This is a genomic window from Pseudanabaena yagii GIHE-NHR1 (assembly GCF_012863495.1).
GTDB classification, from domain to species: Bacteria; Cyanobacteriota; Cyanobacteriia; order Pseudanabaenales; family Pseudanabaenaceae; genus Pseudanabaena; species Pseudanabaena yagii.
This window is the reverse complement of record NZ_JAAVJL010000001.1, coordinates 2499045-2556715: the sequence shown is the minus strand read 5'-3', so window position 1 is coordinate 2556715 and position 57671 is coordinate 2499045. Positions and strand designations below refer to the sequence as shown.

The following is a 57671-nucleotide window of genomic DNA, read 5'->3' as shown; positions in this document are numbered from 1 at the left end:
TATAAATAGCAAGTGCTAAAGGTAATTTAATTAGATCTCCTAAACTTATTGACAAGACCCCAAAAAATAAACACGATACTATAGATATGACCTTGAATAATTTTGACCGACCGACTAGAGCATTAGATTTACCCGCTATTAAATCTTCATCTTGATCTGATAGATCGTTGAGCAGATGGGCATAAATTGCCACTACTGATAAAGATATCAAAAGCAATATGAGTGAATTCCATAACGATAAAAGTGGAATATTGAAGATTGAAGCTGTAGCATATGCTGTAGCTAATACTGGCGCTCCCTTAAATGCCCACCATTCATTAGCGCGGATGATAGTAACTAACTTTTGAAATTGCATGAATAATGGATTGTTTACTCTAAAATTATTCATCAATTGCTCTTAAAAGTTTAGAATATAGCGATTTTATGCTTAAAAAAAAGTTTTTCCATTATCATTTCCACCTCTGCGAGTTAGATAATTTAATCAACTTATCGGCAAATATTTTTTCTGGATAGGGAGGGATAATCTTTCTAATATATATAGAAGATTGCTTACCAATATATTCCCACTCATAACGCCGTTGCCAAGCTCGTTCCATAGCTTCATCAACTGCTGTAAAAAATGCTCCCTTAGACACAAAGCCAGTTAGATTATCTTCTACAACCTCAGAGATACCCCCTACATCTGTCACAATTCCTAGCCTACCACACATCATTGCTTCTACCAAAGCTATGGGTAAACCTTCGGCACGCGAAGGCATAATCAGTGCATGATGATGATGCCAAATATCCAAAATATTATTGACGAATCCATGGAAGCGAACATTTTTAATCCCCAGAAGTGTGGAAATATCCATTAGAGCATCTCGATCAATCCCCTCCCCAAAAAAGGATATTTGTAAATTACGATTTTGCCATTTATCTTGAGCTAAGACTTTTAATAAAATATCTTGTCCTTTATCTAAAATCCATAGCCTCGCTACACAAGCTATTTTAAAACAATCGTTTTCTATTAGTGGATAAGGTAACGCTTCTGGAATTAACGCTCGATGTGGATTTCTGATAACTTCAGCATTAGTTAAACTATAGCCAATTTGGGATTCTGTTAAGGATAAATTATGCTGAGAAACAAAAAAGGAAAATTTTGCTTTTCGATACATATCCTGCATCATTCTACGTAGGTTCCCATATGGCAGAAATGTGTCTGATGCTTTTTGGCTAATAATTGTATATGGCAAATTAAGTTCCAGACAAATTTCTGCATATTTTACTCCATCAAAATTGTCTCCTTGGGAAATCACTACTAAGGAAGGTTCTATCCGCCTCAAGGTATGCAAAAGAAAACTTCGTTGTGGATCTATATTATCACTGTCTTTTTGGGAAATTACTACTAAGGAAGGTTCTATTTGTTTTAAGGTTTGTAACATCAAACTTTGTTTGTGAATAAAATAACATCTTGTAGGTATAGGTAAAAAACTCAGTAGTCTGACTAGATAGTATATAGATATGAAAGCAAGATGTTTGACCTTCAGAAACCGTAAAGAATTAAGGGCGATTACCTTAACTCCAGCAGCTTGTAATTCTAAAATTCGAGGATGAGTACTGATTTGTAATTTGAAGACATACACCTCATGTCCTTGTTGCTTGAGACATTTGGCAGTAGCTCCGAAAAGCTCTTCACTACCACCCCAGACATCAAAACAAGAACTAATAAATACAAAACCCCCTAGCTGTTGAGACTGAGAAGGGTTACTAATGGATGAGATAGTTTCAGTTAGCATTTAATTACTGGAATAATTGTTATAAATAATCATTAGTTATGAACAATTAATTCAAATCTCGGCATATTTGAATTAACTTATGTGCAAATACTTGTTCAGGGTTGGGGGGGATTAGCTTTCTAATAGACATAGATGCTTGCTTGCCAATATTTTCCCACTCATAACGACGTTGCCAAGCTCGTTCTAGAACCTTGTCAATTTCTTGAAAACAAGCACTGGTAGCTATAAAACCTGTAGTGTCATCTTCTATAATTTCTGACATACCTCCTACATCTGTAACAATTGCTGGTCTGCCACACATCATTACTTCCACTAAAGCTATAGGCAACCCTTCTGCACGAGATGGCATAATTAGAGCGTGATGATGATGCCAAACATCTAAAATATTATTGATAAATCCGTGAAAACTAACATTTTCTAGTTTCAAAAGTCTTAACATATCCAGTAGTGCCTCTTGATCAACTCCCTCTCCAAAAAAAGAGACATGTAAATTACGATTTTGCCACTTATCTTGAGCTAAAACTTTTAATAAAACATCTTGTCCTTTATCTAAAATCCACAACCTTCCAACACAAGCAATTTTAAAAGTATCATTTTCTATTTTTGGATACGGCAGTGCTTCTGAAATTATTGCTTGATGAGGATTTCTGACAACTTCAGCATTATTCAACCTAAAACCTATTTGAGCTTCTGTTAAGGATAAATTGTGTTGGGAAACAAAAAAGCAAAATTTAGCTTTGCTATACACATCTTGCATTATTTGACGTTTCCTACCACATGGCCAAATAGAATCAGATGCCTTATGACTGATAATAATATATGGCAAATTCAGCGCTAGAAAAACTTTAGCAATTCCTATACCATCAAAATTATCTCCTTGAGAAATTATCACTACCAGCCTATTTTTTAATAACTGATGTAGGTTTTTACGTTTAAAAAATTTGAGGAGTTTTATACTTTTGTAAACAAATTGCAGATTTAGCAAAAACCTTAATTTACGGAGAAATTCAACTAAAATGCAAATATTCTTTACTTCGATTCCATCATCTTTTAATTCTTGGACGTATTTATGTTCGGGAACCCCATTTTTCAAGGCATGAACCGTAAAACCTTGCTTTTTCAAAAATCTAGCCGATTTAGTCCATAGATCTTCGCTGCCACCCCAAGCTGCACAAGAACTAACAAAAACGAATTGTAATTTTTCCAGTTTTTTATTAGACTGACTAATAATTACGGGCTTTGTAGTGGTATTAGAATATGTTGACATGATTAATTTAGTTGTAAATTAAAGTTAATAATTAAGCGAGATTGATAATAGTAAGAGTAATTAGAATACCCAAAATTGAGAATTACGAGTTATTAATTTGCTGAACATCCCACTTTGTCAGAAAGATACTGCTTCTGTTGTAATAAAGAGATAACCTTATTTATACTTTCCTCAGTAGTCTCAAGATCTGTATGACAAATAATTTCAGGATTGATAGGCTCTTCGTAGGGATGATCAATACCCGTAAATTGTTTAATTTCTCGGCTTTTAGCTTTTGCATATAAGCCTTTTGTGTCTCTTTTTGCACAAACATCTAGGGGTGCTTTAACATAAACCTCTACAAAATTTTCTAGCATTTTTCTTGCTTCTTCCCTAGTTTTTTGATATGGACTAATAGCTGAAACAATTACAATTACTTGATGGCGGCGAAGTAACATAGTCACAAAAGCAATTCGACGAATGTTTGTATCTCTATCTTTTTTACTAAATCCTAATTCTTGAGAAAGATAAGTTCTCACAATATCTCCATCTAAAACTGGCGTTGCATAAATGAGGGATGAATGAGTAAATATTAAAGATAACGAGTTTAAGCAATGAAAAACAATGAAATGTCCAAAGTGTGGTTCAACACATATTCGTAAAAATGGGAAACGAGGAGACAAACAAAATCATATTTGCGCTGATTGCGGTCGTCAGTTCATTGATCATTACTCAGTGCTGGGATATTCCCAAGATGTCAAAAAAATATGCCTAAAAATGTACTGCAACGGCATGGGATTTAGACAAATTGAGAGATGTACCGATGTTAGTCACAACTCAGTCATCAACTGGGTTAAGGAAGCAGCCAAGCAATTACCAGAACATCCACCGATTGAGACTATTCCTGATGTTGGTGAACTGGATGAACTCCAGACTTTTGTTGGGTCAAAAAAAACTTGATTTGGCTATGGACTGCGGTGAATCATTTTAGCCAAGGTATCTTGGCTTGGGTATTAGGGGATAGGAGTAGCAAAACCTTTGAACCTCTATGGACATTGATTAAGGTTTGGCAATGCTATTTCTGGGTTACCGATGGCTACTGTGTCTACAAAATGTTTATCAACTCGGAAGATCAAATTATTAGCAAAACCTACATGACCAGAGTTGAGGGTGAAAATACGAGACTGAGACATTATCTTGCCAGATTGCATCGCAAAACTTTATGTTATTCAAAATCTGAACAAATGTTGCGGTATTCAATTCGTCTGTTAATTCATTATCTCAAGTACAAATCGATTCCCACCTTTTCTTGATTCATCCTTCATTTGTGCAACGCCGACCCTGTGTTCTTAAACGTTCTGCTACTCCTTGGGCAATTGTAGTTTTACCCGAACCACTTAGTCCTGTTAGCCATAAGGTAAAGCCTTTATATTTCATGGTTGTATTGATTAGTTTTTTAGACTAAGGCTGGGTTAGCCATTGTATAGGATACGCAATATGTGCAACTAAAAGTCTGAAATCCCCGATCTCTCGTACTGCACTAATGAGTAATTTGGATTTTCGGTAGCTCAAATCACTTCAGAGCTATTGCTCCAAAACAGTTGTACATCGTGTAATAGATTGACATATGTAAATGTTTTGCGTTGCGTTGAAATGGATACTTTTTTGCGACACTATTATCTATCACAAACAATAAAGCTATCGGTGATATAGCTAAATATATCACTCGTAGAGAAATTATTTGTGCAAGTTTTTTTATTTTTCCTATTCCCTAAGCATTTGTATAATATCATCAATTTCTTGTAATATCAATACTATTAAGAAAATATATAGGACTTACGCCGAGAGCATCTCAATTAGGCACATCTTAATTGTACTTAGGGGAATACAGTTCATTGAGAGATTAAGTAGTACAGTAAGAACACTTAGTAAACCAATTTTTGAAGAAATCCTTTTCTAACAAGTAATGGAAAATGTTGATTAAATGCTGGAGTAGTTTTTGATACTGAGGTCTGAGCAATCCAAAAAAACATTTGAGAACCGACCACATCATTTCAATTGGATTAAAATCAGGAGAATAGGTGGGTAAATGCAAAATCTTAGCACCGCTCTCTGTGATTGCTTGTGCTACACTCTCAACTTTATGGCAGTTGAGGTTATCCATGATTATCTTATGCTCAGGACGTAATTTAGGCACTAGGTCATCTTGGATAAAGGTGAGAAAATCTTCCCCTTTCATTGAACCCAGTGGTGGAATAGAGAAATATAAACGGATTGACCAGCTAACTTGGTCTGATAAAGAATTATTGCAGGGAAAATTGATCAAAATCCATAAATTCCCCAAAGAAAAAAAGGTGAAACTATTCTGGGTTACTGTTTCTTCCAGCAGGACAGAATATGTCATGACTAACGACTTAACTCAAGACTATACCTATGAAGTACATGCTATTTACTCCATTAGGTGGATTATTGAGGAATTTCTTCGCGAACTCAAACAATTGACGGGTATTCAGTCTTGCCAATGCCGCAAGTCTAGAATCCAACGCAATCACATCGCCTGTGCCATGCTCGTCTTGCCTCATCTTAAACGTTTAGCTTTTCAAGTGAGTAACTCTATCTACAAGCTTAAATCTGGACTTTTATCTGATTATTTAAGATCTCAACTTAAGCATCCTTCTATCCCTATGATTCTTGCGTAAGTCCTAACATAAATACTGAATGAAAAATTGCAATCATTGCAATTTTTTAACTTTGCAAAGCACTTATTTAAAGATGCTCTCTGTCACCAGTACATACTAAAATGACTCGTAGAGAAAATTTCAACATTTCTTAATCTCTACTGATCGCATAGCTAAATTTCTATTCTGGACAAATTAAGGTCACAAAATTTATGGTCGCAACCCCTAACACCACAAACGCAGCCACTCCCGCCTTCAAAGATGACTTTCGCGAAGGCATTCAGTACTTTGGCGAACCGTTGGAGGGGTTCGACGAACTCGGACGGATTCCTGTCCTCAGCCCTGATAAATCTGGTGTTACCGATCCTCGCGATCGCGCATCGGTTTTCCAAACGTTACTAGCTGCAGATGCTTTGCGCTATCTCACCTTACAAATTACAGGTAGCAAAGCATCAGGACACCCCGGAGGATTTGCCAGCAGTGCTGAAGCTGTTGCCGCATTCTATATGCTCGGTCATAAGAATATGCCAACGGAAGTAGGACACCATGCTCCCGGTTATTACAGTGCGATGTTTTTAGATCGATCCCTCGAAGATATGGGAATTAATACTGTTGCTCAAATGCGCGATCGCTATCGTGAAAAACATGGCTTACTCGGTCACTTGTCGGGCTATATCCCCGGAATTCTTGCACCTGCGGGTCCTCTAGGACAAGGACAGCATTTTGCGATGGCAGGTGCTTTGTTGCATCGCGATAAATTATTCCCTGTCACCATCGGTGATGGTGGACTAGGTGAACCCTATCCCATTAGCTCGATCGCCCATTTCCATACCGCCTATCCTGAAGTTACCAATTTTGTACCGATTTTGGTATGGAACGGCTATAGCCAAGAGCATCACAGCATGGTTTCCACTAAAACTAATGCCGAGATGATTGCTTTCTGGAAAGGCAATGGCTTTGATGAAGTAATTCTGGTTGATGCTAAGGATTTTGATGATCAAAATCAAACAGGTGCTTATGTCGATAGTACTGCTTTCTCTCTAAAACAACGTCTTGTCTTTACCGAAGCAGTTCTCGTTGGTGCAGATCAAGCTGCGAAACTTGCCTTTGGTGGAAAGCTGACCGTATTTATCATCAAACAACTTAAGGGAGCAGGTGTTCACGCTCGTGGCGCAAAATCCCATAATCTCTATGCCCATCACACCCTCGACAATCCCGATGTTGTTGCTGGCTTAAAATCTCGCGCTCTCAATCCTGAAGCATGGCAAACCGTCAGCACCAACTTGCAATGGGCTGGTGGTGGTTCTTCTTCTAAAACAGCTGTTACCGAATCCGTACTACCTCTAACTGATTTAGGAACCTTGCCCTTAGAAGAATATGCCGTTGGTGGAGAAGCGAAGATTGCGACAACCGCAATGGGTCGTCTAGTTGGCTATGTTGGACAAACCGATAAGCGCTTCATCGTCACCAATGCCGATGGTAATGAAGCTTCGGGTATTGCGAATATCAACCAAGCTCTGAAAATCAATCACCCTACTACTGATGATCTCTATAACCAAGCTCCCGGTGGACAGGTTTATGAACCTCTGAATGAAGATGCCTGTGCTGGTTTAGCGGTTGGTTTAGCGCTATTTGGTAGCCGCACTCTCTGGTGTTCCTATGAATCCTTTGCAATTAATGGACTTCCCATTTGGCAAACCGTAACTCAGGCAATGGCAGAGCTGCGTCGTCCCACTCCTGCAACTGTGTGTTTATTTACCGCAGGTGCTTTAGAGCAAGGTCGCAACGGCTGGACACACCAACGTCCTGAAATCGAAGGTTACTTTGCATCGATGATGCGTAATGGCAATATCTTCCCTCTCTTTCCTCTTGATGCCAATAGCATTCAAGTTTGTTATGACTGGGCTTTGAAGGCGGTCAATAAAGGTGTGGTCATTACCGCTAGTAAGTCACCTCTACCTATCCGTACTACCTTCGAGCAAAATCGCCAAGCTCTCGAAGATGGCGCGATCGCTTTGCAAGAAATCGCAGGTAGTAAGAAGGTTGTCTTCGCTGTTATCGGCGACATGATGCTATTGCCTGTATATGAAGCAGCGCAAAAGCTAGCTGAGCAAGGTATAGGTTCTAAGATTGTTTCCATTGTTAGCCCCCGTCGCCTCTATAGGTCAACGGATGTGGCTTGGGATACTTGCTCTGAGCCAGATGGCAAGTTCCTTAGTGATGCTGATTTTGAGGCACTATTTGGTGGTGATGCTCTCATTGGTGTCGTCGGTGGTGCTTCGGCAATGCTGGAACCTGTGATGCTCCGTAGCAACAGTAAGCGCGATGTCTTCTCATGGAAGCGTGGCGAAACTACCGCTTCGGCTGGTCAGTTGTTTGATTTTAATGGCATGAATGCTCAGGCAATTAGCGATCGCGCTAAGCAGTTACTTGCCTAAACTTTAAAGAGATGTTTTGCTTTGCAAAACATCTCTTTTCACACCATAAAACGATCACTGTTTTGCTTTTAGCAAATAGCGCTCGCTTTATGGTGTGAAGCAAATGCTTAGTTTGTGAGATGTTTGCTAAATCCCTATGCGAATCATGGCAGTAACGGCGATCGCCTATAGTTAATTTTTAAGATTAAAATAAATTGAGATGAGCGATCACAGGAGTAAACCTAATGACTCAGGCAATTGCAGAAAAAACATCACTGTATGATCGCGATCTCAATCAACGGTAGTAGGCTTTGATTTCTTCGGGTGGTGTGACTTTGAGACGTTGGGCTAATAGGTTTCTAACTGGATCTACAAAGGGCGATCGCGGGTTCCATGTATAGAGGCGAGTTTTGCCCACTAATCGACTAACTAATAAGCCTGAGTCTTCAAATTTTTGCAGTTGTTTCTGCACCGAACTCAAGGATATCTCAAAGGTATCGGCGATCGCTTTGCCGTAGCCTTCTTCATAATTTTCCAGATATAGCAAAACTTGTTCGGGTGTTTTACCACCAAAAAGTTCTTTTAGCATGGGTTTTAAGTCTAAGACTATCTACCTATTATAGAGGTTATATAGTTTTTATTAGAGGTAGATTTATTTTGCTTGAGTTAAAGATGATCGCTATTTGCTAAAAGTAAACCTGCGATCACTTTAAATCATGTTAAATAAATGCTTGGTTTATGAGATTTTAGCTAAATCGCTATTTGAATAGGTGCAGTAAAAGCGATCTTTTACAGTTAACATCTAGACTAGAATAAGTTGAGATGAGTGATCGCAGGAGAATCTCTAATGACTCAAACAATTGCAAAAAAAATATCACTTTACGACCAAGATCTAAATCTGTGGCTAGAAACAGTGATCGCGCAATTAAAGAGTGGTAGTTTAGAAAACCTCGATATTGAAAATCTGGTAGAGGAATTGGAAGGCTTGGCAGGTAGAGATCGACGTGAGTTAAGAAGAAGGCTATCGACACTTCTGGAACATTTACTCAAACGTTGCTATGTTGAAAGCGAGTATGACTATGCAGGATGGGAAATAACTATTGATCGTACTCGATTTGAAATAATTGGTATTTTGAGTCAGTCTCCTAGCCTTAGAAACTATGTAAATAGTGATGAGTTGTTTGAAGAAGCTTTTGCTCTTGCTTTGCGTACTGTAAGAAAAAATCAAGGGTATAAAAATGTTGATTTCCCAAATAACTGGAAATTTAGTCGCGATATTGATGACATATTAAATGTTGATTTTTGGGAGATTTTATAAAACGTAAGATGCGATCGCTTACTCAAATCACCACAAGGCGATCGCTATTCGCTAAAAGTAAAAGCAAGATCGCTTTAAATAATGTCAAATAAATGCTCAGTTTATGAAATGGTCGCTAAATCGGCGTTGCACATAATCATAATGATAGGTTAGAAAATAAGAGTAAGAGTTGTTCAATAACAAAAAATGCAATGCCCAAATTGTAACGGAGAAAAAGTAGTAAAAAATGGACATCGATATGGCAAGCAATGCTATCGATGTAAGCAATGCAAACGTCAGTTTATCGAATTCTATAGTGAACGAGGATATTCTGAGGATGCCAGACAAATTTGCTTAAGAATGTACTGTAATGGCATGGGATTTAGAGCAATTGAGCGATGTACAGGAATTAGTCACAATACGGTAATCGAATGGGTGAGAGAAACAGGAACAAAATTGCCTGAGACAGAGGAAATTGAGGAAGTGCCAGAGGTCGGTGAACTAGATGAACTCCAGACTTTTGTAGGTAGCAAAGAAAACAAAGTTTGGATATGGACAGCAGTCAATCACTTTGCAGAAGGGATTTTAGCTTGGACAATAGGAGATAGGAGCAGTACTTCGACAAGCTCAGTAACCATGAGACTTTTGCCGTGTTGTGGGCAATGATCAGGAATTGGACTTGCTATTTCTGGCTTAGTGATGGCTACTGTGTTTATCCCAAGTTTATTAACCCTGAAGATCACATTGTTAGTAAGACCTATATGACTAGAGTGGAGGGAGAGAACACCAGATTGAGACACTACTTAGCAAGATTGCATCGCAAGACTCTTTGCTACTCAAAGTCTAAGGAAATGTTGCAGATTTCGATTCGGTTACTGCTTTTTTACCTCAACCGTAAAAATCAAAAATCTTTCCCCATTTTTCCCTGATCATTATGTATATGTGCAACGCCCCCGTATTTAAGTAGCTAAAAAGATCGAAATCACTTTCCACCTTGCCTGTAATGCAAAAAAGCATAAAATACTTTCGCCATGCCTGATTCATAGACCTTTCCGAGTATCTTTCTTCGACCTCGAAGCATCGAACCATTTCCGTCAATTCTCCATCAAGCCTCTCCTCACACTTTTTTCGATCTTTTTCTGTTAACAAATTCCCATACTTCAGCAATAGATATTTAATAAAACTGGTTAAATAATTGCCAAAAGACTCAAAGCTCATTTGTAGAACATCTTTGCGATACCTTTTACTCCAATAAACAAAAGTTTGTGCTTGAACGCCTTTTTGATCATCAAATTTGATTTCGTTAATATTGCTTGAATTGGTTCGAGGCATTAGCTTTCTCCTTTTTGGTTTCTGTGGTTTATGATGATCGCTATTTACTTTCACTGAGATTAAAGAAGCGATCGCCTTAACTAATTGCTTTTGATTTTCTGGGAGCAGGCGCACCACGTAACATCCCTTCAGTACTCAGATCCTCATCAAGATCTTCCCAGTGAATACCATAGCCACCACCGCAGACTTCCCAATTAGCAAGCTGCTCACTAGTTCCATTCAATAACCTCGGATACCACACTAACGGAACTACAATCGTCCGCCCATCCATCAAATCAACACTGATCGTATCTTCAGTAAAGCTAACATTCTTAACTCTCTCATCCGTCTTAATCGCCAAAGTACTCATACCAAGCCTCAAGTAATTGTGTTTGATTTTCGACCACCATAGATTGCAGTTTCCTTAACTCTTTAGCGGGAAATCCAATATTTTGAGCTAGGCTAACTGATTGCAACCAAAATTTAGCTGTCAAGTTATCGCGATCAATATGAATATGTGGTGGTTCATTTGGTTCGTGACTGTAAAAGTAAAAACGATACCCACCAATCCTTAAAATCGTTGGCATGACTTAAAAATAACACAGCGTAATTCTTGGCTAATTAAAATATATCAATCTGCGATCATGCTTTACTTGCTTTCACCAAGATTACAGAGACGATCGCACCTAAGCAAATACAGGCTCAGATTTTTGCGCTTTAGGATACTTGGCATTAACAAAAAAACAAAAAAGGAGTCGCTAAGCGACTCCTTTTTTGTTTTATCCGTTCTTTATAGAACGGGTCCGACGGGGCTCGAACCCGCAACTTCCGCCGTGACAGGGCGGTGCTCTAACCAATTGAACTACGAACCCAGACTTTTGCTTAAAATTGTATTTATTAAAAATACACTGAAGAACGGCTTGCTACTTGCTTTTTAAGCTTGTTACTCGCGTTTCTTTATTCAAGCGGTCTTTATTATGTAGATTTCAAAAGCGTTTGTCAATACTTTTGAGTATATTTTTTCAAGTTTTTTTGATCCAAGAGTCTGTAACATTCACTGCGTAAAGGTTTTGATGCTATTCAGCTAAGATGTCATCACCTATGCCTTGATGGGTTAGCACTTCAGCGGGACTGATCGCCACAAAATATCGTAAAAAGCCTGAAAAAGTCATTGCAATTCCCCCAGTCCATGATATTCTGTCAGCCATTATTTGCCAGCTATATTCTGTCCATTAGGATTTAATTGGTTTAGAGGATTTACATGAATTGCTTTAAGAGCGCAAAAATCAAGGGTGCGGGAACAGCGATCGCGACAACGCTTTTGACGCAGATATTAAGTATTGCTGTACCAACAACATGGCAATCAATACCATCAGCGCTCGCTTTACCAGGACAAAAGCCAGATCAAGTCATTGATTGGATTAGAACTAACCCAGCCCTGCGTCCAGAGGCAGGTGAACGTTTACTCGTGCGTAAAAGTGACACTCCATCAAGACGATTTCAGTTTCAAGCCAGTGTGGTATTACCAGGGATTGCAGCAATTAAGGCGAGCGACGCAAATCTGATTAGAAGTGAGCAGATTCACTTTTTTGACATTATCAATGGTGTTACGCGATCGCGTTTAGAAGAGTCTCTACGCTCGATATATGGTCCCGAAATTATGCGCGACTATGCCACTGCAAAACGGGTTTATGCCTATCCTACGGCGGCAATGGTGCAGCGATCGCGCGGCAAGAATGCTTCACCAATTTTGTGGGCTTTGCAGGGGGAAGTACGTCAAGGTAAAAAGTATGGCTATTGGGTAGAGTTGTTACAGAATGGCAAGGGCAGCGCCAATTCTGGACAAATCACTGTATTTGAATTAGAGAGTTTGCCGAAACTAGAAGAAGAACTAAGCAAACGTAATAATCCATAAAAAAAGCCTCGCAATGCGAGGCTTTTTACAACCCAAAATAAAAGAGGCAGCGCTTCGCGCCGCCTCTTTTATTTACAAGAACCAGCCGTAGCTATGTAAGCCTTTACCGAGAAGGTTTACACCGAGATAGCAAGTCCAAACTACTAATAAGCCGACACTCGCTAAAATAGCGGGCTTGCGTCCTTGCCAACCCTTAGTAATGCGTGTATGCAAATAGGCGGCAAATACTAACCATGTAATCAAAGACCAAGTTTCCTTAGGGTCCCAACTCCAATAGGAACCCCATGCCTCGTTTGCCCATACGCCGCCAGCGATGATGCCAATGGTCAACAATGGGAAGCCTAATCCGATCGCTCGATAACTGAGATTATCTAAAGTTTCTCCTAAGGTGAGGCGACGTAGCGATAGGGGTTTCGTTTGGGTTGCATTCTCCGATACCAGCGTAGCGGTATTTGCAGATGAGAGATTTGCTGAATTTAAAACATTACCCATTCCTTCAACGGCAAAAGCAGCAAAGGTTTCAGGATTAGACTGCTTTGCTTCGGTAACGCTACGCAGATTTGTGCCGAAGGAACTACCTTGTAAAACCACATCTTGACCACGGGTAACAATCAAAAAGGCGATCGCTAAAATGCTACCCGTCATCAAAGCAGCATAACTGAGCAACATTACCGTAACGTGCATCATTAACCAATTGGACTTTAAAGCAGGGACAAGCGGCTCCGAGACCTGCATCCCTGCGGGTAAAGCCAAAGCTGCAAAAGCAGTAATCCCCATTGCCATTGGTGAAGTAAATGCCCCGATCAAACGCTTGGCAGTATCGTTCGCACTCTTATTACCAATGCGATCAACGACAATATGCATGGTGGTAATGCCCCATGCCAAGAAAAATAGAGATTCATAAAGATTGCTTAGTGGGAAATAGCCTGCATCAATCCAGCGCGCTCCCAGTAATGCAGCAATGCAGAGATTAGCGATCGCCATGCCCGCATTTCCTAGCGATCGTAAATAGGGCAGGTTGGGAAATGCGACATGTACCCAAAAAATGAGCATAGTCGCAAAGAGGATAGCAAATGAGGTGTTATCCAATAAGTTCTGAAGCGCGACGAGTTGCATTCAGGCAATTCTCCAGCAATTTTTAGAAGGTTTTATGATTTGATGTTTAAAAGTGCATTTTCGATGCTTTTTTATTGTAAGCATTGTAAGCGATGTTGATAAGCCTTACCATTTATCGGATCATGCCTAGATTTGCCCATGCCCTTAAATTACCGCGCATTACCTGCTACTCTACCTAATCCCAATGCCCAAGGTGCGATCGTTGCCCTGCATGGATGGGGTGCAAACTGTGATGATTTGATCTCCCTTGCACCAATGGTTGGAATTCCAAATTATCAATGGATTTGTCCTGAAGCTCCATTTAACCACCCGATGCCCAATGGCAAAATGTGGTATGACCTCCAAAGTCTTGACACTGAGGGATTAGCCAAAAGCTGCGAATTGCTCAGTCAATTTCTGGAAAATTTACCAAGTCTCACGGGTATCCCTCTCGAAAGAACATTTTTGTTAGGTTTCTCACAGGGTGGAGCAATGACCTTAGATGTCGGTCTGGTATTTCCCTTCGCAGGATTAATAGCTCTGAGTGGTTATTTACACATTGCTGAGGAAGAATTGCAGGATCTCGCAAATGAAGCATTTCCGCCAATTTTAATTGCCCATGGCACACAAGACCCTGTTGTTCCCATTGGTGCAGCCCGTAGCGCCAGACAATTACTTGAGAGTTTAGGGGCAACAGTGGAATATGAGGAGTATGAAATGCTCCATGAAATTCGTCCTGAAACCTGCGATCGCATTCGCGAATTTATACTGGCTCATCAAGTGTCTAAATAGGTAAAAATGGGCGGCGCTTCGCACCGCCCATTTTTACCACAATAAATCCTTTCCTTTTTTGTCACTTTTTGTTTTTATTTGTTTTAACGACTAGTCAATTTTTGATATGACAGTGTATTGTTAAGATCGAAATAATCACTTATATAAACTATATTTAGGAGATATTGTATGCCTCTTTCAGATGCTCAACTTTTCTCAGCTTTAGTACTTGCACTAGTTCCCGCAGTATTGGCTACTTTGTTAGGTTCTGCTCTTGCAAATTCCTAGTCCTCATTCATATATTTTTTACAACCTAGAGGTTGCGAATGGTTGCCAAGCGAAACCCATCTCCGCGAGTTTCTCCAACAGTAGCAAAACAAACCCTACGCCGATCGCAGGATCAGAACGGGCGAAATGATGTCGTGAGCATTGGGGCACGCAGCAACCATTCCGTCTCTAGCGGCAAATTTCCCACGCCGACAGCAGTGAATCCTGAGTTAAGTGCTACTAATAGCTATAGTGAGGCAGTTGCCCATTCTATTCAGCGCAAGAGAGAGCAATATTGCCGCACTAAAGCTACTGAATCAATTATTGTCATTGCAGTAAATGTGGCTTTGTCCCTTGCAGCGATCGCTGCAATAACGAGATTATTACCTTATCAGTCATCCCAAAAGGATCGTCTCGACGAAATTACAACAGAGGTAAATTCTGCCGAGCAACGGGTTAATACTTTGCGTGAGCAACTACCGCAAACCTTAAATTCGGGCAAGTCTAGAGAAATGTTATTGCGAAAGCAAGGTCTGATTAAGAGTAATCAAATGACCATTAAGTTACTCGATCCCACCGAAATCGCCTCACCCAATAACGATGGGGTCATGCCGACGACAACCACGGCCCAAAGAACTAAACAATAAAAAAAGAGAACGCAAAGCGTTCTCTTTTTTTATTGCTCTAGCTCAATGAGGCGAATGGCTAATAAAATCTCTGCAAGCATTCTTTGCCAAGCGTAATACCAACCTGACCAGCCATCCAAAATTCCACCTTTCAGGATTAAGCAATACAACAAAATCACAATTGGGGCAATTACCTTTTGTTTGCGAAGGCGATCGCCAAAACTCAACTCATTTACTGGTGTCGTCATTAACTTTTTGGCTTCGATCAATAAATAGCGATCTTGGGATTGCAACCACCGACTTAAGGATTTGCGATCGTCATGATAGATATATCCAGCTAAATATCCATAATCTCCTGCAACCTTAACCCGATGAGCATGACCATCTTCAATATAATTAGCCTTATCTTTGCGGTATAGAACTTTACGAGGTGGCAATAGAGTTCCACGTAGAGGTTTCCCGAATACACAATATTTAAAGTTGGCAAAATAGGAATCTTTGGGTAAAAACTCTGACAAAGAATGGAGTTCAGCAATTAATTCTTTACTCAAAGTATAGTCCGCATCTAATGAGAGCACCCATTCCGTTGTAATTTGCTCTAGCCCATAATTACATTGTCCTGCAAAATGATCGAAAGTACGTTGATAGATATCTACTTGTGGACATCTAGCTAAGATCTCTAGAGTTTGATCAGCGCTAAAACTATCAATGACAACAATTCTTTTTGCCCAAGTTAAGCATTCTAAAGTCCTGCTAATATTGGGAGCCTCATTATAAGTAAGAATTAGTGGCGTAATTTGCTCAATCATTTTGATGAATGTCCCGTAAAGTTGTCTAACTAATCTTCAGGCAAATATTGAGGATTTAAGACATCGGTTTGTGAAAAAGGACATAAATCAGGAAAAGTAGCAATATCCAATCCTGTTTCTTGGGACGTAATCAATCTTGCATCTTGATAGCAATCTGCGAATACAGATTCAAAATAAGGCTTTAGGCTAGGACTTTTTTTAAATGCTTTATTTAAACGGAGAGAATGCTCAGTAATTGATGCTTTCCAGCTATTGGTTCGTTTTTGCGGTTGGTATTTCCATTTTAGTAAATGCTGTAATACTCGAATCAAGTTGCTTTCTAAGGCATCTTTACGGCTATTCCCCATATCTTCAATTTCTTCAGCCAGATTTTCGAGATCCAATTTCTCAACCTCTCCTTTGCGTAATAGATTTACAGTTTCCTTCAGCCAGAGGTTAAAATCTGTTTCATATAAAGCTTTGGTTGCATTCATAGCTTTGTATATTTGGCATACTTGGCATATATATTGATCAAACTATGGGCTATTTTAGCCCAACTATAATGTTCAGCAATATATTGTTGAGCGCGATCGCCTTTTTGCTTTGCAACTTGGGGATGCTCGAAAAATTCTTGGATTGTTGACGCGATCGCTTCAGAATCTAATTGCGCGACATAGCCGAGATCCTGTTCTTTGACCATTGGCGAGATCGCTACACCATTCGTAATTAAAACAGGCGTTCCTGCTGCGAGGGATTCAATCACAGCAATACCAAAGTTTTCAGAATGGGAAGTGAGGACAAATAGATCAGCCCCTTGTAAATATAGATTTTTAGTTTCCCCATTAACGAAACCGACTAGATGGGTGCGATCGCTAATTCGATGTTTTTCTAGTAAATCTTGAATCTGATTCATGTAATCACTCTCGCCATTCCCCGCAATCACAAAAGCAAAATTCGAGTCTTGGAATTTGCTAAGAGCAGGAATCAGATATTCCAATCCTTTTTTAGGATGGATACGGGACATAAAGAGAATAATGGGGATCTGATGGGGGATTTGCAGAATTTGGCGGAGTTTATCTTGAGCATCAGGAATAGGTTCTGGTATATGCACACCATGTGGCAGAACGAAATTAGGAATATTCAAACCTAGTTGATGGAATTCCTCTCTTTCCTGCTCAGCCGTAAAATGGAGTGATTGACTATGCAATAAATTAGAGCGTTCAATAATATTGAGATAGATTTGTTTGCGAAGTTTACTTTGCTGCAATGACCATTCACAAAGCTGTCCCAAGGGGCGATTGATATAAGGCACATTTTTGATACGGGCGATCGCCATAGCGATCGTGGAAGCATAGGAAAAAATAGCATGGACATGAATAATGTCATAATCGGTGATATGTTGCCATAGCCAAGCTGTCAGCGCTCCTGAATAGGCAAACTCACGTACAGCATTAAGATTGGGCGAAAATCTTGAAAAAAAGCGAATTGGTACATTGCCATATTCCTCTAACCGATCAGTCAGTATATCTAAAGGCACATCCAGTAAGTCTTTGCCATTATCATTAGTGGTTACGATTTCCGCATCAACATTTTGCGATCGCAGCGCTTTCACCATTTCGATTACTGCTTTGCTGGGACCTCCACGCACTTTTGCCACTGAAGGAATAATATGCAGAACTTTCATAAGGAGAGCGCCTGTAACCAATTTTGTAAAACTACTAAACTCCAACGCCGATACCATTGCTGAGGTGGCAGAGGAATATGACTCGGAATCTTGATTTCCATAGTACCTTTAAGCCAATCCTTGTCAATCCATTGGACAAAGGGAATGGTAAAGCCTCGTTTTTGACGATTAATAATATATTCAGGGATTTCGGGAATTGCATGAGTTAATAGCTGTTTATTTTTATGTAAACGCATTGATGCGGGGATTTGACTTATTGCTGTAAATAGATCGCAATCAACAAAGGGAACGCGCAGTTCTAAGCCCCATTTCATGCTCATCACATCACTATCTCGCAATAATTGATTTCGCATATAGCGACTGAGTTCCAGATAGGAAACTTCATCTTGTGGAGTTGGGAATTCCTGAAAAGATTGCTTTTCTTCATTCAGAAAAGTGACTATCTCATTTTTAACTTGTTCTCCAACATCTTCACCTAAATAGAATTGCACCAGTTGATAGGCTTCCCAAGTCGAAAAAACTCCACGTACCAAGTTATAAGCATTTTGAATCGAGTTCTCTTTGGATAAAAATGCTCCAAATCGTCGATATTTAGGAGACTGGGCTAATTGTTCTAACCCATTACCAACAACTTTGGCGATCGCTTTTAAAAAGGCAACATTTTGTCTCTGATCTACCATCCTTGGTACTTGCCGAAATGTACCATAGCCACCAAATAGTTCATCGCTACCTAGCCCTGACAACACTACTTTCATGCCCTGTTGATGGGCAATTTGGGAAATGCAAAATGTATTAAATCCATCAATAGTGGGTTGATCAAGCGATCGCCAATATTCTGGTAACAGATCCTGAGCAAGATCAGCCGTTAGTAAATATTCAGTATGGGACGTGCCAAAGTGATCGGCGACCTGTTTCGCGATCGCCCCTTCATTCCATGCTTCTTCCTTAAATGCAAGGGAATAGGTGCGTAATTCATTACTTTGCATTTGTCGTGCAATGGCAACAAGTGCCGTTGAGTCGATTCCACCGCTCAAAAATATACCAATGGGAACATCGCTAATTAAATGATGCTTAACACTGTTAAATAAAGCTTCCCTTGTTGTAGTGATCGCTTCTAAGGAGAGTTTTGCTGCTGTTGGGGCATAACTTGGCGCTACAGAATGATCTCCATAAATTACCGATGGGAAATTAATTTCCCAGTATTTTTGATGGTGAATCTTGCCATCCTGCCATCGTAAACTGCTACCTGCTTCTAAACTTTTAACACCATCAATAATTGTCCAAGGTTCTGAGACAGAGCCATTGGTTAAATATGTATATAGACCTATCGGGCTTAATTGTTTGGGAATGATGCCAAGCGCCATGATGGCTCGTAATTCCGACGCAAAAATTAAAGTTTTGCCTTGACACCAATAATAAATAGGTTTAATCCCAAATGGATCACGCGCCATAAAACAGACCTTTTCGTGCTCGTCCCAAATCGCAAAAGCAAACATTCCGCGCAAAAACTCTAGGCATCTTTCGCCATATTTGGCATAGAGCTTGAGAATTACCTCTGTATCTGTATTGGAAAAAAAAGTTTCCCCTTCATTTTTTAACTGTTCCCTTAATTCGAGAAAGTTATAGATTTCTCCATTAAAAGTAATCCAGTATCTTTGATCAGCAATGGGCATCGGCTGATGTCCATTTTGGCTCAGATCGAGAATCGCAAGACGGGTGTGAATCAAGGCGATATCGCGCTGTGGCGATAAATATACCCCTTGATCATCTTTCCCCCGATGCTGAAGGGCAATTTGCAATATTCGGATATATCGCTCAGTCTCATTTGGCAGTGATGAAGCTAAGAAACCAGCAATTCCACACATGGTCTGTTCCCTAGCTCCAAGCTGAGCAAACACACAATGCTGCTTTTATTTTTGGAAGGTGAACGCATCTAAAAAGCATACATTTGATGTGTAAAAGTTGAATTTAAAGGTTAGTTGAGAAAACTTGATAAATAACTAGATAGACTATGCTGAAAATGCTCAAACCCAAATTTGGTAATTACGGATTGTCGTAATTTTTGCGGTTGGTAGATTAGAGGATTATCATGTTTGCCTGATAGGATTTTGGTAATTACTTCCACAAGTTCGTATAAGTTATCTGGGTTAATTAGTGCCCCAATCTCTCCTTGACATAAAGCATCAACAGCCCCATCTAAGTTTCCTCCTAAGACAGCTTTACCAGAGGCTAGAGCTTCTAAATAGACTATCCCAAATCCTTCTCTTTTACTAGGCATAGCAAACAAATCGCATAGATTATAGTAATCGCATAAATCTTCGTCGGGGATGAAGCCTGCGAGAGTGACATGGGTTTGGAGATTATTTTGTTGAATAATTTGGGTGAGCCGATCGCGATCGCTACCTTTGCCAACAATGATGTAATGGATATCAGGAATAGATCGCCGAATAATGGGTAGTACCTCAAGAATGCGATCATAGCCTTTGTATTTTTCTGAGGCGACAAGGCGAGATACTGTGAGGATAATTTTTTGCTGAGCATTTAACCCATATTTTTGTAATAAATGTGCGGGCTTCTCTCTAATTTCCCAAGCATTTGCATCAAAAGTATTATGTAAAACTCCCACTTTTTCAGGGGATAACCCCTGTTGTTGACAGAGGCGATCGCGCGTGAAGTTACTGACCGCAAGAATTAAGTCCGCAGTCTGTAGCGATTTTTTTAATAAAGGATTTTGAATATCCCATGCTTCAACCCCATGGGCGATCGCAATATATTTCGTACCAATTATTTTTTTGAGGATAAAAGCGATCGGTGCAAAATTTAGGTGCGTCGTAATGATCAGATCTGGCTTTTGGGTGATCGCTAAGCTCATCAACTGCCAAGCAAAAAATAAAGTTCTAATAGGTGATGGGATCGCTCCTGCACCATAGATTTGCGTCCGTGACCAGTTGCTACGACTATCTTGGCTAACTTCTTGGCTAATTTTTTGCTGCATTACTTCCCCTGAGTCATTTTTGAGGAAAATACTTAAATTAGACTCAGGGTATAGAGACTGGAACGCTTGCAATAAAAAACCTGAAAATACTTGAATCCCCCCCTTGGTACAAAAAAGTTCAGGAATCCAGAGATGAATATGTTGAGATTTGGTCATATCCTCACTACAAAAAAGGAGGCGCTTAGCACCTCCTTTTTTATAAACTATGACATCCTACAAAATTGACCCGAATGTAATTTAATTTCCCCCAGATCTGGTATCCATGCAGCCCATTGACCATCAGGATATTGACACATCAGCAACGCCTCATCATAGCTACTAGATGCAGGTGGCTCTAGCAATGTTACCCAAGTAGAAGGCAAGGGTTGAAGACATTGCAGATAACGAGACTGCTTTGTATTTTGAGTGGCTTGATAAGTACGAGGATGTGTGGTGGTTGTCATAGCTTTGTCTCTGCAAGTTTGAAGCAGTTTTACTAAATTAGTTATTTAAATTGCGTTTTTAAATAGTTTTTTAAGAGCCAAAGTTTATTTAGCTTCGTTAATTATGTCATGGGAAAAGTATATATGTAGATTTTAGTATTAAAAGATACAGAAATATTATTAAAAGTTAAAACTTGCAAAATTCTATACGCGATCGCTACTCAAGGGAGAGTCACGCTAAATCTAGGCTTTTATTAATGTCAAAATACGGTTAAAATCTTGCCCTAGTTTGTGGACTTGTTTGTGGAACTTGGTGGACTGAATGCGCGATCGCCTTTGTTGGCAAATAAACTGGCACATAAATTGGCAAGATATGACTAGTAAACATTTTCCAATCAATGGTGAAACAATCTTTCAATTGGCGCAAAGACTAAGCAAGGGAGTGATGCGCCGATTTTTGCGGTTAGCATTGCTAACTGTGCTGATCGCCATTGGCTGCTGCTTAATGCTGGGGCAAGGGGAGCCAGTGCAAGCTCAGTCTGTGGATGAACTCAAAAACTATCAAAACTTTGTCGATCAACAGCGTCAAATCATTCAAAAGCAACAAGAACAAATTAATGCGCTAACCAAGCCCGCGGAATCGCGTCTTGCAGCCCTCAAAAAAAATGTCAGGGTTACGGAGGCGCAGATCCAAGAAAATGAGAAAAAAATCCGTCAAGCTCGCAGTCAATTACAAAATCTGAGCACAAAGCTCCAAGAACTAGAATATGACCTCAATAAAAAGCGTGATGCAACTTCTGCACGTCTACGCTATTTACAAAGGCAACAGTTGCAACGCTGGTGGGTAACACTGCTCAGTAGTCGGGATCTCAATCAGTTTGCCGATCGTCGTCGGCAGATTGAGCGCATTTATAATAGCGATCGCAAGTTACTGGCAGACTTGACCCAAAAATCGGAACGAGTCGAAAAGCAGCGTAATCAAGTAGTTGCTCAGAAAAATGAGATTGAGCTATTAACCCAAAAGCTGAAGTATCAAAAATCAAATATCGAAGCGGAAGCAGTTGCCCAACAAAATACTATTGAGCGACTCAAGAGCGATCGCAAAGCCCTCGAACAAGCGGAAGATCGTCTCGCCGAAGATTCTCGCCGCCTGTCACAAATTATCATGGCAAAAGTCCAGCCCTATTCTGGCGTAATCTTACCTCCAGGTACAGGTCAACTGATGTATCCCACGATTGGTCATGTTACCAGCAATTTTGGTTGGCGCACACACCCAATTTTAGGTACTGAACGCTTTCATGCTGGCATCGACTTTGGCGCAGACTACGGCAGCTTAATTTATGCCAGTGCTCAAGGTAGAGTCATTTATGCAGATTGGTATGGAGGCTATGGCAATGCGGTGATCATCGATCATGGCAATGGCATGACTACACTCTATGGACACTGTAGTGATTTATATGTCAAAGATGGGGATGTCGTCGAGAAAGGACAACCGATCGCTGCCGTTGGCTCGACGGGATTTTCCACGGGTCCCCATTTACACTTTGAGTTACGTGCTAATGGTGAACCCATTGATCCTGCGGCTTATTTATAAGAAGAGAGGGGCGGCGCTTTGCGCCGCCCCTCTCTTCTTATGGTTTGATTTTGTCTTAACACGAGTGACGATAGCGATAAAAAAACGTTTTCAAGCCTAAAAAGTAAAAAGGGCTACGCCCTTTTTAGGTATTACCAAACATCTGGCAGAATGGCATCTTGAAAATCGGTGGTTTCGGTATTTGCACCAGTAAAGTTAGTTTTGCTGAGATTGGAGCCAGTAAACTCGGCACGATTCAGATCTGCACGACTTAAATCTGCACCAATAAAATAGGCTTCACTGCAATTTGTGCCCCGCATATCTGCACCAATCAGATCGCAGCCACAGAGATTAGCGCGATAGAGATTTGCCCCAATCAAATTAGCGCGGCAAAGATTGGACTCACTGAGATCAATATCCACAAGGGTTGCACCAATCAAATCTGCACCCACCAAAGCCGCAACATTAAGATTACTGTGGGAGAGATCGGCTTCGCTTAGGTTAGCGCGACTAAAATCAGTTCCAGCTAGATTGGCTTCACGTAGCTCAGCACGACTGAGATTTGCCCCAATCAGAATTGCGCCAATCATGCTGACACCATTCAAGCTGGACATATTCAGCTTCGCGGTTGATAAATCAGCGCGATCGAGGTTTGCAAGACGGAGATTGGAGCCGCGCAAGTCAGCACCACTTAAATTGGTATTACTGAGATTCGCCTCACTTAGGCAAATCATACTGAGATGCGATGAGCTAAGATTTGCACCACTGAGATCGACACCTCGGAGATTTGCCATGCTCAAGTCTGAACCACGCAAATTAGCAGAGGACAGATTGACATCCCGTAGTCTTGCCCCACGCAAATTCACCATACTGAGATCAATGCCAGATAGGTCAATACCCTCTAACTGAATTTCACTGAGATCAACACCGCGAATATCAGGATGAGTTTCTCGCCATCTGTTCCAGTTATTTACGCCTTGATCCAGCAGTTTTATAAATTCGTCGATCGCCACGGTTAATCGTTACTCGCAAAGTCAGTAAACTCTAATCTCTATCAAGCATAGCTCCTATCGTGGTTTTGCAGTTATTTTCGACAACCACAAAAGCAAGAAATCTAATTCTGAAAGGGGGCACTTTGCGCCCCTTTCAAAAATATATAGCTTAATACTTGCGTTCTTGAGGTGTAAAGCGATCGCGATCAATGTTTTGTAAGCTCATATCAACGGGGCGATCGCTAGTTTTGACCTGACCATTTTCTACGTAACCCAGAGTATGTTTCAGGTAATTAGCATCATCGCGGCTGGGATAGTCTTCGCGGGAATGTGCGCCCCTGCTTTCTTTGCGGGATAAAGCACTGGACATAATAATTTCGCCGACGGTGAGCAAGCTGCGTAATTCGATCGCCTGCATCAGTTCCATATTAAAAACCGTACTGCGATCATCAACGAGCAAATCATGATCATAGCGATCGCAAATAGTTTGAATTTTTTGTAAACCATCTTTGAGGCGTTGATCATCGCGGAAGATGCCACAATGCTCGGTCATCGTATCCTGCAATTGTTGGCGAATATCGGCAATGCGGGATGTACCTTGTTTGGCTAACATCCTTTTGAGCTTGGTGTCGGCATCGATTAGGTAGGGGCGCGACACGATCTTAGGCATGGGGCGATCGCTGACATATTCGCCCAGTTTTTCACCTGCACGTTTACCGAAAACTACACACTCTAACAGTGAATTTGCACCTAAGCGGTTTGCTCCATGTACGGACACACAAGCTGTTTCCCCTGCGGCAAAAAATCCTGCGATCGGCTGGCTATCTACGCCAAGTACTTGACAATTGATATTAGTAGGAATGCCCCCCATAGAGTAATGGGCAGTGGGGCGCACAGGCAAAGGATGATCGATACAGTCCACACCTGCTAGGCGCAAACCTTCCTCCCTTGCAAAGGGAATACGACTGAGGATCTTTTCTCTTCCTAAATGGCGAACATCGAGATATACATAATTACCGCCATTAATACCGCGACCCTCCATAATTTCGCAGGCAATATTGCGCGATGTAATATCACGAGGCGATAGTTCCATTCGATTTTTGCTGATGGGGTAATTTGCCATAAAGCGATCACCTAAATCATTAATCAAATAGGCTCCCTCACCACGCACCGCTTCCGAAATCAGCACCCCCACAGGATATAAACCCGTTGGATGGAACTGCACAAATTCCATATCTTGCAAAGGCAAGCCAATATTTGCGGTCAAACATAATCCATCCCCTGTTGAAGCAAGATCGTTAGAGGTGGTATTAAAAACGCGCCCATAGCCTCCTGTTGCCATTAATACTGCCTTAGCCCGAAACACTTCTATTTGTGAAGTTTCCAAACTATAGGCGACAACACCCTTGACTTCAGTTCCATTTGTGCCATCTTCATAAACTAAATCCATGACATACCATTCTTGGTAAATCGTGCCACCGAGTCGTCGGAGATTCATTACCAATTCGTGCAAAATCGCATGGCCCGTTTTGTCGGCGGCATAGCAAGCACGACTATAGGTATGTCCGCCAAAGGGTCTTTGGGCAATCTTCCCATCTTCGGCACGGGAAAAGAGAACTCCTAAATGTTCCAAATCAATAATTACTTCGGGAGCTGATTGAGTTAAAACCTGTACAGAATTCTGATCGGCGAGATAATCGGAACCCTTAATCGTATCGAAAGCATGGGTGAGCCAATCATCATTATCCACATTTTTGAGCGAGGCGGCGATCCCCCCTTGGGCAGCAACGGAATGCGATCGGATCGGATGCACCTTAGAAATCAAGCCCACACTTAGATGAGGATAATTTTGGGCAACGGACAATGCTGCCCTAGAGCCTGCTAATCCACCACCAATAATTAGTACATCATGATCAATCATATAATTTTTAGAAAATTCTAGAGAAAATACTGGAAAATATCTTTAACTGGATCTTGAATTGTTTCCCTAACCACAGCTACCACAATCCGCGCCACCGCAATCGCCGCAATCGCCACAACCACTGCAATCCATTCCCGATAAACAGTCAGCATTGCCACAGTTAAGATCAGGACAGCTTAAATCAGGACAATTCAAACTATCACAGTCCATCACACTCATACCATCGGCACAATCAGCACAGTTAGCACAATCATTACAGTCATTGGAATTACCGCAATTATTGCCACCTTCGCCACCATTACTCGTCGCTTGCGATCGCCTTTTAGATGCCCATCGCGAACCACCAATTTTAGGTTTATCCGAATTTGGAGATTCTTGAGGCTCGTCGGTAGGCTCAGTATCTCCTAAATCATCAGGTTCACCAACTTCGATCGTCATTGTATTTGAAGCTAAGCGACTGGCATAATATCGCCGCCTTGACTGACATTTGGCTCGACGCTCTTTTAAGATTTCATTGGCTTCACGGCATTCCTGAAAGCGACCTTTAGCATTGGCGATCGCCACTAAAATCCCATCTTCGGCAATCACTCGCTTAAAATATTGAGAGCAAGATTCGCAACCATAGAGCACGCGATGGGCGCAAGAAAATCCTTTATGGGGTGAGATAAATTTCTGATAGCCAGCGATCGCTGTAACAGCGACAGTCCGCGCAGCAGTGCTAAAAACATGGGAAATTGGGAGCTTAACAGGAATTCTTTTCTGCATTTGTCGCTACTGCTGGTCACTTAAAGCAACTCGGCTATGATACAAGAATCTTTAGGTTTCTTCCTTAACCTTAATATTTTTTCTTACTTCACGCTACATCACTAATACGGATTCTCTCAGTGTTTTTTTGATTAAAAAATAAAGCACCCTATGGGTGCTTTATTGTTATGGTTTAGACTTTGCTTCGATCGCTTCCAATCGACTCTTGAGGGATTGATTATCCTTACGCAATTGATCGAGTTCTTCGCGTAGTTGCTTTAAACCCGCATCCTTACCGATCGCCTTTTGGACACGCTGAATTGCTTCATCAGCAACCCGCCGCACCCGACCATCGGGCGTAGAGTCCGATAGCGATCGCAGCACACCAATTGCCCCCGCACTATCAATTTGTCCCAAAGCGCCAACCACTGCCATTTGGGTTAAAAAGAATGTCTCTTGGGAAATGACCTGCAAGCGATTGAGGATTTTCTCGGTTTTGGGTTTAGTCTGCGACTTGCCCATAGCACCAAGGGCACGAATGGAGGCTAGGCGCAAGGGCTGAGGTACATCGGGTTCTGTATATTTGAGGATGGTTTCTAGCGCCTCATCGGATTCCTTAATTTTGGCTAAACCTGCGATCGCGCCCGAACGCACTACTTCATTCCAGCCTGCACGTTCTTTGAGAACTGTTTGCAACAGTTTGACCACCTTAGAAGGTTCCCGTTCATGACTCAAAGCGGCGGCTAATTCGCCCGACAATCTAGCGGCGGTAGCTTCAACGGTATAGCTAGGATCTCCCTTCTTAATGAAGGGCTTAATCAAATCCAAACTCTTCTGCACCTTGTTCTGTGCTAGACCACTAAGAACCGCATTTCTCACCTTCGCATTGGGATCTTCCAATCCCTTAGCCAAGGCTTCAAAGGCTTGATCGAGTTTAATCGAGGCAAGATTCTCAGCGATTTCCACACGCACACCCCAGAAGCGTTCATCGATTAAGGCTTGACCCAAGGCTTTCACCGCCTCTAATCCTCCTTTTTTCGCCAAAGCTTCCGCCGCTTGGATACGCGCAAGGGGATCGGGGTCAGACTGCAAGCCTGCCTTCAGTTCGGCAACACCATAATCGAGAGTAACTTGTTTGAGATAGTGATTCCCTTGATCGAAGCTAATATACTTGGGCTTAGTCTTTAAGGGGAAATAGAAAGACTGTTCTTTCTCAAATACGCGCACTTTGAAAACCTGCGATTCCGCAACATCTTCAAATCCAAAACCAATGGGAATCTTTAAATCAAATAGTTCATCCTGAGTTTGGGAAACTGTGACCTTCGCCAAGTTATTATCACTATCCCAGCTATAGCCTACCTTGTATTCAGGATGTCCACCACGGAAGACATATTGATCAAAGAGGAAGAGAATATTGCGTCCTGTAGCCTCCTCGATCGCTCTTAATAAATCAATGGTCTCAACGGTTTTATGGGCATTTGTCCGCACAAAATGATGAATCGCTTTCCAGAACAACTCATCGCCGAGTTCGGTTCGCAGCATATGGTACACACAGCCGCCCTTCTCGTAGATATGGCGATCATATAGCTCGATCGCCTCGCGATAGACATGGGTCACCATCGGACGACGATAGCGATCGCGATCTTCTGCCAAATAGCTTCTAGCTTCCCCCAGACGATAATAGGCAGCATCTTCAGCTCCATATTCATGGTCTGTCCAAAGCACCTCTGCGTAGGTTGCCGCCCCTTCCTTCACCCATGCGTGCGACCAATGCTTAATCACCACCAAATCACCAAACCATTGGTGCGCTAATTCATGGGCAACAAGGCTTTCACTAGAGCGATTATCCAGTGCGGCTCTCTGGTCTAAAACACAGCGATCGGTTAATAAAGTTGCGGAAGTATTTTCCATGCCACCGAAAATAAAGTCAGCTACACAAACCTGAGCATATTTTGGAAAGGCGTAATCATAGCCATACTTCTCGCTGAAGAATTCAATCATGCGTGGGGTTTTGCCCATCGTTAAGATGGCTTCATCAGCCGTGCGAGACTTGTCTACATAGTAGGTAACAGGTTTACCTTTCCATTCGTCTTTCACTTCGACAAAATCACCGATCGCTAAGGTCATCAAGTAACTAGGATGGACTTCCTTTTGATACCAGTGATAAATTTTCTCTTTTTTCTGTTCCTTAACTTCAATTAATTCCCCATTGGAAATTACGTTAAATTCCTTGGGAACACGAATGCGAATTTCGGAAGTTGCTAATTGTCCGGGGTAATCAAAGCAAGGGAACCAATAGCGCGAGTCTTCATCTTCGCCCTGAGTCCAGACCTGTGTGGGTTTATTGGGTTGATGCTCCGTAGGCTGGACAAAGTAAATACCGCGTTGAGGTTGTACAGCAGCATAGGCGATCGCAATCTCAAGAGGCACATTTGCTTTAGTGGGTTCATTGAGATAGATTTTTAGGAATTCGCCATCATAGTCAAACTTGCTCTTGGTTTTGTCGGGATCGGGCTTAGCTTCGATTTGATCGGTGACTGCCACCGAGTCAATCCGCAAATTCACCGCATCTAAAATCAAATCCTTGATGCCATCACGCACAGGACGAAGACGAATTTTAGTAGTTCCTGTAATTGTTTGCTGGGAAATATCCAGAACTAAATCGAGGGCAATATGTTCCACCTGTCCGGGGCGATCGGGGTTGTAATGGGGTTTTGCGCCCGGAAGTTGAAAAGATTTATGTTTTTTCGATTTGTCGCTTTCTCCATCCCAAAAGCCCAATTCTAAATAGCTGTCCCACGATTTGCGAGTCATAAATCTTTTTCTCTAAACATTGGCTGTGATTTCACCATAGTATATAGCAATCCTAAATGGTTTGTGGAAGCGCACCCCGCAAGGGTGCGCTTCCACAAACCCAAAAATCTATAAATGATTTAGGACTGCTATAGCAATTTCAAAAATCTAGAAAGATATTACTCACAACACTTTGTACTGGAATGATGGATAGCCATATCGCTCAAGTTTCCTAAACTAATGCATCGTCCACCAATAGGTGTCAAACTGTGGAGTTTTCTCTACTAGAGTAGAGACGGGTAAGGAACCAATTTTTTATGAAGTGGCTTTGTCGCTTCATAAAAAATCAAAAGCGGAGTTACTATCATTGCGGGGTTTTCACTGCCTTACGATTTTACTAGCCAGTGCCAAGCCCTAAAAAATCCTAAAATCTAGTTTTTTAAACTGTGTCGCTATTTTTATCGAAACTATTACCAATTTTCTTTTATCCATTAGGACTATCCAGTCTGTTAGTGGCGATCGCACTAGGCATATTGCTATGGAAATCTCGCCAAGCGCGCAACTCCAGTACCGTCAATAGAGCCGCCTCAATATTCCAAAGAAGTAGAATTGCTTCAATTTTGCTGGGAGTTGCTTTAGCAGTTTTACTTTGCAGCAGTAATGAAATTATTTCTAAGTTCATCGTGCGATCGCTAGAGTGGCAATATTTACCCAATGGTGAATTGCCCCAATCGGAGGCGATCATTGTGTTAGGTGGTGGCACGCGCCCACGTATTCCACCAAGACCTTGGTATGAGGTGAATGAGGCAGGCGATCGCATCTTATATGGATCGTGGCTATATAAACAGGGTAAAGCCCCATTGTTAGTAGTAACTGGTGGTAGGGCTGATTGGTATGGCGATGGTGGAAATCCTGAGTCGGAGGATATGGCAGCGATCGCAGAGGCAATGGGTGTACCCGCAAGTGCAATTATCCAAGAATCACAATCCTTCAACACCCGTGATAATGCGGTGAATACTAAGCACATCCTTGATCAAAGAGCCATTAATAAGGTCTTGCTCGTCACCTCAGCTCTACATATGCCGCGATCGATGGAAATTTTCCGCAAGGTTGGCTTAGAGGTTATTCCTGCACCAACAGACTTTTTATCGGTAAATAATGAAAACAGTAAGGGCTTAGCCATAGTTTTAGATTTATTACCTAGTGCTGAGGCTTTAAAAAATACAACTAATGCAATCAAAGAATATATTGGACTGTTTATTTATCAATTAGCAGGTTGGGCATAAAACAAAAAGTAGCCGCGCAAAGCGTGGCTACTTTTTGTTTTATGCAAATTCGTGATCCCTAGGTACTTGTTTACATGATGGCTGTCTGATTAAATAAGCGCTAGTAATATTAAGAAATTTATAAATCTTTATGAGCAGGGGCAACGGAAAAAATAGCAGCAGCATGAACGTAATTTGGGTCGTGCTAGCATTGGCTGCCCTCGGTACTGGCATGGGCGCAGCGATCGCTTCACGATTTGTATCCTATCGAACTGCCTCCACCAGCGTAGAAACTCCCGATACCAACCTAGATAATTCCGTTGCCAAATCTAGAAATGCACCTTCATTTTGCCAGTACAACGCACTGGACTCGGTAACAGCTTCGCTATATCAAGTCAGAGCGATCAATGCGATCGCCAATGATCCATTACCAACCCTCTCAAATTTAAGTAATGCGATTAATGCGGATCTAGTCGCCAGTTTTAATCCTGCCCCATTTCCCCAAATTAGCGATCGTGCGCGTGGGGCAAAAGTCCCGATCATCATGTATCACGATATCACCGCAGTTAAAGATGTGGAGTGGGATGTCACCCCAGAGGATCTCGAAAAGCATTTTCAAGCGCTGCAAGATGGTGGATATACACCAATTACGATGGATCGCCTCGTCAACCATTTGCGGACTGGCTCTCAATTACCAGAAAAGCCTGTATTGCTGACCTTTGACGATAACTATGTTGGTCAATACAAGTACGCTTTCCCCTTGCTCAAAAAATATAACTATCCTGCGGTATGGTCAGTACATACCCGTTTTGTCGGCACTGCGGGTCAAAAGCCCAAGGCAACATGGGATCAACTGCGGGAAATGCAAAAAAGTGGTTTGATTACCATTGCTTCCCATACGGTAAATCATCTGAATATGAAGAACCTCAGCAATGCAGAACTAGAACGTGAGGTATTAGAATCGAAAAAAACTCTGGAAAAAGAATTGGGAATTGCCATCGATTACTTTACCTATCCTGAAGGTGACTTTACGGAACGTGCTAAGGACAAGGTGAAGGATGCAGGTTACAAGGCAGCGCTGTCAATGAGTCTCGATCCCCGCCAAGAGCGCTCGGCTAATGAATCCGATGATTTACTTGCAATTATGCGTTTTGGACAGTCACGCTTTAGTGATGCGATCGAGCAAGCTTCCAGTGGAACTTCCGCAAGTCAAGTTTCACTTTTGCCCACTGTCAGCAATGGTTCGATTAATTTCACTACCCCCGTTGAGAAGAAAAAGGTGACAGTTGATGGTTTATCGCTCACTTTAGTATATGGTGGTCGCGCCGTCACAGCCCATGCCGATAAACGCGCTCAGGTAGCCGAAATTTTAGGAATGACTCCCAATGCGATCGCGGCTGTTGACGGTGGCTTTTTCTCCTTAGAGCGTATTGATGGCAATACGATGATTGGACCTGTGATGAGTCAATTCTCTAGCAATGCAGGCGTTTTTAATGTCGGTAATAAAGGCGAAAATCCATTGTTAAATGGTCGTCCCCTCGTATTAATTAGTCCTACGACAATCAAATTTATTCCCTTTAATGCCGCTAAGCACAATTCTTTAGAAGCAGTCAAGGCGGAGTTACCTGATGTCACTGATGCCTTTGTTGCCGCAGGTTGGCTCGTTCGTGATGGTAAACCCCAATCCGCCGAGTCCTTTGGAAAGCTCTATGGTTTTGATGCTAGTCGCGATCGCGCTTTTTGGGGAATCGATCGCTCTGGTAGACCCGTAATCGGCGTAACGATGGAAATGATCGATTCCGTCGGCTTAGGTAAAGTCTTGGCAAAGGCTGGTTTGCAAGATGTCGTCATGCTTGATTCGGGCGCTAGTGCCTCCCTTGCCTATCGCGGCAAATCAGTGATGGCGTATGAGCCTCGCCCTGTTCCCCATATTGTCGCACTCCTGCCTCCCGATCCTGCCCCCGTAGAGGCTGCCGAAAAGCCCAATTGCCCAGTTAGTCTTAATCGATTTTAGTCATTCATTCAGGCTTACAGCCCTCTGTAAGTAAGTAAAACCTGTGGCTCAAGCGCAGCTTGAGCCACAGGTTTTTGGGTTTTATATAACCAGTTAGCGTGTTGCCAAGCAACGCGCTAAGGGACTTGCTATTAAATTAAAGTACCTACGGCTTCGACTTCGCTCAGCCAACGTTGGCTGAGCGAAGTCGAAGCCGTACAAACTCGGTGGTACCTTTTTTCTCGACAAGTCCCTAACTAGTTATTTGTGTATAAATTACGATAGCTATGCGATACTCATATAAGGGGAGCCAGAAATTTAGGGCAGTTTTGTGAACTGGCGATCGCGACTAGGGGGATTGCTAGGCATTCTATATATAGCTACTTATTTTGAGTCTCCAGCACTTGCCGATTAATTAAACTTAGGGTATTTGGTAAAAAGCCTTTAGGAGTAAAGATTTTCTGCCAAAAATCTCATTTTCATTGCAGCAATTCGCTCTCTCAGAACACAGAGGTTGGAACGATAGTATGGAAGATGGATTCCGCAAAACCAATCAAGAACTTCAGGTATCTGCTCTCAATATTGATCTTATCGATTGTAATCGAGTGGAATGTTTGCATAAAGAACAAGAGGCGATATTAAGCAGTTTTTATAACTCATCTCCTTTCATGATGGGGGTAGTGGAACTTTCTGAGTGCGATATTCTGCATATTTCCGATAACATAGCTACGGCTACATTTTTCCAGACAATGCCAGAGGCAATGGCAGGAAAATGGTCTAGCGAGCTAGGCGTTGATTCGGAAAATATTCAACTTTGGCTGACTCACTACCACTTAAGCCAAGAGCAAAAGCATCCCATTAAGTTTGAGTATGCTCACAAAAAAGAACATAGAATTTATTGGCTATCGGTCACGGTTTCATTCATTGGCTTTGCCGTCAGTCAACGTCCGCGATTTTCCTATGTGGCTGAAGATATTAGCGATCGCAAACAATCAGAAGTTGTAATCCAAGAGAGTGAAGCGAGATTTCGCTATTTAGCAGACCATGCCCCTGTGTTAATTTGGCTTTCAGGGCTAGATAAGCTGTGTTATCACTTTAACCAGAAGTGGTTAGAATTTACGGGTCGGACAATAGAGCAGGAAATGGGGAATGGCTGGGCTGAGGGTGTGCATCCAGAGGACTTCCAACATTGCTTGGATACCTATGTTAATTCCTTTGATGCGAGACAACCATTTGAGATGGAGTATCGCCTAAAACGGTTTGATGGGGAATATCGTTGGCTTCTTGATACAGGTGTACCCAGATTTGATGCTAATGGAGAATTTCTCGGTTATATCGGCTCATGTATAGATATCAGCGATCGCAAACAAGCTGAATCTGCCCTGCGCGAAAGCGAAGCCCGTTGGCAATTTGCCCTAGAAGGAGCGGGAGGGGGCGCATGGGACTGGAATCTGCAAACCAATGAGGCTTTCTTGTCTCGGCGATGGAAAGCGATGCTTGGTTTTGAGGAGCATGAAATTAGCAATAACTCCAGCGATTGGGATCGGATGCTCCACCCAGATGATAAAGAAGCCGTTTATGCGGAGATTAATAAACACTTGCATGGTGAAACCGAACACTCTGTTGTCGAATATCGCATCCAATGTAAGGATGGTAGTTATAAATGGATTTTGGGCAGCGGCAAACTGATTAGTCGCACTGCCGATGGAGCGCCTTTACGATTTATTGGTACGAATATTGATATTAGCGATCGCAAGCAAGCTGAATTATCCCTACAACAAAGCGAAAAAAAATATCGACATCTAATTAATAACTTCCATGCTGGAGTTGTTGTTCATGCCCCCGATACAAGCATCCTTTTAAGCAATGCTAATGCCTGTGAGTTATTAGGACTAACCGAAGAGCAGATGCTAGGGAAAAATGCCATTGATCCTGCATGGCATTTTTGTCGTGAGGATGGCACGGTGATGCCCTTAGAGGAATACCCAGTTCAACAAGTCCTCAGTACGGATTTACCTCTGAGAAATTATATATTGGGCATTAATCAACATAACCGAACAAGGGTTTGGGTGTTAGTGAATGCATTTCCAGAATTTAATGCCAATCAGAAGCTGGAACAGATTGTGATTACCTTTGTTGATATTAGCGATCGCAAACAAGCGGAATTCGATCTTCAATTTGCCAATCAGCAGCTTAGTGATCATATTGCGGAGCTAAACCAACGCCATTGGGAAATGGTGAAGTTGAGTGAAATTAGCGATTTTCTCCAAGCTTGTTTCACTGTAGAGGAGGCTTGTAAGGCTCTTAGTCATTTGATTGAGCCACTATTTCCCAACTGTGCGGGCAGTATTTTTATCACTAATGCTTCCCGCGATCATGTCGAGGTAATGTCATTTTGGGGAAAATCGCTGCATTCTGAAGTCGCTTTTTTGCCTAATGACTGTTGGGCTTTGCGTCGAGGTCGTGTGCATTTTGTAGATCGGAAGTCAGGGCTATATTGCAACCATATTTTATTAGATGAGGAGATCGATGTTACTCTTTGTATCCCCATGATTGCTCAGGGTGAAACCATTGGTTTATTTCATCTCAGTAACAACAAGGCAAACGCTTTAACCGAATCGAAACAACAACTGGCAAAGACATTAGCCGAACAGATTGGATTAGCGATCGCCAATCTTCGTTTACAAGAAACCCTGAAACAACAAAGCATCCGCGATCCTCTCACAGGTTTATTCAACCGTCGCTATCTTGAAGAAAGCCTTAATCAAGAACTATCTCGCGCCCAACGTCAGCAGCACCAGATTGGTGTAATCATGCTAGACATAGACCATTTCAAACGCTTCAATGACAGCTATGGACATGATGCTGGTGACTATGTGCTGCAAACCGTAGGAAGCTTACTCAAAGCCCATGTACGCGGTTTTGATATTGCTTGTCGCTATGGTGGGGAAGAAATGATCCTCGTTTTGCCAGATTCATCTTTGGAAATCACTAGTAAACGTGCTGAGGAGATTCGGGAAGCGATCGCCAAAGTCTCCTTAACCCATAATGGTCAAATTTTAGGCAGTTTGACTGCTTCCCTTGGTGTTGCGAGTTTCCCTCAACATGGCTCAACGGGAAGTTCTGTAATAACAGCCGCAGATGCTGCTCTCTATAGCGCCAAAGCCGCAGGACGTAATCAAGTTTTGACTGCACCATAAAAAAGAGGCGCTTTGCGCCTCTTTTTTATGGGTTTATCGTTGCGATTGTAGTTTGTAACAGGGCGATCACCTGATCTCCAGAAATATGGGCGAGGGGCAAACTATCAATTCCCATCGCGACACAGAGTAGGGCTAAATAAAGAATCGAATATTTGAAGACCGAACGGGCGACATTGCGATCGTTTGGTTCTTTGAGTAACTGGGCTGCCTTGTAAATAAAGGCTACTCCTAGTCCAACGGCGGATACTGCATAAACCAGTCCCATCACATTGCAAGGAAAAACTAACAATAGAGACACAGGAATAATTAATAACGTATATAGCAAAATCTGCTGAGCCGTTACCTCTGCGCCCTTGACGACAGGCAACATCGGTACACCGACCTTGGCATATTCATCACGAATCATTAATGCCAAAGCCCAAAAGTGGGGGGGAGTCCACACGAAGATAATCGCGAATAAGACCCATGCTGCCCAGCTTAATTCCCCAGTAACGGCTGCCCAACCCACTAGCGGTGGAATTGCGCCTGCTGCACCACCGATAACGATATTTTGAGTGCTAGAACGCTTTAGCCAAATTGTATAAACACCAACGTAGGTAGCAATTCCCGACATGGCGAGACAGGCAGCCAAGAGATTGGCATAGACCGCTAGCAACGTAAAGGAAATTGCGGCAAGGGCGATCGCAAAAATCAGAGCATTAAACGGCTGAATCCTACCCGATGGAATGGGTCGCCAACTAGTGCGCTCCATTTTGGCATCGATATCGCGATCGTATAAACAGTTAATCGCATTTGCCGAAGCGGCAGCGATCGCTCCTCCCAAAACCGTAATAAACATCAAAAATCCGTCAACTTGCCCCTCCGAAGCAATCCACATCGCCCCTGCGGTGGTAATGAGCAACAGCACGATAATCCGTGGTTTTGTTAATTCGGTGTAATCTTGGATCACCTCGCGCCAGCTCCGATTCATCGATGGATTGGCGGGTGCAAACATCTTTTCTTCGGAAATAGTTAATTCTTGAATAGCTGTTTCTTGCATTGCGCTTAACTCCTAAAATATTTCGCAGTTCTGACAGTTAGCGAATCGCAGGTTGCGCTTGATTCTGTTCTGTTTGAGATGGGCTAGTGGCTTTTGGGGTGAGTCTAAAGGCTAACACAGCAAAACAAACAAGGGTTCCTAGCAATGCTGAACCTGTAGCTTGGTGAGCAATCGTGAGTGGTTCGACTTGCAAGTGTAGTTTGTAGGTGGCATAGCCGATCGCTACTTGAGCAATTACTAGTAAGCCAGCCAATGAAGCGACAAATCGTAGTACGGGAGCGATCGCTTTAGTTAGCAATACTGTTACCACCAACGCAACACTAGCAAGGGTTGCAGGAATTACGCCGATTAAATGTGCATTCAAAACAATGCACATATCTTGTGTGGCAAAACATTGGTGGAGCGCCCATTGAGAGGCCACTAAAGCACCGAGAATACTTTGTAAATAAATTAAAACTGCTGCTGTTAGACCTAACCAAGCGATTTTGGGCGAAGTACGAGTCTGGTCAGAAATCGTTTGGTTAGTTAGCGAGGCGGCGATAGCCAATAAGCTAGAGAAAAATAACAACCCTGTTCCCAAATGGGCTGTGACGATATCAAATCTGAGTAATTGCGTTACTGTCAATCCACCTAAAATCCCTTGAAAAACTACTAGAGATAATGATCCCGAAGTTGCCCAAGGTAGCCATTTGGGTAAAGACTGCCGAAAATACCAGCTTGCCCCAAATAACACAATCGTGGCAAATCCCACAGTGGAGGCAACGAGACGATGGAACCATTCTAAAAATACTTGGAGATTCATCTGCTCCGCAGGCAACACCGATCCATAACACAGGGGCCAATCTGGACAAGCCAAGCCTGCATTCATCACACGAGTAGCACTACCGATCGCCATCACCATCCAAGTAGCGATCGCAATTCCAATGGCAATGCGACGGATGAGGACAACTGGCTCTATAAATCGGCTGTTAGCTTGAGGATTGCTATTAGCAAAGGTTTCAGATGCTTGTGCTGGTTTGGAAGAAGTTAAAGAGTCAGTCATGCAAGTTCAATAAGTTCAGGATTTCTTCGTGAATCTCTATAAAACTCAACAGAAGTATGAATAAGAGTTACGACCCATCTTAAGAGCAGTTCCAGATTTGGTAAGGGGATTTAACAATTTCTTCGCGTTAGGTATTTACACTGATGCAAAAAGAGCATCGCTAAGCGATGCTCTTTTTCTATAAAGTTGGTGGCGCAAAGCGCCACCAACTTTATAGGGTTGAGCGATCGCGCAGATTATCTAGCCGCTCTCTACGGTTTTCCAAACGATTTTGCATACGGTCTTTCATGCCCTCTCTCATGCGATCGCGATTTTTTTGCATGATTTCCTTAAGTTGCGATCGCTGTTGTGGCGTGAGGATGTCACGCATGGCTAGCATCCTCTCGAAATGTTTATTTTGTAATTCCTGTTGCAGCTCCATCACTTGCTTATGCTTGGCTCGAATGACATCGCTACCTTCAGTACCAGCTAATAAATCTTGTAATTCCTTATTAACTTGGCGTAATTTTTGTCCCAGTTCGCGCATTTGCGTTTGATCGCGATCGCGAACTGCCTTAAGTTTTTGTAATTGCTCAGGAGTGAGATTTAGCTGTTTGAGGACTTTCCCTGAAGGCATATCGGGACTATTAGCTGCAAATTTATCGGCTGAGTCGGGCAACTCGGCAAGATTATTGGGGCTTCCTAACTGGTTCTGGGTTTCGACTGCCTGAGGTTTCGGAGGCTGAGATTGCAAACTCGCAGTACTAGAGACAATCACGCCACTGGTGATTGCGGCTGTGGCAGCGATCGCGCAATATTGAAAGAGCTTTGACTTAAACATATATTTATCGTTTTCTTAATTTTTACTGTTCACAGGAATTTCAATTGTCTGGGGCATATGAATTAGGAATGCTCTACTCGTATTCAAGGGGAGATAGCTCCATCAAAAGCTGGGTATCCGTGGTCGTTGTTGTGCCTGATGTCTGAGCAACACTAACATCCGTAGCATCCCAGCTATTAATTAATGATTGTTCGATCGCTGATTGATCCGCTTCGCTGAGGGAATTAGTAGCAATTTGGAACTGAGAGCGATTATTTGCCAAGTTAAAACCAATACCAGTAGCAAGTGCAACAGGGATCACCAAAGCCCAAGGCAACCAGCGCTTGAGACTTCTATTTTTTGATTTCTGAGGATATTTGCTAATCTCCGCAAATAGTTGCTGCTCAAAGTGGGGGGCAGGAGGTGGAGCGATCGGCTTATTTTGCTTGAGAAAATTCACTAGAGCCATATCAGTTTGATCACGAGGATCTCCATCAAAGTTTTCTTGAGGCTGTGGAAAATTAGAATTTTTCATAGTTCGACTCCTTGCGCTTCTAAAAACTTTCTGATGGCACTACGGGCATGGAATAATCGCGATTTCACCGTGCCGACAGGAATAGACAAAATTTCCGCGATATCTTTTTGGGGTAACTCTTCGAGATCATGCAGTACCAATACCGCCCGATGATCCTCGCTGAGCTTGGCTAAACCTCGTTGCATGATGTCTTGATAATGCATTTGGTTTAACCCTGCTTGCTGATAGCCATCACGGGCGATCGCATCATCCGAGAGGTTTTCCAGTTGCTCATCTTCGACGGAGATATTGCGTGATCGCATTTTTGCTAGTGCTTTGCGGCGATCGCTTGCCACATTAAAAGCAATCCGATAGAGCCATGTCGAGAATTGGGAAGATTGCCGAAACTTACCTAATCCTTTCCAAGCTCTGAGGAAAACATCCTGCACCAGATCATCTAAACCATCGGAACCACATAGCTGAAATAGCGTTGACCGCACCTTGTGATGGTGACGTTGATACAGCTTTTTAAAGCTATGGGCATCACCATGCAAGCTCGCTTGCACCAGATGGAGATCGGGATCAGAGGGATTAGGAGTTTCGATATTTGTAGTTATGGTTTTGAACATCGACTATCAACATCCATATCTCGGCTTATTGCGGTTTTCATTATTACCAAAATTAACCTTGTGAGCATCTATACTTATTGAGGCAATATCGATGGCTATCAACTTATAGGTTTTGACCGCCATCACCTCAAAAAGGTTCACCCAAAAAAGGGTTACAAAAACTCATATGTCCGTTGTTAGTTCTGTATTAATTCCTATCATTAAACTGTGGTTGCGATCGCAGGTCGAACATATTGATACTCTCGAAATAGCGATCGCAGGCAAAAGCCGTCAAATTTTAAGCGGTGATATTCCTAAAGCAAATGTGATTGGGGCGGGGGCAAAATATCAAGGCTTAGCAGTAACTAATATCGATCTATGTGCAGAAGCAATTCATCTCAATATTGCCCAAATCCTTAAGGGTGAGGCTTTACGATTGCTCGATCCCATTCGCGTAACGATGGATGTCGAGCTATCTCCCGAAGATCTTCAAAGCTGTCTCAAGTCCCATATTTTCCTTGATGCGATCGCCCCTGATGCACCACCGACAGCCACAACCGATGATGAGATTCGCGCTTTACTAGAGCATCTAGTCCATAAGCTCGGTGATGAATTTACATTGCATGAACTAGCGATCACCGATGGTGGCGCAAGATGTCGTGGTGAATTTGCGATCGCTGCCACCTAAATAATAATGACGCACGGGCAGAGTGTGTCCTTTTAGCTCTCTCTTTAACTATGGCTAAACACTTATAGAATTTTTCAAGCAAGCGATGTACATCGCTTGCTTGAAAAATTTTATCGCAGCACAATCTAAATTTAATCAACGTAAATTTAATCAAACTAAATTATTAATTTTCAAAACTGAAAAAGTTATTTAAAAGTTACCAATAAGTTAACGAAATCTACCTCTAAAAAGTTTTATTTAGCTTGTTTTTAAAAGTATTTAGCTTTTCCCTATTTTTTCGTCTAATACAATACATAATGATTTTTTAAGTCTATGCTTATATAAAAAGCACAATAATGTTTTATGGTTTACACAAACGAAATATAACTGCCTAGTATTTCTAGATTCTTTTGTTTTTACTTTCTCAACATCGAAATAAATTAAAGACGAGGTATTGAGATAAATGCATACTCAAAATAATGTAAAAGCTGTTATAGAAAGAGATAGCCTAGTACTAGATATTTTGTGTAGCGCGTTTGGTTGTTGCACAGTTAATAGAGCAATAAGCCATATGGATTCTTATAAAATTCATAGGAAAGAAAAATCGAGTATCATCCAAGAACATTTCAACAAGCTTTCCTATGAATGGCAGATGGGCAATGCTAGAGGCTATCTAGAATCATTAGCCACAGATTTGCAGTACTACATCATTTGCCATCTCATGGATGACTACAACGCTTTGCGCTGACTTGAAACCCAGAGAAAATTTTGAAAGCGCGGCGAAGCCGCGCTTTCAAAATTTTCTCTGTACTACTTTAAGCCTCAACAGGCTGTATATGAATGACAAACAACGTACATAGGATTTAAAAGTAGAAAAAGTAGATAGAATTGTTGGCAATACAAAAGTTAATCTCCTTAAACTTTTGTCAATTTATATAAATGCTCTCTAAACTTTCTATTTCTCAAAAATTGCCAAAGTTTCTCTTAATATTTATAGCCAACCTAGCTTGCTTAGCGATCGCCATCCAACCTGTATGGGCGCAATTTGGGGCAGTGCCGATGAGGGTAAAAGTTTTTGATGGCGACAATATTACCCTTGTAGATCGGGGCATCAAAAATAAAATCCATCTTGCCTGTATCGATGCGCCTGAGTTACTACAAGCCGAAGGGGAACATGCCCGCAAGGTATTGCAAAACATCCTTGCCGATGAAGAAATCTATGTCAGGGTCTTCAAAAAGGATAAATTTGGGCGCTACTACGGTGAAGTGATTGCAGGTGGACAAAATGCCAATAAATTAATGCTATCCCTCGGACTTGCCCATTACGATCGCCTCCAAGAAAAGGATTGTCAAGGCTATGCAGAACTTGAAACTAAAGCACAAAGTGATCGCGTAGGTATTTGGGCAAATGGTACAGATGTCATGACACCCAGCCAATTTCGGCGTGAAAATAAGTTATTAGGTGTTGGCTACTAAACAAAAAAGCTGTGCATTGCACAGCTTTTTTATTATTACGGGATTGTGCAATGCCCAATCCCTATTTTTGGAAACTTAGACATCGCGACGACGGAAACGACCACGACGCTTAGCATTTTCGGCTTTACGCTTACGTTTTTCGCCTGCTGTTTCATGATACTGACAGCGACGAATATCTGCTAGTAAGCCAGCTTTTTGGATTTTTTTCTTAAATCGGCGTAGTGCCGACTCAATCCCTTCATTTTCACCAACGATTATTTGAGTCATGCTTATTTTGGGAGCAAAGTATTGTTCTTATTATGCTTTAGTTTGGCGCATTTTAATTTAGGCGGCGACTATCTAGGTTAGCAAATCTAAGCCTATGTTGTAAAGTTTATTTTTGTATAGTGGCGATCGCCTGCTGATCGTCTTGCAAAAAGATTGCTCTTAAAAGTTCGTTTTCAGCTTAATTATTTGTAGGATCTTTACCAATCATTCATAGCACACTTGCTCATCTAGAACTTTAGTCATTGGGAACTTGATCGAGTTATACCTGACGAGTGATGAAAATGACTTACTCCTTTTGCCATTTCACCTTCTAAAGGGCTGCGGCGCTTCGCACCGCCGCCGACCTTTGTTTGGGCGCTATATAATGAAAGTGAATAGATAATTAGGAATTTGTCACTTGGTTTACCCAAGACTATTCTTGAGGAGGTTTTGCTCTCCATGCAAGTACTGGGTGTGTTTGAAGATCGCCATGATGCTGGCTGCCAGTTAGCGGAATTAATTGTCAGAGCCAAGCCTACAAATCCAATTGTTTATGGGATTCCCCGTGGCGGTATATTAGTCGCTGCTCCGATCGCACAGCAACTTGGTTGCCCTTTGGATGTAGCGATCGCAAAAAAAATAGTGCTGCCGATTAATCCTGAAACCGCCCTAGGTGCAATCACATCTGACGGCTATATGCTAGATATGGGCAGGCAATATTGCTCTCCTAGCGAATGGGCTCATGCTGTTCACTATGCAAGGACTAAAGCTGATGGGCTACTGCAATCATTTCAACCATGCCGACCGCAGTTAGAAATTGCTGACACAACAGCAATCCTTGTTGATGATGGTATTGCCACAGGCGCAACGATCGCCGTGATTGCGGCGGCAATGAAAACCCTACCCTACAGAGAAATTTGGCTAGCAGCTCCTGTTGCACCCCTCCGAATGCCCAAGGCGATCGCCTCACGGATCGACAATATCATTTTATTAGAACGTCCTGAAGTATTTGTAAGCGTCAGCTATTTTTACAAACATTTTCCCGAAGTGACGACAGAAGAAGCTTTAGCCTGTTTTCAAATGGCTAACAGCTAATCTTCGCGTATTTCTTCACCATCTAGTAAATCAATAATGCGATCGCGTAGAAAAAATTCATTGCGCTCTAACTCACATTCGATACATACCCAATCGCGATCGCCATAAAATTGACAGAGTTTATAAATGGGTTGTAAACGACTGATGCAACCTTCCTCCACGAGATTACAAGCATCATGCTTGATGGCATCAATGGAATAGGGCATTGGTTGTTTGGCGGCTGTGGTAATCATTTTTACCTCCTTAGAAAATTAAGTCTTCTCAATTTCTCCAAAGATAGAATTACTTCTCTTATTCTATTATCAATGATTGGGAACGCTTTTAATCATCTGTAGCGAATTCACTGAATTAGCAAATGCGGGGTAACTGCTCGCCACTGAGCATACTCAAAATTCGACTCACTCCGATCTGACCACGCATAGATACGATCGCTTGTCCGCGATCGCCAACTCTGCCAATCACACGCATCTGTCCCCCTGCCTCAGGGAAACTCCGAACAATGGCGATCGCTTTCTCAACTTCTGACTCAGGGACAAACGCCACAAATCTCCCCTCATTGGCTACATAAAGCGGATCAAGTCCTAAAATTTCACAGACTGCCCGCACATCCTCTTGCACAGCGATCGCTGATTCTTCTATGGTGATATTAATATTAGCTGTACTCGCTAATTCATTCAGGGAAGTTGCCAAACCGCCACGGGTTAAATCTCGCATCGCATGAATTTCCACACCTCCCTCTAACAAAGCCATCACTAAATCCGCCAAAGCCATACAGTCACTCTGAATCTCTGTCTCAAATTCCAAACCTTCTCTTGCCGCCATTATGGCAATACCATGACGACCAATATCGCCATTCAGAAGAATCACATCTCCTTCACGAATCGAATGTGGTGCAATTTCTAAATCCGTTGCGATCGCTCCAATCCCCGATGTATTAATGAATATGCCATCACCCTTACCGCGATCAACCACCTTCGTGTCACCAGTGACAATCTGCACTCCTGCTATCTCGGCAGCCTGACGCATCGATTGCACCACGCGCCATAACGTCTCCATTGGCAAGCCCTCTTCCAAAATAAAGCCTGCACTCAAATACAGAGGTTTCGCTCCCACCATCGCCAAATCATTGACGCTTCCATTGACAGCTAAAGTACCAATGTCTCCCCCTGCAAAAAAGAGTGGCTTTACTACATAGGAATCTGTCGTAAAAGCTAATTTCTGCCCCGTCAATGAAATGGTCACGGCATCCTGTTGAGCGCGATCGCCCATCCCAAAAGCGGGGGCAAACATCTCAGAAATGAGTTGATGCGTTAACCTACCACCCCCACCATGCGCCAATAAAATTTGTGGATATTGCTGGAAGGCGATCGGGCAAGATATTTGTTCTAGAGACATAGCAGACAATGGATTTCCAAAGAATCATGGTATCTCAAGAACTTTCACAATACTCATTTATGGTTCTGCAATTTAATCAAGAACCAGTCCTTGATATCGAGAATAGCTTTTAGTAATTATTCAGGATTGTTGGATTTCTTTGATGATTGCCGAGGCAAAATGCAATCAAAATTACAATTTGTTGTCAAAAAAAGTTAACATAAAATTAACATTTCTATAAGTAGCATCGGTTCACTGCTTCAAAACCCATAGCCTTAAAAATCCCACAAATTCAAACATAGATGGCACTTTGCGCCACCTCATCCATCCTTCATCCCTAGTAACTCCAACCTTTTAAAATCACTCAAACGTCATGGTTCGACAACTCAAAAGCATTGCACCGCATGGTGGTCAATTAATCAATCGCATTGCCTCAGAAGCCCAAAAAGAAGTTTTTTATAGCAAAGCTGACCACTTGCCCCGTGTGCAACTGACTGAGCGCGCACTCTCCGATTTAGAACTAATTGCGATCGGTGGTTTTAGTCCACTCACAGGTTTTTTGGGCAAAGCCGACTATGACTCTGTAGTGATGAATATGCGTCTTGCCAATGGCTTGCCTTGGTCAATTCCCATTACTTTACCCGTTACCTCCGCCGTTGCTGAAAGCTTGACCGTTGGCAGCTTGGTGCGCCTTGACGATCCCGATGGCATTTTTATCGGTGTCCTCGAATTAAGCGAAAAATATAAGTACGACAAGCTCAAGGAAGCACTGCATGTCTACCGCACCAATGAAGATCGTCATCCGGGGGTAAAGGTTGTTTATAACCAAGGTGAGGTGTATCTTGCTGGAGATGTGTGGCTACTAGAGCGTCGTCCCCATCCTCTTTTCCCCACCTATCAAATTGATCCTGCGGAATCCCGTGAGCTATTTATTCAAAAAGGTTGGAAGACTATCGTTGGTTTCCAAACCCGTAACCCCATCCACCGTGCCCATGAATATATTCAGAAATGTGCGTTGGAAATCGTTGATGGTTTGTTCTTGCATCCTCTAGTCGGTGCAACTAAGAGCGATGACGTACCTGCTGATGTGCGGATGCGTTGCTATGAAATTATGCTGGAGCATTATTTCCCCTTAGATCGTGTGACCCTAGCAATTAACCCTGCGGCAATGCGTTATGCGGGACCTCGTGAAGCTATTTTCCATGCTTTGATTCGTAAGAACTACGGCTGTACTCACTTCATTGTCGGCCGTGATCATGCGGGTGTTGGCGATTATTATGGAACCTATGACGCGCAATATATTTTCGATGAGTTTGAAATTGGCGAGCTAGGCATTATTCCTTTGATGTTTGAACATGCGTTCTATTGCAAGCGCACTGGTGGCATGGCAACTACTAAAACTAGTGCGAGTTTACCCGAAGAGCGAGTCCATCTCTCTGGTACAAAAGTCCGCGAGATGCTCCGTCGTGGGGAATGTCCACCTCCTGAGTTCTCTCGTCCTGAAGTAGCGGCGGAACTTGCTAAAGTAATGCACAAAATGGCGATCGAAGAAGCTTCTACGGGCTTTGAAATCTAACAAAAAAGGAGGTGCTAAGCACCTCCTTTTTTGTTATTTAGCAACAGGTTCTAAAATTAGATAGCCATTAACAGCTTCAGTCTTACCAATTGCCGCTAATTGCCCCTCAAATTCTGTTGGTGTTGTGTGCGACGATTCCAATAGCTTATATTGATCTACATAGCCTTCTATGGTGTTATTTCTTGCCACAAGTTTTTGCAAGAACGGTAATACTTTAAGCTTTTGTCTGTCCACTTCCTTTTCTAAAGTTTCCCCAGCTTTTTGACGAGCAAAATTGAAAAGAGATGATGTCACTTTCATTGCACCTTTACCTACATCAGTAACTCCATCTTCGTCATACCAAGGTCTCGTCTTACTTCTTAGTTCATCAATCCACGCATAGCCCTTTTCTTCTGCATAGACAAAATCGCACCATTCAACTAGGTTAGAGATTGGTAATTCCCTAGCAAAATCGCTAAACAAGAGCCGTTCTGGATTTTCACCTAAAATTAAATCTTTAGCAATACGTCTTGATTGTTCCTTCCAAAATATATTAGTTTCTGCAATATCTTTCATTGCCATATCTAACATACCTAGTTCAGCAAAGCACCGAGCATGAGCAAGAGATGTTAAACAGAAATACTCTTCAAATGCGATCGCTAACTCGATAGTATCAGCACTGGCTAATAATTCTTTATACTTAAGACTAACTGGCCCAAATATATTTTTGGCATTGAAAAGCATGGTATGACGATGATCTATATTTTTGATCTCAGAAATACTGAGCAAATCTTTTAATGCAGAGCCGAGTCTAGATCTTTCTTCAAGCTCTAAAAGTGCGCGAATAGCTTTGACATCTTTTTGGATCTCATTTAATTGACCTTCCAGAACTTTAAGCTTTTCATTAAGAACTGTAAAACCAACAGATGAAACAACTAAGTTTAAACCTGATAAAGCCATTGTTCCATTTGCTATTTGAAACAATTGTTGAACACCTGAATTAAGATTATTTACCTGTCCAGAAAGTTTATGCAATTGATAAGTATTAACAGCCCCCAAGATATTAGATACAGGTGATAGTATCGGTAATCCTACAGATTGTCCTGTAATAGGTAGTAAGTGTCTTACAATTTGACCAGCATTTTTTGTTCCAGTTGCCCATCTAATTACACCACCGTAAATCTTATACTGCCCTGTAAGTAAACCTATTATTACTTGTTGTGGAATTGAGCGAGAAACAGTTAAACCTAAAAGTGAATCCACCATAATTATTTTGATAGTATCCAAACCAAATTCTAGCATATTTTAGGATTTACTCTATAAAATCAAAGATAATTAATAGCTAAAATTTATTAGATATCACAATTTGATTGATTACAGATTTTTGAGCTTCAATGCTTTCTAGTAAACGGAACTGCACTAGTGATCGCAATAAATTATGCTCAGGATATTTGACATGAAAGTAGACATTTCCTGCTAAATAGTCGGTAAAGAATCGCAAGCCTAACTCAAAGGTTATTACACGAACTGCATCGTAAATATAGTCATAATCATATTCCGTCAGGAATGATTGCGCCGTTGAGAGATATCCCTGCAAAATCGCTTCGCAAAGTTCCACATCAAACTCGACACTTTCCCAATCCTCTATCTCCTCCCCCGCAGGATTGCATCCCGATCGCAAACAATCACCAATATCGTAATGGATTAAACCAGATTTCACCGTATCTAAATCAATTACACTCACCGCTAAGTTCGTCTGCTTATCAAAGAGAATATTATTTACCTTAGGATCGCCATGCATCGTTCGCAATGGTAATTTCCCTGAAGCTTTTGCATCTTCTAAAATATGGGCTAAGCCTTGGTGATCGCTCACAATTTGCAAACAATAATCAACTTCCGCAGATCGCGTTATATTGCTTTGAGCAAGCACTTCCTCATATTGTCCAAGGTATCGCGGCGTAATATGAAACCCCTCTAGGGTATCTGCTAACTTCTCTACCTCTAAATCACTAGTCAAATGATGGAAAGTCCCCAACGCATAGCCAACTTCCTGTGCTTGCTCAGAATTTTCCATCGCGTCAAAGGATTGTGAATCAGCGATGAAACTGAGCGATCGCCAAAATTCACCATTCTCGGTTTGGTAATAGTCTTGTCCTTGTTGTGTAGATAATACCTGCGGTACTGTCCATTGGCGATCTAGTGGCGTATTTTTGAGGCGATCGCGCACATGCTCTCCATAAATCCGCATATTCTGCATCACCAGTTCTGGTTCACGGAATACATTGGTATTTAAGCGTTGTAGGACAAATGGCTGGTCTATCCCTTGCCGAGAGACTAAGAAAGTATCATTAATATTGCCACTGCCAAAGGGTTGTAAATCATCAATTTCTTGCTGCGGTGAGAATTTTTTAGCGATCGCGATTAGTCTGGCAAGTTCGTTATGATCCATATTTGACTTAGAGAATATCTTAATTGCCCAAATGTACTACAGTTATTGCTATTTGTTGAGTAAAGATACACCGCGCTTTGCACGATGCATCTTTACTCAACAAAACCTCGACGACATGCGTCTTTTGTTGTACGGTTAAATATCAAGGCAAACCAGTATTCATCTATGAAACTCCTCAACATTGGTTGTGGATTAACATTTCATCCCGCGTGGATCAATATCGATGTTGTCCCATCCGCCCCAGAAGTTCAATATTGTGACATAACCAAAAAATTACCCTATCCAGATAATTATTTTGACGCTTGCTATAGTTCCCATGTGTTAGAGCATCTTACTAAAGAGGATGCCCACAAACTTCTGGCAGAGTGCCGACGCATCCTCAAACCTCACGGAATCATTCGCATAGTAGTTCCTAATTTAGAAGCGATGGTGAGAGAGTATTTACGAATTTTAGAACAAATTAGCCTGAATCCTAATCTGCCCTCGCAGGAAATACAGGATGACTATGACTGGATCATGCTAGAGCTATATGATCAGACAGTTCGCAACTTCAGTGGAGGGGAAATGGTGCAGTTCTTACAACAGCCAAATCTGACCAATAAGAACTATATTCGATCTCGTATTGGTGCTGAAGCAGAACAGTACTGGAAAAAGCCTCAGACCTTTTGGGAGAAATTAACTTCCCCAAAGTTATCGAAAATTCTTTCAAAAATCAAACCAATAATTATCAGATACCTACTTCTAATTGCAGGGAAGAAAGCTAGTAATTCCTTTAATGAAGGTTGGTTTCGGAACTCTGGTGAAATTCATCGCTGGATGTACGATCGCTTTTCTTTGCAAAGATTACTCCATAAAGCTGGATTTAGTGATATTCAAGTTTATCTAGCAGATGCAAGTGGTATTCCCGATTTTAATAGTTACAATCTCGATATAATGGATGAAAAAGTGCGAAAACCTGACTCTTTATTTATGGAAGCCATCAAACCTTCTGAGGTTTCAATCTAGAGGTTTAGCTTTAAAAGCAAAAAATTTATATGACCTGTTGCTACATTCTCTTACCCGTTCATAATCGCAGAGAAATCACTCATAACTTTATCAAATGTCTAAATTTACAAACATATTCTAACTACCGCTTAATCTTAATTGATGATGGATCAACCGATGGGACTGCTCAAATGGCACAAAGTCAAATAGAAGATTTGACCATAATCACGGGAACGGGAAATTGGTGGTGGGCAGGGGGATTGCAACAGGGGATAAACTGGCTCAAGGCAAATTCTCCCAATGATGAAGACGCAGTATTGATGATCAACAATGACGTAACTATCAAGCCAGACTTTCTAGAAATAGGAATTAAGCTCTTACAGGCGATGCCGAATACATTATTACAGGCACAAGCCTATAGTAGCGATGAGATTGATGTTTGTCTTGACTGCGGACTGAACATCGATCTAAATACTTTGACCTTTGATCAAGCTAGTTCAGCCGCAGAGATCAATTGTTTATGCACTAGGGGGTTATTCATGCGCTGGCAAGATTTGCAGAGGGTAGGGGATTTCTATCCACAGATATTGCCCCATTATCTATCGGATTATGAATTCACGATCCGAGCTTACCGAAAAGGCTTATCTCTCAAAACCCATCCCGATCTCAAGCTTTGGTTGAATGAGAAAACCACTGGATTTCATCCTAAAAAGGGCGATTTCCCGATCGCCACAATCTGGAAAAGATATTTCTCACGCCGATCTTCTGCGAATAAAATTGATTGGACGATGTTTGTGTTACTCACTAGTCCTAAACGCAGTTTGCTAGCCAATCTCGGACGTGTCTGGCTCAGAGGCTTAATTAATTTATTTGCTCAAAAATCCCTATGAATCATTGGCAATTGACGACTCCTGTAGCTCTAATTATTTTTAATCGCCCTGATACCACAAGGCGCGTTTTGGAAGTAATTCGGCAGGCGAAACCTCCTAAATTATTAGTTGTCGCTGATGGTGCGAGGGAAAATCATCCCACCGATCGCCAAAATTGTGCAGAGACTAGAGCAATCATTGAGCAGGTAGATTGGGACTGTGAGGTGATGACCAATTTTAGCGATCGCAACTTAGGCTGTCGTCAGCGCGTTTCATCGGGGTTAAATTGGGTGTTTGAGCAGGTTCCTGAAGCAATTATCTTAGAAGATGATTGTTTAGCTCATCCTAGCTTTTTTCGCTTTTGTGAAGAGCTACTAGAGAAATATCGAGATGATCTGCGCGTCATGCATATTGGCGGCAATAACTTCCAACCTCTCAAACATCGCATACAGGATAGTTACTATTTTTCGCGCTATAACCATTGCTGGGGATGGGCAAGTTGGCGACGCGCTTGGCAGCATTACGATGTAGATATGAAGTTATGGAGTCTTGTGCGTGATGGAGACTGGCTAGAAGGTATCCTTCAAGATCGCGATGCAGTTAAGGAATGGAAGCGAAACTTTCAAAAAATTAGCGATCGCATCACAGATTCTTGGGACTATCAATGGACTTTCGCCTGTTGGTTACAGCGTGGGGTAAGCATTTTACCAAATGTGAATCTAGTATCTAATATTGGCTTTAGCAAAGAGGCAACCCACACATATCGCAAGAATCTTTTTGCGGAGATTCCTGTGCAGCCAATGGAATTTCCGTTGCAACATCCCATCATGATGGTTCGTGCTCAGAAAGCCGATCAATTCACCCAAGACTTAATCTATAGCCATAGTCTCATTGCGAAGTTACGGCGAAAGTTTTGGATGAGTGCAGATAGAAATATTTTTAACGTGATGTGAGAGTATTTGTAAGCCTGTTGAAGCTTGAAGCATTACAGACAAAATTTTGAAAGCTTGGCTAAGCCAAGCTTTCAAAATTAATTAACGCACTGTATTTAGTCATGGCGAGAACATGGAATTAAAGCTGAGATTGTTATATTGGTTATAGTCAATCCTCTATTGCCACACCACACAAACCCATGTCCTTTGCTACTACTACCTCGCCCATCCATACTAATTTCAAGATTCGTGCCGATATCCTTGAGTTACAACCTAGCATTGTCCAGTGGCGGCGAGACTTTCATCGATTTCCTGAACTTGGGTTTAAAGAAAGGCGCACATCGACAGCGATCGCTGAAAAATTAACGGCATGGGGCATCCCTCATCAAACAGGCATCGCTCAGACTGGTATTGTTGCAACGATTACGGGCAAGAAAAAGGGGCATCACAAAGTATTAGCAATCCGTGCGGATATGGACGCACTACCGATTCAAGAAGAAAACATTGTGAATTATCGCTCTCAAATCGATAATATGATGCACGCCTGCGGTCATGACGGACATACAGCGATCGCTTTGGGTACGGCAAAATATTTATGGGAACATCGCGACGACTTTAGCGGTACGGTGAAGATAATTTTTCAGCCAGCCGAGGAGGGACCAGGGGGCGCAAAACCAATGATTGAGGCAGGCGTGCTCACAAATCCCACCGTTGATGCAATTATTGGCTTACACCTCTGGAATAACCTTCCTCTTGGTACGGTCGGCGTTCGTAGTGGTGCATTGATGGCAGCCACAGAGTACTTCCATTGTAAAATTATTGGACGGGGTGGACATGGCGCACTCCCTCAACAAACCATTGATTCCATTCTAGTTGCTGCTCAAGTGGTAAATGCAATTCACACAATCGTGGCTCGCAATGTGAGTCCCCTTGAATCAGCAGTGATCAGTATTGGCGAATTTCACGCAGGTTCAGCAGTAAATGTGATTGCGGATTCTGCAAAACTAAGTGGAACTGTGCGCTATTTTAATCCTGAAGTGGGCTTGAAAGTGGCTTCACGTTTGGAAGAGGTGGTTGCGGGTGTCTGTGCTTCCCATGGAGCGACCTATGATCTGCAATATCATAAGCTCTATCCTGCGGTGATTAATGACTATGCGATCGCGGAATTAGTCCGCTCTGTTGCTGAAAATGTAATCGAAACTCCCGAAGGTATCGTGCCTGAATGCCAGACTATGGGCGGTGAAGATATGTCCTTCTTTTTGGAAGCTGTACCCGGATGCTATTTCTTCCTTGGTTCCGCTAATCCTGACAAGGGCTTAGCCTATCCCCATCATCACCCCCGCTTCAATTTTGATGAGACTGCGCTAGCGACTGGGGTGGAAATTTTTGTTCGTTGTGTGGAGAAGTTTTTGAATTAGGAGCTCTGTAATGCTGATACAGCATCGCGATTTATCCCTATATCTCAACCAGATCTATAGTAATTTTATTCATATCATTTCGTGATTTTCTCTTCACAAACCCAGCGCCATAAGAAATGACTCTTACCTTTTGCCTTGATACTTTTTACTTGATTAATTAGCGATCGCCTTTCTCTAGGACTCACTCCCCACAGGATAATTGCACTCTGCCAGATCAGAGTTGATAAAGTCATGGCAATACATAGTCCCAAACCTAACATTGGCAAACGGTTATAAGCCAAACTGATGCGTACTGCTGCCCATGTAAATGACGCAATCCATAGCTCAATTTCCGAGCGCAAAGCCCAGATACTCGCCGTGCCCACCGTCAGCCATAGAAATACATCCAACATCCATCGCAAATAGGTCTGTACTTCGATTAGTCTTTGGACTTGGCGATCTAACATCTGATCAACGTAGGACTCATCCGATGGATTAGAAACCGTATCGAGATCTTCACTATCCATTACTAAGTAGTTCCATCTTTAAGATATACAGAGATATACACAAATTCTTTAATAACAGAAAAGCTCCCTGATGGGAGCTTTTCTAAAAATTTAGTTTACTTCTACAGTTGATTGCTTGAGTTTAGAAGTTTGACGACTGCGCCACCATGCCAGCAAAATACTGGCATTGAAAATACTGGAGTAAGCACCAGACAAGAAACCGATAATCAAAGCCAGTGAGAAAAACCTCAAGGTTGCACCACCGAATAAGAAAATCGCCACTAGCGGCAAGGTCGCAGTCAGGGACGTATTAATCGATCGCCCTAGAGTTTGATTGACCGAAGCATTAACTAGATCGTTAAAACTCGTGTTACCCGCATCAAGTTTTACATTTTCACGAATGCGATCGTAAATTACCACGGTGTCATTGACGGAAAAGCCACAGATCGTCAACATCGCCACAATAAATAAACTATCGATTTCCACGCCTAAGGTTAAACCCAAGATCGAGAAAGTTCCAACCGTCACGAAAATATCATGAAATAGCGCCAACACGGCAAAAGCAGCATAATCCAACTGAAAACGAAATGATAAATAAATGCCAATGCCCGCGAATGACAAAATAATCGCTAGTAAACCATTGCGAAGCGCTTGTTGCCCGATCGCTGCACCAACTTCATCAAGCTGTGACTTTTTCGGATCGACTTCGCCATATTGTTTCAAAGACTCCGTAAGCGTTGACTTCAGCTTTTCGCGCTCTTCCGTCGAGAGATGCGCTGTACGCACTGATACGCCTTTTAGGTCTTTGCCTTCGACTAATTGAATAACACTATTGGTAAAGCCTTTACTTTCAACAGCCTGACGGACGATCGCAATATCAATGGGTTTGCCACAAGTATCTCCATTACAAGCTAATCCCAGTGTCACACTAGAGCCGCCCGTAAAATCAAGTCCTAAACGTAATGGAGAACCTAATTGTTGGAATGACAACACCATCGCCACGATTCCTGCCACAATCACTGCTGTGGAAATCGTGAGGTAAAGACGCGCATTTTTAATTACATCTAATCTCATAGAACCGCACCGCTTGTATTGTCTTTTGTATTGTCTGTCTTGTCGTTTTGCTCTTCTGTTATTTCTTCAACCTCAGTTGCAACATCAATCGTTGATGTTGAGATTTTGCCGAAAGCTTTCATGCCGTAGTATTCAGGCTTACGGAAACTAGGGTTGCTAATCATCGCCAACATTAGCGATCGGCTCAAGGTAATTGCCGTAAACATACTGACGATTACCCCGACACCAAGGGTGACGGCAAAACCTTTGACAAATCCTGAACCTAGCCAGAATAAAGTCACACAAGCAATTAATGTGGTCACGTTACTATCGAGGATACTTGACCATGCCCGATAGAAACCTGCCTCAACGGATTTATAAAGTGTGCGGCCTGCTTTTAATTCTTCTTTAGTACGTTCAAAAATTAAGACGTTGGCATCCACCGCCATACCAATGCTGAGGATAAAGCCTGCAATACCCGGTAAGGTCAGGACTACTCCAAGCAAGCTAAACAAGGCATAGGTAATCACTGCATAGGTAATTAGCGCAATATCGGCAACCCCGCCCAAAATACGGTAGTAAAGCACCATAAAAATCAGGACTAGTGCTAAGCCTGACACACCAGCATAGATACTGCTGAGAATGCTATCTGCACCAAGGGTTGCACCAACGGTGCGATTTTCGACAATTTCGACGGGTACAGGTAAAGCCCCTGCGCGTAATTGCAAAGCTAATTCAGTCGCAGAATCTAGGGTAAAGTTGCCTGTAATGACTGCTCGTCCACCTGTAATGCCTTTACCTTGAAATTCGGGACCAACCGATGGAGAGCTAATTAGTTTGTCATCTAAGAAAATACCTAAAGCACGACCAGTACCTCCGATTTCGCCAGTAGTTTTAGCAAACAGATCGCCGCCTTTATCGTCAAAGGTCAGAGCAACTTGCCAAGAGTCGGGACCATTGCCACTGGGTGAGGCAACGGCATCTTTGAGCATATTGCCTGTTAAGCCTGTGCGCTCAAAAATACTCTTGAGATCTTCAATGCTCTTTTTATATGTGGCTTCATTTTCCGCGATCGCCTTTTGATCGCCAGAGTTTTTCAGGAGTTCACGCTGAACCGTTGCTGCCTGTAGAATTTGCAATCTTGCTCTTAGCTCACTTTCCGTACCTTTCTTTTGCTTGCGAAAATCAAGTTGAGCAGTTGTGCCAAGTACACGCTCAGCTTGAGCAGGATCATTGACCCCCGGTAACTGCACGATCAGTTGATTATTACCCGATAGCAAAATTGTGGCCTCGGAAACTCCTAAACCGTTAATACGCTGCTCCACCACAAACTTGGCGGTTTCCATAATGCGCGGCGTAATTTCATTAATACCTTGTTCAGGATTAGTTTTTGCTTGGAGTGTAAGCTGTGCGCCACCTCGTAGATCCAAACCTAATTTAGGTGGATGAATGACGATTAGATACACAGCCCCTAATAAGATTGCCAATACGAAGGCAAGCAGGCGGCTTTGTTTACCCATATTTTTGTATAGCTTTTTGGTATAGCTTTTGTATCGCTTTTGTAGCTTTACTTCAAGCTAGATTAAACAGAGGAATATTTTGAGACATCTGTCATCATACCCCACAGATACAGCGCGTTGCGCTGAATTAAAGACCAGAGAAATTTTTGAAAGTGTGGCTTCGCCACACTTTCAAAAATTTCTCTGGTCTTAGCAAAACTTTAAAAATCTCGGGAATCAATAATTTCAAGAGGAAAAGGCAATGCACCTGAGCGCATCTGTAAAGCTAGTTCATTGGCTGCATCTGAAGTAAAGTTGCCAGTAATTACGGCTCGTCCACCTGTAATGCCCTTTCCTTGAAACTCAGAACCAACGGATGGAAAACTAATTAATTGATCATCTAAGAAAATGCCTAAGGCTCGACCAGTACCAGCAATTTCGCCAGTGACTTTGGCAAATAAATCACCGCCTTGAATATCAAAAGTTAGGACAATTTGCAAAATCTCAGAACTACCATCAAATGGTGATGCAACGGCATCTTTGAGCATATTGCCCGTTAAGCCTGTACTTTCAAAGATACTCTTGAGATCTTCAATGCTCTTTTTATATGTAGTTTCATTTTCAGAGATCGCCTTTTGATCGCCAGAATTTTTAAGAGCTTCGCGCTGCAACTTCGCCGTCTGTAAAATCTGTAGTTTTGCTCTCAGTTCACTTTCCGTACCTTTCTTTTGCTTACGAAAATCAAGCTGACCAGTTGTAGCAATTACTCTCTTAGCTAGATTAGGATCATTAACCCTTGGTAACTTCACAAGCAACTGGTTGTGATCACCAATCGTAACTACTGCTTCAGAAATACCTAAACCCCTAATGCGCTTCTCTAGCACAAGCTTAGCTTGCTCCATAGCTTGTGGCGTAATTTTGTTAATCCCTAGTGTGGGATTAATTTTTGCCTGCAATGTAAGTTGGATACCATTTTGTGCCTTTACATTTGGCGTTGGTGTTTGACTGGCTAATGGCGAAATCCAAGCACCTAAGCTAGAGGTTAAGGCGATCAAGGCAAGAGACAATAACTGATTACGTCCATTCATGATTTTCTGCAAATTTTTATATAGTTCGTGATATCCATAATTATCAATATTGTTTTGATGGTTTTGGCAGAGAATTCTTAAAACTATTTTTCAAATTATTTTCATATTCTGCCAAATAATCTGAAATTTAGTGAAAGATCTCAAATTGCCTAGTTAATTTAACCTATACCTTTGGAAAGAAATTTGAATTTAAGCTCAGAAAAACAGGTTTATAGGCGATCGCAAATTGCCATAAATACCGCTTCTAGTAAGGAATTTATTTTTTTGTCCACTTTGATATCTGTATATCATCACTTATACAAAGCTTTGTAATACAGCCTACGCAAATTGTTGCGGGTAAACGGTAAACTTATATCAAAGCTGAAATTTAGGTTGGATTTGTGAGATCTCGTATCGAGCGAGTCTTTTCCGAAGACTGGCTAAATTATTATATCGATCTCTTTTCTGGAGCGAACTGACTGTGACTATTTACGTTGGAAATTTGTCTTATCAAGCTGCTAAAGAAGATTTGACAAGCGTCTTTTCTGATTACGGCACTGTAAAGCGTGTGCAATTGCCTACCGACCAAGAAACAGGTCGGGTTCGGGGCTTCGCCTTTGTGGATATGGAGGATGATGCTCAGGAAGAAGCTGCGATCGCCGCACTTAATGAAGCTGAATGGTTGGGACGTACCCTGCGCGTTAATAAGGCTAAACCTCGTGGTGAGCG

At 42.0% G+C, this 57671-nt stretch carries 56 protein-coding genes, 1 tRNA gene and 3 pseudogenes (2 of these 60 cut by a window edge); 23 read left to right on the top strand and 37 right to left on the bottom strand.

The genetic code is table 11. From position 1 onward, the window contains the following. The 4 genes and pseudogenes from HC246_RS11690 to cysC all read right to left on the bottom strand — a co-directional run. Positions 1-388 carry the start of a UbiA family prenyltransferase gene (locus HC246_RS11690; protein WP_169363538.1) on the bottom strand. Its footprint begins 686 nt before the window's first position, so only the first 388 of its 1074 coding nucleotides appear in the window; the start codon lies at positions 386-388; its stop codon lies off the left edge, out of view. Between the two features lie 61 nt (positions 389-449). Next, positions 450-1424, bottom strand: a complete 975-nt coding sequence (locus HC246_RS11685) for a glycosyltransferase family 4 protein (RefSeq protein ID WP_211167690.1) — start codon at positions 1422-1424, stop codon at positions 450-452. Positions 1425-1824: 400 nt separating this feature from the next. Beyond that, positions 1825-3045, bottom strand: coding sequence for a glycosyltransferase family 4 protein (locus HC246_RS11680; protein ID WP_169363536.1), 1221 nt, complete (start codon positions 3043-3045; stop codon positions 1825-1827). A 92-nt stretch (positions 3046-3137) separates the two neighbouring features. After that, positions 3138-3593, bottom strand: a pseudogene (gene cysC / locus HC246_RS11675) (adenylyl-sulfate kinase); the annotation flags it as partial. A gap of 55 nt (positions 3594-3648) precedes the next feature. On the opposite strand from cysC, the gene HC246_RS11670 reads away from it, so the two are divergent. Continuing rightward, positions 3649-4337, top strand: a protein-coding gene (locus HC246_RS11670; protein WP_169361945.1) for an IS1 family transposase whose coding sequence is annotated in 2 segments (ribosomal slippage) — positions 3649-3981 and positions 3984-4337 — 687 coding nt in all. Because the reading frame shifts where the segments join, the coding sequence is not laid out codon by codon here. A 1-nt stretch (position 4338) separates the two neighbouring features. Here the strand turns inward: HC246_RS11670 and HC246_RS11665 are convergent. Together HC246_RS11665 and HC246_RS11660 are read right to left on the bottom strand one after the other, a co-directional pair. Further along, positions 4339-4461 carry an adenylyl-sulfate kinase gene (locus tag HC246_RS11665; RefSeq protein WP_169363535.1) on the bottom strand — a complete coding sequence of 41 codons (123 nt, stop codon included), beginning with the start codon at positions 4459-4461 and terminating at the stop codon, positions 4339-4341. Positions 4462-4927: 466 nt separating this feature from the next. Then, positions 4928-5263 (bottom strand): transposase, encoded by a 336-nt coding sequence (locus HC246_RS11660; protein ID WP_169363534.1) that lies wholly within the window; start codon positions 5261-5263, stop codon positions 4928-4930. Between the two features lie 4 nt (positions 5264-5267). Between HC246_RS11660 and HC246_RS11655 the strand changes: the two are divergent. Together HC246_RS11655 and HC246_RS11650 are read left to right on the top strand one after the other, a co-directional pair. After that, positions 5268-5723, top strand: a pseudogene (locus HC246_RS11655) (transposase); the annotation flags it as partial. 191 nt (positions 5724-5914) lie between these two features. Beyond that, a complete protein-coding gene (locus HC246_RS11650; protein ID WP_169363533.1) occupies positions 5915-8140 on the top strand; it encodes a phosphoketolase family protein in 2226 nt (741 codons plus the stop codon). Between the two features lie 274 nt (positions 8141-8414). Here the strand turns inward: HC246_RS11650 and HC246_RS11645 are convergent, their stop codons facing one another. After that, positions 8415-8708, bottom strand: coding sequence for a winged helix-turn-helix domain-containing protein (locus HC246_RS11645; RefSeq protein WP_169363532.1), 294 nt, complete (start codon positions 8706-8708; stop codon positions 8415-8417). A gap of 258 nt (positions 8709-8966) precedes the next feature. On the opposite strand from HC246_RS11645, the gene HC246_RS11640 reads away from it, so the two are divergent. Next, entirely contained in the window at positions 8967-9437 is a 471-nt protein-coding gene (locus HC246_RS11640) for a DUF29 domain-containing protein (RefSeq protein ID WP_142598205.1), read from the top strand. Between the two features lie 186 nt (positions 9438-9623). Beyond that, positions 9624-10345 (top strand): annotated as a pseudogene (locus HC246_RS11635) (IS1 family transposase). On the opposite strand, the gene HC246_RS11630 reads toward HC246_RS11635, so the two are convergent. The 5 genes from HC246_RS11630 to HC246_RS26375 form a co-directional block, all read right to left on the bottom strand. Then, positions 10305-10748, bottom strand: coding sequence for a hypothetical protein (locus tag HC246_RS11630; protein WP_169363531.1), 444 nt, complete (start codon positions 10746-10748; stop codon positions 10305-10307). The pseudogene HC246_RS11635 and the gene HC246_RS11630 overlap by 41 nt on opposite strands. 76 nt (positions 10749-10824) lie before the next feature. Continuing rightward, a complete protein-coding gene (locus HC246_RS11625) occupies positions 10825-11097 on the bottom strand; it encodes a DUF2442 domain-containing protein (RefSeq protein ID WP_169363530.1) in 273 nt (90 codons plus the stop codon). Continuing rightward, on the bottom strand, positions 11078-11314 hold the full coding sequence (locus HC246_RS11620; RefSeq protein ID WP_169363529.1) for a DUF4160 domain-containing protein: 237 nt from the start codon (positions 11312-11314) through the stop codon (positions 11078-11080). Before HC246_RS11620 ends, HC246_RS11625 begins: the two co-directional genes overlap by 20 nt. Positions 11315-11525: 211 nt before the next feature. Continuing rightward, a tRNA-Asp gene (locus HC246_RS11615) sits at positions 11526-11599 on the bottom strand. 204 nt (positions 11600-11803) lie between these two features. Then, the gene (locus tag HC246_RS26375; protein WP_263972467.1) at positions 11804-11935 is read right to left on the bottom strand and encodes a hypothetical protein; all 132 of its coding nucleotides are present in this window, start codon (positions 11933-11935) and stop codon (positions 11804-11806) included. A gap of 53 nt (positions 11936-11988) precedes the next feature. Between HC246_RS26375 and HC246_RS11610 the strand changes: the two genes are divergently transcribed. Continuing rightward, positions 11989-12642: a hypothetical protein gene (locus HC246_RS11610; RefSeq protein ID WP_169363528.1), complete on the top strand. Its 654-nt coding sequence runs from the start codon at positions 11989-11991 to the stop codon at positions 12640-12642. A 72-nt stretch (positions 12643-12714) separates the two neighbouring features. Here the strand turns inward: HC246_RS11610 and ccsB are convergent, their stop codons facing one another. Continuing rightward, positions 12715-13758, bottom strand: coding sequence for a c-type cytochrome biogenesis protein CcsB (ccsB, locus tag HC246_RS11605; protein ID WP_169363527.1), 1044 nt, complete (start codon positions 13756-13758; stop codon positions 12715-12717). 138 nt (positions 13759-13896) lie between these two features. Here ccsB and HC246_RS11600 point away from each other — a divergent pair, with 138 nt between their 5' ends. The 3 genes from HC246_RS11600 (at position 13897) to HC246_RS11590 (ending at position 15422) form a co-directional block, all read left to right on the top strand. Next, on the top strand, positions 13897-14529 hold the full coding sequence (locus HC246_RS11600) for an alpha/beta hydrolase (RefSeq protein WP_169363526.1): 633 nt from the start codon (positions 13897-13899) through the stop codon (positions 14527-14529). A 168-nt stretch (positions 14530-14697) separates the two neighbouring features. Then, positions 14698-14796 carry a photosystem I reaction center subunit XII gene (gene psaM / locus HC246_RS11595; RefSeq protein WP_169363525.1) on the top strand — a complete coding sequence of 33 codons (99 nt, stop codon included), beginning with the start codon at positions 14698-14700 and terminating at the stop codon, positions 14794-14796. A gap of 38 nt (positions 14797-14834) precedes the next feature. Then, positions 14835-15422 (top strand): slr1601 family putative cell division protein, encoded by a 588-nt coding sequence (locus HC246_RS11590; RefSeq protein ID WP_169363524.1) that lies wholly within the window; start codon positions 14835-14837, stop codon positions 15420-15422. 29 nt (positions 15423-15451) lie between these two features. Here HC246_RS11590 and HC246_RS11585 read toward each other — a convergent pair whose 3' ends face one another. From HC246_RS11585 to HC246_RS11560, 6 genes are all read right to left on the bottom strand, one after another. After that, entirely contained in the window at positions 15452-16210 is a 759-nt protein-coding gene (locus HC246_RS11585) for a glycosyltransferase family 2 protein (RefSeq protein WP_169363523.1), read from the bottom strand. Between the two features lie 29 nt (positions 16211-16239). Beyond that, positions 16240-16683: a DUF29 domain-containing protein gene (locus tag HC246_RS11580; RefSeq protein ID WP_169363522.1), complete on the bottom strand. Its 444-nt coding sequence runs from the start codon at positions 16681-16683 to the stop codon at positions 16240-16242. Next, positions 16680-17873 (bottom strand): glycosyltransferase, encoded by a 1194-nt coding sequence (locus tag HC246_RS11575; protein ID WP_169363521.1) that lies wholly within the window; start codon positions 17871-17873, stop codon positions 16680-16682. Before HC246_RS11575 ends, HC246_RS11580 begins: the two co-directional genes overlap by 4 nt. After that, positions 17870-19738: an asparagine synthase (glutamine-hydrolyzing) gene (gene asnB / locus HC246_RS11570; protein WP_169363520.1), complete on the bottom strand. Its 1869-nt coding sequence runs from the start codon at positions 19736-19738 to the stop codon at positions 17870-17872. Before asnB ends, HC246_RS11575 begins: the two co-directional genes overlap by 4 nt. A 110-nt stretch (positions 19739-19848) precedes the next feature. Further along, entirely contained in the window at positions 19849-21024 is a 1176-nt protein-coding gene (locus tag HC246_RS11565) for a glycosyltransferase family 4 protein (protein ID WP_169363519.1), read from the bottom strand. A gap of 47 nt (positions 21025-21071) precedes the next feature. Further along, positions 21072-21311, bottom strand: a complete 240-nt coding sequence (locus HC246_RS11560) for a hypothetical protein (protein ID WP_169361594.1) — start codon at positions 21309-21311, stop codon at positions 21072-21074. Positions 21312-21663: 352 nt separating this feature from the next. On the opposite strand from HC246_RS11560, the gene HC246_RS11555 reads away from it, so the two are divergent. After that, positions 21664-22884: a murein hydrolase activator EnvC family protein gene (locus HC246_RS11555; protein ID WP_169363518.1), complete on the top strand. Its 1221-nt coding sequence runs from the start codon at positions 21664-21666 to the stop codon at positions 22882-22884. Positions 22885-23015: 131 nt separating this feature from the next. Here HC246_RS11555 and HC246_RS11550 read toward each other — a convergent pair whose 3' ends face one another. The 4 genes from HC246_RS11550 to HC246_RS11535 all read right to left on the bottom strand — a co-directional run bounded on the left by HC246_RS11550 (position 23016) and on the right by HC246_RS11535 (position 29334). Then, positions 23016-23876 (bottom strand): pentapeptide repeat-containing protein, encoded by an 861-nt coding sequence (locus HC246_RS11550; protein ID WP_169363517.1) that lies wholly within the window; start codon positions 23874-23876, stop codon positions 23016-23018. Between the two features lie 148 nt (positions 23877-24024). Then, positions 24025-25776, bottom strand: a complete 1752-nt coding sequence (locus tag HC246_RS11545) for a succinate dehydrogenase/fumarate reductase flavoprotein subunit (RefSeq protein ID WP_169363516.1) — start codon at positions 25774-25776, stop codon at positions 24025-24027. A 66-nt stretch (positions 25777-25842) separates the two neighbouring features. Beyond that, positions 25843-26541 (bottom strand): membrane protein insertion efficiency factor YidD, encoded by a 699-nt coding sequence (gene yidD, locus HC246_RS11540; RefSeq protein WP_169363515.1) that lies wholly within the window; start codon positions 26539-26541, stop codon positions 25843-25845. Between the two features lie 165 nt (positions 26542-26706). Further along, positions 26707-29334: a M1 family metallopeptidase gene (locus HC246_RS11535; RefSeq protein WP_169363514.1), complete on the bottom strand. Its 2628-nt coding sequence runs from the start codon at positions 29332-29334 to the stop codon at positions 26707-26709. 425 nt (positions 29335-29759) lie between these two features. On the opposite strand from HC246_RS11535, the gene HC246_RS11530 reads away from it, so the two are divergent. The 3 genes from HC246_RS11530 (at position 29760) to HC246_RS11520 (ending at position 35771) form a co-directional block, all read left to right on the top strand. Further along, complete coding sequence (locus HC246_RS11530) at positions 29760-30599, top strand: YdcF family protein (RefSeq protein WP_169363513.1); 840 nt, start codon at positions 29760-29762, stop codon at positions 30597-30599. 163 nt (positions 30600-30762) lie between these two features. Continuing rightward, positions 30763-32592, top strand: coding sequence for a polysaccharide deacetylase family protein (locus HC246_RS11525; protein WP_225902943.1), 1830 nt, complete (start codon positions 30763-30765; stop codon positions 32590-32592). Positions 32593-33098: 506 nt separating this feature from the next. Further along, positions 33099-35771 carry a sensor domain-containing diguanylate cyclase gene (locus tag HC246_RS11520; RefSeq protein WP_169363511.1) on the top strand — a complete coding sequence of 891 codons (2673 nt, stop codon included), beginning with the start codon at positions 33099-33101 and terminating at the stop codon, positions 35769-35771. 25 nt (positions 35772-35796) lie between these two features. On the opposite strand, the gene HC246_RS11515 is transcribed toward HC246_RS11520, so the two are convergent. The 5 genes from HC246_RS11515 to HC246_RS11495 all read right to left on the bottom strand — a co-directional run bounded on the left by HC246_RS11515 (position 35797) and on the right by HC246_RS11495 (position 39794). Beyond that, a complete protein-coding gene (locus HC246_RS11515; protein WP_169364568.1) occupies positions 35797-36765 on the bottom strand; it encodes a heme o synthase in 969 nt (322 codons plus the stop codon). 82 nt (positions 36766-36847) lie between these two features. Next, a complete protein-coding gene (locus HC246_RS11510; RefSeq protein WP_169363510.1) occupies positions 36848-37852 on the bottom strand; it encodes a COX15/CtaA family protein in 1005 nt (334 codons plus the stop codon). Between the two features lie 211 nt (positions 37853-38063). After that, positions 38064-38672 carry a Spy/CpxP family protein refolding chaperone gene (locus HC246_RS11505; protein ID WP_169363509.1) on the bottom strand — a complete coding sequence of 203 codons (609 nt, stop codon included), beginning with the start codon at positions 38670-38672 and terminating at the stop codon, positions 38064-38066. A 73-nt stretch (positions 38673-38745) separates the two neighbouring features. After that, positions 38746-39186, bottom strand: coding sequence for a hypothetical protein (locus HC246_RS11500; RefSeq protein ID WP_169363508.1), 441 nt, complete (start codon positions 39184-39186; stop codon positions 38746-38748). Continuing rightward, complete coding sequence (locus HC246_RS11495) at positions 39183-39794, bottom strand: sigma-70 family RNA polymerase sigma factor (protein WP_169363507.1); 612 nt, start codon at positions 39792-39794, stop codon at positions 39183-39185. The genes HC246_RS11500 and HC246_RS11495 overlap by 4 nt, the downstream gene beginning before the upstream one ends. A 166-nt stretch (positions 39795-39960) precedes the next feature. Here HC246_RS11495 and HC246_RS11490 point away from each other — a divergent pair, with 166 nt between their 5' ends. From HC246_RS11490 to HC246_RS11480, 3 genes are all read left to right on the top strand, one after another. After that, complete coding sequence (locus HC246_RS11490; protein ID WP_169363506.1) at positions 39961-40461, top strand: LmeA family phospholipid-binding protein; 501 nt, start codon at positions 39961-39963, stop codon at positions 40459-40461. Positions 40462-41011: 550 nt separating this feature from the next. Next, the gene (locus HC246_RS11485; protein WP_169363505.1) at positions 41012-41188 is read left to right on the top strand and encodes a hypothetical protein; all 177 of its coding nucleotides are present in this window, start codon (positions 41012-41014) and stop codon (positions 41186-41188) included. A 191-nt stretch (positions 41189-41379) separates the two neighbouring features. Beyond that, entirely contained in the window at positions 41380-41916 is a 537-nt protein-coding gene (locus tag HC246_RS11480; protein ID WP_169363504.1) for a thermonuclease family protein, read from the top strand. Between the two features lie 75 nt (positions 41917-41991). Here the strand turns inward: HC246_RS11480 and rpsU are convergent, their stop codons facing one another. Beyond that, complete coding sequence (rpsU, locus tag HC246_RS11475; RefSeq protein WP_009628553.1) at positions 41992-42183, bottom strand: 30S ribosomal protein S21; 192 nt, start codon at positions 42181-42183, stop codon at positions 41992-41994. A 390-nt stretch (positions 42184-42573) separates the two neighbouring features. Between rpsU and HC246_RS11470 the strand changes: the two genes are divergently transcribed. Next, on the top strand, positions 42574-43257 hold the full coding sequence (locus tag HC246_RS11470) for a phosphoribosyltransferase (RefSeq protein WP_169363503.1): 684 nt from the start codon (positions 42574-42576) through the stop codon (positions 43255-43257). Here HC246_RS11470 and HC246_RS11465 read toward each other — a convergent pair. After that, positions 43254-43490: a DUF4327 family protein gene (locus tag HC246_RS11465; protein WP_169363502.1), complete on the bottom strand. Its 237-nt coding sequence runs from the start codon at positions 43488-43490 to the stop codon at positions 43254-43256. The genes HC246_RS11470 and HC246_RS11465 overlap by 4 nt on opposite strands. Before the next feature lie 115 nt (positions 43491-43605). After that, a complete protein-coding gene (hypE, locus tag HC246_RS11460) occupies positions 43606-44652 on the bottom strand; it encodes a hydrogenase expression/formation protein HypE (RefSeq protein WP_169363501.1) in 1047 nt (348 codons plus the stop codon). A 352-nt stretch (positions 44653-45004) separates the two neighbouring features. On the opposite strand from hypE, the gene sat reads away from it, so the two are divergent. Beyond that, positions 45005-46207: a sulfate adenylyltransferase gene (gene sat, locus HC246_RS11455; RefSeq protein WP_169363500.1), complete on the top strand. Its 1203-nt coding sequence runs from the start codon at positions 45005-45007 to the stop codon at positions 46205-46207. 33 nt (positions 46208-46240) lie between these two features. Here sat and HC246_RS11450 read toward each other — a convergent pair whose 3' ends face one another. Beyond that, positions 46241-47488, bottom strand: a complete 1248-nt coding sequence (locus tag HC246_RS11450; protein ID WP_169363499.1) for a hypothetical protein — start codon at positions 47486-47488, stop codon at positions 46241-46243. Between the two features lie 40 nt (positions 47489-47528). Next, a complete protein-coding gene (locus HC246_RS11445; protein ID WP_169363498.1) occupies positions 47529-48635 on the bottom strand; it encodes a phosphotransferase enzyme family protein in 1107 nt (368 codons plus the stop codon). 165 nt (positions 48636-48800) lie between these two features. On the opposite strand from HC246_RS11445, the gene HC246_RS11440 reads away from it, so the two are divergent. The 4 genes from HC246_RS11440 (at position 48801) to HC246_RS11425 (ending at position 52838) form a co-directional block, all read left to right on the top strand. Further along, positions 48801-49640 (top strand): class I SAM-dependent methyltransferase, encoded by an 840-nt coding sequence (locus HC246_RS11440; RefSeq protein WP_169363497.1) that lies wholly within the window; start codon positions 48801-48803, stop codon positions 49638-49640. A 29-nt stretch (positions 49641-49669) separates the two neighbouring features. Next, the gene (locus HC246_RS11435; protein ID WP_169363496.1) at positions 49670-50509 is read left to right on the top strand and encodes a glycosyltransferase family 2 protein; all 840 of its coding nucleotides are present in this window, start codon (positions 49670-49672) and stop codon (positions 50507-50509) included. Beyond that, the gene (locus tag HC246_RS11430; protein ID WP_169363495.1) at positions 50506-51441 is read left to right on the top strand and encodes a glycosyltransferase family 2 protein; all 936 of its coding nucleotides are present in this window, start codon (positions 50506-50508) and stop codon (positions 51439-51441) included. Before HC246_RS11435 ends, HC246_RS11430 begins: the two co-directional genes overlap by 4 nt. A 179-nt stretch (positions 51442-51620) precedes the next feature. Then, positions 51621-52838 carry a M20 metallopeptidase family protein gene (locus HC246_RS11425; protein WP_169363494.1) on the top strand — a complete coding sequence of 406 codons (1218 nt, stop codon included), beginning with the start codon at positions 51621-51623 and terminating at the stop codon, positions 52836-52838. 74 nt (positions 52839-52912) lie between these two features. Here HC246_RS11425 and HC246_RS11420 read toward each other — a convergent pair whose 3' ends face one another. From HC246_RS11420 to HC246_RS11405, 4 genes are all read right to left on the bottom strand, one after another. Next, positions 52913-53344, bottom strand: a complete 432-nt coding sequence (locus HC246_RS11420) for a hypothetical protein (protein WP_211167688.1) — start codon at positions 53342-53344, stop codon at positions 52913-52915. Between the two features lie 90 nt (positions 53345-53434). Then, positions 53435-54397 (bottom strand): protein translocase subunit SecF, encoded by a 963-nt coding sequence (gene secF / locus HC246_RS11415; protein ID WP_169363493.1) that lies wholly within the window; start codon positions 54395-54397, stop codon positions 53435-53437. After that, positions 54394-55896 (bottom strand): protein translocase subunit SecD, encoded by a 1503-nt coding sequence (secD, locus tag HC246_RS11410; RefSeq protein ID WP_169363492.1) that lies wholly within the window; start codon positions 55894-55896, stop codon positions 54394-54396. Before secD ends, secF begins: the two co-directional genes overlap by 4 nt. 200 nt (positions 55897-56096) lie before the next feature. Further along, positions 56097-56963 (bottom strand): preprotein translocase subunit SecD, encoded by an 867-nt coding sequence (locus HC246_RS11405; RefSeq protein ID WP_169363491.1) that lies wholly within the window; start codon positions 56961-56963, stop codon positions 56097-56099. Between the two features lie 460 nt (positions 56964-57423). Between HC246_RS11405 and HC246_RS11400 the strand changes: the two genes are divergently transcribed. Next, on the top strand, positions 57424-57671 hold the 5' portion of the coding sequence (locus HC246_RS11400) for an RNA recognition motif domain-containing protein (RefSeq protein ID WP_169363490.1). It continues 37 nt past the right edge of the window; only the first 248 of its 285 coding nucleotides appear in the window; its start codon is at positions 57424-57426; the stop codon falls past the right edge of the window.

What these genes read in the sequence shown, in the direction of transcription:
- HC246_RS11685 (WP_211167690.1), bottom strand. Translation starts at nt 1,424, where the DNA reads ATGTTACAAACCTTAAAACAAATAGAACCTTCCTTAGTAGTAATTTCC.
- secF (WP_169363493.1), bottom strand. Translation starts at nt 54,397, where the DNA reads ATGAGATTAGATGTAATTAAAAATGCGCGTCTTTACCTCACGATTTCC.
- HC246_RS11505 (WP_169363509.1), bottom strand. Translation starts at nt 38,672, where the DNA reads ATGTTTAAGTCAAAGCTCTTTCAATATTGCGCGATCGCTGCCACAGCC.
- secD (WP_169363492.1), bottom strand. Translation starts at nt 55,896, where the DNA reads ATGGGTAAACAAAGCCGCCTGCTTGCCTTCGTATTGGCAATCTTATTA.
- HC246_RS11520 (WP_169363511.1), top strand. Translation starts at nt 33,099, where the DNA reads ATGGAAGATGGATTCCGCAAAACCAATCAAGAACTTCAGGTATCTGCT.
- HC246_RS11640 (WP_142598205.1), top strand. Translation starts at nt 8,967, where the DNA reads ATGACTCAAACAATTGCAAAAAAAATATCACTTTACGACCAAGATCTA.
- rpsU (WP_009628553.1), bottom strand. Translation starts at nt 42,183, where the DNA reads ATGACTCAAATAATCGTTGGTGAAAATGAAGGGATTGAGTCGGCACTA.
- HC246_RS11620 (WP_169363529.1), bottom strand. Translation starts at nt 11,314, where the DNA reads ATGCCAACGATTTTAAGGATTGGTGGGTATCGTTTTTACTTTTACAGT.
- HC246_RS11565 (WP_169363519.1), bottom strand. Translation starts at nt 21,024, where the DNA reads ATGACCAAATCTCAACATATTCATCTCTGGATTCCTGAACTTTTTTGT.
- HC246_RS11510 (WP_169363510.1), bottom strand. Translation starts at nt 37,852, where the DNA reads ATGACTGACTCTTTAACTTCTTCCAAACCAGCACAAGCATCTGAAACC.
- HC246_RS11440 (WP_169363497.1), top strand. Translation starts at nt 48,801, where the DNA reads ATGAAACTCCTCAACATTGGTTGTGGATTAACATTTCATCCCGCGTGG.
- HC246_RS11525 (WP_225902943.1), top strand. Translation starts at nt 30,763, where the DNA reads ATGAACGTAATTTGGGTCGTGCTAGCATTGGCTGCCCTCGGTACTGGC.
- HC246_RS11535 (WP_169363514.1), bottom strand. Translation starts at nt 29,334, where the DNA reads ATGACTCGCAAATCGTGGGACAGCTATTTAGAATTGGGCTTTTGGGAT.
- HC246_RS11435 (WP_169363496.1), top strand. Translation starts at nt 49,670, where the DNA reads ATGACCTGTTGCTACATTCTCTTACCCGTTCATAATCGCAGAGAAATC.
- HC246_RS11445 (WP_169363498.1), bottom strand. Translation starts at nt 48,635, where the DNA reads ATGGATCATAACGAACTTGCCAGACTAATCGCGATCGCTAAAAAATTC.
- sat (WP_169363500.1), top strand. Translation starts at nt 45,005, where the DNA reads ATGGTTCGACAACTCAAAAGCATTGCACCGCATGGTGGTCAATTAATC.
- HC246_RS11500 (WP_169363508.1), bottom strand. Translation starts at nt 39,186, where the DNA reads ATGAAAAATTCTAATTTTCCACAGCCTCAAGAAAACTTTGATGGAGAT.
- HC246_RS11485 (WP_169363505.1), top strand. Translation starts at nt 41,012, where the DNA reads ATGGATTCTTATAAAATTCATAGGAAAGAAAAATCGAGTATCATCCAA.
- HC246_RS11405 (WP_169363491.1), bottom strand. Translation starts at nt 56,963, where the DNA reads ATGAATGGACGTAATCAGTTATTGTCTCTTGCCTTGATCGCCTTAACC.
- HC246_RS11630 (WP_169363531.1), bottom strand. Translation starts at nt 10,748, where the DNA reads ATGCCTCGAACCAATTCAAGCAATATTAACGAAATCAAATTTGATGAT.
- HC246_RS11495 (WP_169363507.1), bottom strand. Translation starts at nt 39,794, where the DNA reads ATGTTCAAAACCATAACTACAAATATCGAAACTCCTAATCCCTCTGAT.
- HC246_RS11515 (WP_169364568.1), bottom strand. Translation starts at nt 36,765, where the DNA reads ATGTTTGCACCCGCCAATCCATCGATGAATCGGAGCTGGCGCGAGGTG.
- HC246_RS11660 (WP_169363534.1), bottom strand. Translation starts at nt 5,263, where the DNA reads ATGAAAGGGGAAGATTTTCTCACCTTTATCCAAGATGACCTAGTGCCT.
- HC246_RS11545 (WP_169363516.1), bottom strand. Translation starts at nt 25,776, where the DNA reads ATGATTGATCATGATGTACTAATTATTGGTGGTGGATTAGCAGGCTCT.
- HC246_RS11585 (WP_169363523.1), bottom strand. Translation starts at nt 16,210, where the DNA reads ATGATTGAGCAAATTACGCCACTAATTCTTACTTATAATGAGGCTCCC.
- HC246_RS11465 (WP_169363502.1), bottom strand. Translation starts at nt 43,490, where the DNA reads ATGATTACCACAGCCGCCAAACAACCAATGCCCTATTCCATTGATGCC.
- HC246_RS11625 (WP_169363530.1), bottom strand. Translation starts at nt 11,097, where the DNA reads ATGAGTACTTTGGCGATTAAGACGGATGAGAGAGTTAAGAATGTTAGC.
- hypE (WP_169363501.1), bottom strand. Translation starts at nt 44,652, where the DNA reads ATGTCTCTAGAACAAATATCTTGCCCGATCGCCTTCCAGCAATATCCA.
- HC246_RS11665 (WP_169363535.1), bottom strand. Translation starts at nt 4,461, where the DNA reads ATGAAATATAAAGGCTTTACCTTATGGCTAACAGGACTAAGTGGTTCG.
- HC246_RS11590 (WP_169363524.1), top strand. Translation starts at nt 14,835, where the DNA reads ATGGTTGCCAAGCGAAACCCATCTCCGCGAGTTTCTCCAACAGTAGCA.
- HC246_RS11580 (WP_169363522.1), bottom strand. Translation starts at nt 16,683, where the DNA reads ATGAATGCAACCAAAGCTTTATATGAAACAGATTTTAACCTCTGGCTG.
- HC246_RS11425 (WP_169363494.1), top strand. Translation starts at nt 51,621, where the DNA reads ATGTCCTTTGCTACTACTACCTCGCCCATCCATACTAATTTCAAGATT.
- HC246_RS11430 (WP_169363495.1), top strand. Translation starts at nt 50,506, where the DNA reads ATGAATCATTGGCAATTGACGACTCCTGTAGCTCTAATTATTTTTAAT.
- HC246_RS11450 (WP_169363499.1), bottom strand. Translation starts at nt 47,488, where the DNA reads ATGCTAGAATTTGGTTTGGATACTATCAAAATAATTATGGTGGATTCA.
- HC246_RS11645 (WP_169363532.1), bottom strand. Translation starts at nt 8,708, where the DNA reads ATGCTAAAAGAACTTTTTGGTGGTAAAACACCCGAACAAGTTTTGCTA.
- psaM (WP_169363525.1), top strand. Translation starts at nt 14,698, where the DNA reads ATGCCTCTTTCAGATGCTCAACTTTTCTCAGCTTTAGTACTTGCACTA.
- HC246_RS11680 (WP_169363536.1), bottom strand. Translation starts at nt 3,045, where the DNA reads ATGTCAACATATTCTAATACCACTACAAAGCCCGTAATTATTAGTCAG.
- HC246_RS11490 (WP_169363506.1), top strand. Translation starts at nt 39,961, where the DNA reads ATGTCCGTTGTTAGTTCTGTATTAATTCCTATCATTAAACTGTGGTTG.
- HC246_RS11420 (WP_211167688.1), bottom strand. Translation starts at nt 53,344, where the DNA reads ATGGATAGTGAAGATCTCGATACGGTTTCTAATCCATCGGATGAGTCC.
- HC246_RS11555 (WP_169363518.1), top strand. Translation starts at nt 21,664, where the DNA reads ATGACTAGTAAACATTTTCCAATCAATGGTGAAACAATCTTTCAATTG.
- ccsB (WP_169363527.1), bottom strand. Translation starts at nt 13,758, where the DNA reads ATGCAACTCGTCGCGCTTCAGAACTTATTGGATAACACCTCATTTGCT.
- yidD (WP_169363515.1), bottom strand. Translation starts at nt 26,541, where the DNA reads ATGCAGAAAAGAATTCCTGTTAAGCTCCCAATTTCCCATGTTTTTAGC.
- HC246_RS11650 (WP_169363533.1), top strand. Translation starts at nt 5,915, where the DNA reads ATGGTCGCAACCCCTAACACCACAAACGCAGCCACTCCCGCCTTCAAA.
- HC246_RS11575 (WP_169363521.1), bottom strand. Translation starts at nt 17,873, where the DNA reads ATGAAAGTTCTGCATATTATTCCTTCAGTGGCAAAAGTGCGTGGAGGT.
- HC246_RS26375 (WP_263972467.1), bottom strand. Translation starts at nt 11,935, where the DNA reads ATGGCTGACAGAATATCATGGACTGGGGGAATTGCAATGACTTTTTCA.
- HC246_RS11480 (WP_169363504.1), top strand. Translation starts at nt 41,380, where the DNA reads ATGCTCTCTAAACTTTCTATTTCTCAAAAATTGCCAAAGTTTCTCTTA.
- asnB (WP_169363520.1), bottom strand. Translation starts at nt 19,738, where the DNA reads ATGTGTGGAATTGCTGGTTTCTTAGCTTCATCACTGCCAAATGAGACT.
- HC246_RS11610 (WP_169363528.1), top strand. Translation starts at nt 11,989, where the DNA reads ATGAATTGCTTTAAGAGCGCAAAAATCAAGGGTGCGGGAACAGCGATC.
- HC246_RS11560 (WP_169361594.1), bottom strand. Translation starts at nt 21,311, where the DNA reads ATGACAACCACCACACATCCTCGTACTTATCAAGCCACTCAAAATACA.
- HC246_RS11600 (WP_169363526.1), top strand. Translation starts at nt 13,897, where the DNA reads ATGCCCTTAAATTACCGCGCATTACCTGCTACTCTACCTAATCCCAAT.